General features: G+C 42.7%; 39 protein-coding genes and 4 pseudogenes. 15 read left to right on the top strand and 28 right to left on the bottom strand.

The window, feature by feature from the left end:
- Positions 1–128: 128 nt before the first annotated feature.
- The 3 genes and pseudogenes from H6G92_RS29735 to H6G92_RS29725 all read right to left on the bottom strand — a co-directional run.
- Positions 129–257 (bottom strand): annotated as a pseudogene (locus H6G92_RS29735) (ATP-binding protein); the annotation flags it as partial.
- A gap of 3 nt (positions 258–260) precedes the next feature.
- The gene (locus H6G92_RS29730; RefSeq protein ID WP_190899201.1) at positions 261–1,934 is read right to left on the bottom strand and encodes a SpoIIE family protein phosphatase; all 1,674 of its coding nucleotides are present in this window, start codon (positions 1,932–1,934) and stop codon (positions 261–263) included.
- Positions 1,935–2,090: 156 nt separating this feature from the next.
- The gene (locus H6G92_RS29725; RefSeq protein ID WP_190899199.1) at positions 2,091–2,810 is read right to left on the bottom strand and encodes a response regulator transcription factor; all 720 of its coding nucleotides are present in this window, start codon (positions 2,808–2,810) and stop codon (positions 2,091–2,093) included.
- A gap of 287 nt (positions 2,811–3,097) precedes the next feature.
- Here H6G92_RS29725 and H6G92_RS29720 point away from each other — a divergent pair, with 287 nt between their 5' ends.
- A complete protein-coding gene (locus tag H6G92_RS29720) occupies positions 3,098–3,853 on the top strand; it encodes a WecB/TagA/CpsF family glycosyltransferase (RefSeq protein ID WP_190899197.1) in 756 nt (251 codons plus the stop codon).
- 190 nt (positions 3,854–4,043) lie between these two features.
- The gene (gene ftsE, locus H6G92_RS29715; RefSeq protein ID WP_190899195.1) at positions 4,044–4,790 is read left to right on the top strand and encodes a cell division ATP-binding protein FtsE; all 747 of its coding nucleotides are present in this window, start codon (positions 4,044–4,046) and stop codon (positions 4,788–4,790) included.
- 42 nt (positions 4,791–4,832) lie between these two features.
- Here ftsE and H6G92_RS29710 read toward each other — a convergent pair whose 3' ends face one another.
- Both H6G92_RS29710 and H6G92_RS29705 read right to left on the bottom strand, forming a co-directional pair.
- Positions 4,833–5,609, bottom strand: a complete 777-nt coding sequence (locus H6G92_RS29710) for an armadillo-type fold-containing protein (protein WP_190899193.1) — start codon at positions 5,607–5,609, stop codon at positions 4,833–4,835.
- Between the two features lie 106 nt (positions 5,610–5,715).
- Positions 5,716–6,300 (bottom strand): hypothetical protein, encoded by a 585-nt coding sequence (locus H6G92_RS29705; protein ID WP_190899191.1) that lies wholly within the window; start codon positions 6,298–6,300, stop codon positions 5,716–5,718.
- A 518-nt stretch (positions 6,301–6,818) separates the two neighbouring features.
- Between H6G92_RS29705 and H6G92_RS29700 the strand changes: the two genes are divergently transcribed.
- Entirely contained in the window at positions 6,819–7,715 is an 897-nt protein-coding gene (locus H6G92_RS29700) for an alpha/beta fold hydrolase (RefSeq protein ID WP_190899189.1), read from the top strand.
- 614 nt (positions 7,716–8,329) lie between these two features.
- Here the strand turns inward: H6G92_RS29700 and H6G92_RS29695 are convergent.
- Entirely contained in the window at positions 8,330–9,292 is a 963-nt protein-coding gene (locus tag H6G92_RS29695; protein ID WP_190899187.1) for an orange carotenoid protein N-terminal domain-containing protein, read from the bottom strand.
- Positions 9,293–9,868: 576 nt separating this feature from the next.
- Here H6G92_RS29695 and H6G92_RS39780 point away from each other — a divergent pair.
- Positions 9,869–10,081 carry a high light inducible protein gene (locus tag H6G92_RS39780; RefSeq protein WP_313890008.1) on the top strand — a complete coding sequence of 71 codons (213 nt, stop codon included), beginning with the start codon at positions 9,869–9,871 and terminating at the stop codon, positions 10,079–10,081.
- A 64-nt stretch (positions 10,082–10,145) separates the two neighbouring features.
- Positions 10,146–10,385 (top strand): hypothetical protein, encoded by a 240-nt coding sequence (locus tag H6G92_RS29690; protein WP_190899185.1) that lies wholly within the window; start codon positions 10,146–10,148, stop codon positions 10,383–10,385.
- A 544-nt stretch (positions 10,386–10,929) separates the two neighbouring features.
- Here H6G92_RS29690 and trpE read toward each other — a convergent pair.
- The 3 genes from trpE to H6G92_RS29675 all read right to left on the bottom strand — a co-directional run bounded on the left by trpE (position 10,930) and on the right by H6G92_RS29675 (position 15,134).
- Positions 10,930–12,459 (bottom strand): anthranilate synthase component I, encoded by a 1,530-nt coding sequence (gene trpE, locus H6G92_RS29685; RefSeq protein WP_190899183.1) that lies wholly within the window; start codon positions 12,457–12,459, stop codon positions 10,930–10,932.
- Positions 12,460–12,553: 94 nt separating this feature from the next.
- Positions 12,554–12,979, bottom strand: a complete 426-nt coding sequence (locus H6G92_RS29680) for a photosystem I reaction center subunit II PsaD (protein WP_190899181.1) — start codon at positions 12,977–12,979, stop codon at positions 12,554–12,556.
- Between the two features lie 145 nt (positions 12,980–13,124).
- Positions 13,125–15,134 (bottom strand): DICT sensory domain-containing protein, encoded by a 2,010-nt coding sequence (locus H6G92_RS29675; protein WP_190899179.1) that lies wholly within the window; start codon positions 15,132–15,134, stop codon positions 13,125–13,127.
- Positions 15,135–15,960: 826 nt separating this feature from the next.
- On the opposite strand from H6G92_RS29675, the gene H6G92_RS29670 reads away from it, so the two are divergent.
- On the top strand, positions 15,961–18,252 hold the full coding sequence (locus H6G92_RS29670) for an amylo-alpha-1,6-glucosidase (RefSeq protein ID WP_190899207.1): 2,292 nt from the start codon (positions 15,961–15,963) through the stop codon (positions 18,250–18,252).
- A 148-nt stretch (positions 18,253–18,400) separates the two neighbouring features.
- On the opposite strand, the pseudogene H6G92_RS29665 reads toward H6G92_RS29670, so the two are convergent.
- The 3 genes and pseudogenes from H6G92_RS29665 to H6G92_RS29655 all read right to left on the bottom strand — a co-directional run.
- Positions 18,401–18,754, bottom strand: a pseudogene (locus tag H6G92_RS29665) (hypothetical protein); the annotation flags it as partial.
- Positions 18,755–19,181: 427 nt separating this feature from the next.
- The gene (locus tag H6G92_RS29660; RefSeq protein WP_190899177.1) at positions 19,182–19,511 is read right to left on the bottom strand and encodes a DUF2973 domain-containing protein; all 330 of its coding nucleotides are present in this window, start codon (positions 19,509–19,511) and stop codon (positions 19,182–19,184) included.
- 330 nt (positions 19,512–19,841) lie between these two features.
- Complete coding sequence (locus tag H6G92_RS29655) at positions 19,842–20,159, bottom strand: DUF2605 domain-containing protein (RefSeq protein WP_190899175.1); 318 nt, start codon at positions 20,157–20,159, stop codon at positions 19,842–19,844.
- Positions 20,160–20,584: 425 nt separating this feature from the next.
- Between H6G92_RS29655 and thrS the strand changes: the two genes are divergently transcribed.
- On the top strand, positions 20,585–22,435 hold the full coding sequence (gene thrS / locus H6G92_RS29650) for a threonine--tRNA ligase (RefSeq protein WP_190899173.1): 1,851 nt from the start codon (positions 20,585–20,587) through the stop codon (positions 22,433–22,435).
- A 363-nt stretch (positions 22,436–22,798) separates the two neighbouring features.
- Positions 22,799–23,254, top strand: a complete 456-nt coding sequence (locus H6G92_RS29645; RefSeq protein ID WP_199345031.1) for a hypothetical protein — start codon at positions 22,799–22,801, stop codon at positions 23,252–23,254.
- A 375-nt stretch (positions 23,255–23,629) separates the two neighbouring features.
- On the opposite strand, the gene H6G92_RS29640 is transcribed toward H6G92_RS29645, so the two are convergent.
- Positions 23,630–26,971 carry a HEAT repeat domain-containing protein gene (locus H6G92_RS29640; protein ID WP_190899171.1) on the bottom strand — a complete coding sequence of 1,114 codons (3,342 nt, stop codon included), beginning with the start codon at positions 26,969–26,971 and terminating at the stop codon, positions 23,630–23,632.
- A 358-nt stretch (positions 26,972–27,329) separates the two neighbouring features.
- Between H6G92_RS29640 and H6G92_RS29635 the strand changes: the two genes are divergently transcribed.
- Positions 27,330–28,187, top strand: coding sequence for a DUF4351 domain-containing protein (locus H6G92_RS29635; RefSeq protein WP_190899169.1), 858 nt, complete (start codon positions 27,330–27,332; stop codon positions 28,185–28,187).
- A 148-nt stretch (positions 28,188–28,335) separates the two neighbouring features.
- Here the strand turns inward: H6G92_RS29635 and H6G92_RS29630 are convergent, their stop codons facing one another.
- Positions 28,336–28,674: a hypothetical protein gene (locus tag H6G92_RS29630; protein WP_190899167.1), complete on the bottom strand. Its 339-nt coding sequence runs from the start codon at positions 28,672–28,674 to the stop codon at positions 28,336–28,338.
- Between the two features lie 141 nt (positions 28,675–28,815).
- Positions 28,816–31,341: a sigma 54-interacting transcriptional regulator gene (locus tag H6G92_RS29625; protein WP_190899165.1), complete on the bottom strand. Its 2,526-nt coding sequence runs from the start codon at positions 31,339–31,341 to the stop codon at positions 28,816–28,818.
- A 201-nt stretch (positions 31,342–31,542) separates the two neighbouring features.
- Here H6G92_RS29625 and H6G92_RS29620 point away from each other — a divergent pair, with 201 nt between their 5' ends.
- The 3 genes from H6G92_RS29620 (at position 31,543) to H6G92_RS41255 (ending at position 32,834) form a co-directional block, all read left to right on the top strand.
- Entirely contained in the window at positions 31,543–32,178 is a 636-nt protein-coding gene (locus H6G92_RS29620; RefSeq protein WP_190899163.1) for a transaldolase family protein, read from the top strand.
- 109 nt (positions 32,179–32,287) lie between these two features.
- Complete coding sequence (locus H6G92_RS29615; protein ID WP_190899161.1) at positions 32,288–32,476, top strand: hypothetical protein; 189 nt, start codon at positions 32,288–32,290, stop codon at positions 32,474–32,476.
- A 145-nt stretch (positions 32,477–32,621) separates the two neighbouring features.
- Positions 32,622–32,834, top strand: coding sequence for a hypothetical protein (locus H6G92_RS41255; RefSeq protein WP_390625483.1), 213 nt, complete (start codon positions 32,622–32,624; stop codon positions 32,832–32,834).
- Between the two features lie 82 nt (positions 32,835–32,916).
- Here the strand turns inward: H6G92_RS41255 and H6G92_RS29605 are convergent, their stop codons facing one another.
- From H6G92_RS29605 to H6G92_RS39775, 4 genes are all read right to left on the bottom strand, one after another.
- Complete coding sequence (locus H6G92_RS29605; RefSeq protein ID WP_190899157.1) at positions 32,917–34,119, bottom strand: MFS transporter; 1,203 nt, start codon at positions 34,117–34,119, stop codon at positions 32,917–32,919.
- Positions 34,120–34,215: 96 nt separating this feature from the next.
- The gene (locus H6G92_RS29600) at positions 34,216–34,929 is read right to left on the bottom strand and encodes a rubrerythrin family protein (protein ID WP_190899155.1); all 714 of its coding nucleotides are present in this window, start codon (positions 34,927–34,929) and stop codon (positions 34,216–34,218) included.
- A gap of 308 nt (positions 34,930–35,237) precedes the next feature.
- Positions 35,238–36,332 carry an alkene reductase gene (locus H6G92_RS29595; RefSeq protein ID WP_190899152.1) on the bottom strand — a complete coding sequence of 365 codons (1,095 nt, stop codon included), beginning with the start codon at positions 36,330–36,332 and terminating at the stop codon, positions 35,238–35,240.
- A gap of 97 nt (positions 36,333–36,429) precedes the next feature.
- Positions 36,430–36,552: an SDR family oxidoreductase gene (locus H6G92_RS39775; protein WP_242059357.1), complete on the bottom strand. Its 123-nt coding sequence runs from the start codon at positions 36,550–36,552 to the stop codon at positions 36,430–36,432.
- On the opposite strand from H6G92_RS39775, the gene H6G92_RS39770 reads away from it, so the two are divergent.
- Positions 36,506–36,751, top strand: coding sequence for a hypothetical protein (locus H6G92_RS39770; protein WP_242059358.1), 246 nt, complete (start codon positions 36,506–36,508; stop codon positions 36,749–36,751). The genes H6G92_RS39775 and H6G92_RS39770 overlap by 47 nt on opposite strands.
- 125 nt (positions 36,752–36,876) lie before the next feature.
- On the opposite strand, the gene H6G92_RS29585 is transcribed toward H6G92_RS39770, so the two are convergent.
- From H6G92_RS29585 to H6G92_RS29555, 8 genes and pseudogenes are all read right to left on the bottom strand, one after another.
- Complete coding sequence (locus tag H6G92_RS29585; protein WP_190899150.1) at positions 36,877–38,187, bottom strand: efflux RND transporter periplasmic adaptor subunit; 1,311 nt, start codon at positions 38,185–38,187, stop codon at positions 36,877–36,879.
- 385 nt (positions 38,188–38,572) lie between these two features.
- Positions 38,573–40,645 carry a glycoside hydrolase family 10 protein gene (locus H6G92_RS29580; protein ID WP_190899148.1) on the bottom strand — a complete coding sequence of 691 codons (2,073 nt, stop codon included), beginning with the start codon at positions 40,643–40,645 and terminating at the stop codon, positions 38,573–38,575.
- Between the two features lie 160 nt (positions 40,646–40,805).
- Entirely contained in the window at positions 40,806–41,378 is a 573-nt protein-coding gene (locus H6G92_RS29575; RefSeq protein WP_190899146.1) for an HdeD family acid-resistance protein, read from the bottom strand.
- A 167-nt stretch (positions 41,379–41,545) separates the two neighbouring features.
- Entirely contained in the window at positions 41,546–42,097 is a 552-nt protein-coding gene (locus tag H6G92_RS29570; RefSeq protein WP_190899143.1) for an alpha/beta hydrolase, read from the bottom strand.
- 180 nt (positions 42,098–42,277) lie between these two features.
- Positions 42,278–42,469 (bottom strand): bromodomain-containing protein, encoded by a 192-nt coding sequence (locus tag H6G92_RS29565; protein WP_109009738.1) that lies wholly within the window; start codon positions 42,467–42,469, stop codon positions 42,278–42,280.
- 410 nt (positions 42,470–42,879) lie between these two features.
- Complete coding sequence (pstS, locus tag H6G92_RS38935) at positions 42,880–44,007, bottom strand: phosphate ABC transporter substrate-binding protein PstS (RefSeq protein ID WP_390625484.1); 1,128 nt, start codon at positions 44,005–44,007, stop codon at positions 42,880–42,882.
- Between the two features lie 1,074 nt (positions 44,008–45,081).
- Positions 45,082–45,735 (bottom strand): annotated as a pseudogene (locus tag H6G92_RS39765) (caspase family protein); the annotation flags it as partial.
- 10 nt (positions 45,736–45,745) lie between these two features.
- Complete coding sequence (locus H6G92_RS29555; RefSeq protein WP_190899139.1) at positions 45,746–46,123, bottom strand: hypothetical protein; 378 nt, start codon at positions 46,121–46,123, stop codon at positions 45,746–45,748.
- A 348-nt stretch (positions 46,124–46,471) separates the two neighbouring features.
- On the opposite strand from H6G92_RS29555, the gene H6G92_RS29550 reads away from it, so the two are divergent.
- A complete protein-coding gene (locus H6G92_RS29550; RefSeq protein ID WP_199345030.1) occupies positions 46,472–46,666 on the top strand; it encodes a DUF2281 domain-containing protein in 195 nt (64 codons plus the stop codon).
- Positions 46,651–46,980, top strand: coding sequence for a type II toxin-antitoxin system PemK/MazF family toxin (locus H6G92_RS29545; protein WP_190899137.1), 330 nt, complete (start codon positions 46,651–46,653; stop codon positions 46,978–46,980). Before H6G92_RS29550 ends, H6G92_RS29545 begins: the two co-directional genes overlap by 16 nt.
- Before the next feature lie 57 nt (positions 46,981–47,037).
- Here H6G92_RS29545 and H6G92_RS29540 read toward each other — a convergent pair.
- Positions 47,038–47,295: pseudogene (locus H6G92_RS29540) on the bottom strand (methionine adenosyltransferase domain-containing protein); the annotation flags it as partial.
- Positions 47,296–47,442: the final 147 nt, after the last annotated feature.

Genomic DNA, 47,442 nt, shown 5'->3' with positions numbered 1-47,442 from the left:
GCAGCTTTTTGGTACTCCTGATCCAGAACCTGCTATTGCTTCTAAAAAACAGGCTCAAAGGCAGTACGAAAGAGAGTTTCGGGTCAAGTCATATTGCTATTCTACTTGAGTTTTGTCAGTCAACCAGGTCTCAAACGGCTTGATTGCCGTGACCAGTCCACAGATTCTCCTAGCTGGATTTTCAAACATCCCAGCAACCAGTTTTCGACAATATTCAGAAAATTCAAGTCACTTGGTACATGAAGCTCACTTTTCATTACTTACAAAATCTCCAGTGAAAGTATAGTTTGATCATCTTCTTGAACGTGGTTATCTGCCTGGATGCGAGCTAGTAAATGGTTAAGAGAAAGCGGTTGTTGCTCTTGTTGCAAGAGTTGCCAAAGACCATCTTGATTCAGCATAGAACGGTTAACTGGGTCAACGCCAGACCCGGTTTTGACTGTTAAATCACAATCACTTGATACCATTGCTTCTGTAATTCCATCGCTGGCCAGTAACAATGTGTCTCCAGCAGCAAGAACCAAACGACCTGACTGTGCCTGCCACTTAGGCAAGATTCCCAAAGGAACACTGCGAACTTTGAGGTAATTGGGATTGTCGGCTAAATTACCTTGGCGTGACCATAACAGTGGATAGATATGACCGGCATTAGTGTAGACGAGTTCCTTAGTAGTAGGGGTATAGCAGGCTAAGACAAGGGTGATGAAATAATTGTTGCTAATCAAGTCTTCACTGAGAGCGTGGTTGAGGTTCTGCATGACCACATTTGGCTCGGCTGGTGCTTCTTGAGATAATTCTCGGCGCAAAACTGAAATAATACTAGCCATAAATAAAGCAGCTGGGACACCCTTGCCAGAGACATCACCCACTGCCAACCACAAGTCGCCTTTGGGATGGACAAACACTTCAAAAAAATCGCCTCCTACTTCCCGCGCAGGGTAGCAACAGGCTTGCACCTTCACACCTTTGATGTCAGGTAAACTTTGGCGTAACAAGTTGTATTGAATTTGGCGAGCCACCTCTAACTCGGTGTGAATCTGCTGTTGCTTTTCTTGGAGGCGCTGGTAGAGTTTTGCTTGAGAGAGGGCTAAGGCTGCTTGTTCGGCAACACCTGCAATCAGTTGGATGTCTTCATCTTGCCAGGGGCGATCGCGTCCCCATTGGTGGAGGGCCAGCACAGCCAACAGATGTTGCTGATAGCTAAGTGGCACAACCAGGTGATGACATGGGTTGCCGTCATATATTTCTTGAGCAAGTTGATAATGACGGGTTTCGAGAACTTTTTCAATTAAAATACTGGGGTCGAAGAAGCAATCTAATACACGGGATTGAGGATCGCGGTATAAGAATTCGTCTGGGGTGAGACGATCGCCCTCTACTGGTCTGAGCAAGCAACTGGTAGCTTCAAATGTTTGTCCAAGAGTTGCTACAATCTTTTGCAGCATACTGTCGTAGTCTAAAGATTCCCGAATTGCTGTTGTTACCGCATTAAACAAAGATTCTCGCCGTAGGGCCCGACGCAACTCTTGCGTGCGCTTCTTAACTAGGCGATATGTATCAGTGGCTTGCTCAACTAACGCTCTAAGCCGTTCAGGGTTCCAGGGTTTGGTAATGTACTTGAATACCTGACCGGAGTTAATTGCATCCACCAAATCTTCGACATCAGTAAAACCAGTTAACAAAATCCGAATCGTGTCTGGAAAGCGTTCTACGGTGCGGCTAAAAAATTCGGTGCCATTCATTTCTGGCATTCTTTGGTCAGAAATAATCACCGCCATTTCCCCAAATTGATCCAAGATTTCCAGAGCGCCAAAGGCATGATTGGCTTTATATACTTGAAAATCTCGCCTAAAAGTACGGTAGAGTAAATCTAAGTTATCTGGCTCATCATCTACCACCATGAGCTTGAGTTTGTCCACCCCGATCTCAGCCATATTTGACTTTACTTTTTACATATTTAAATGGCGAGATAATATAATATTTATCCCACCTGACAATCAACAAAAAATTAATAAGTAATCATTTTCAACAGTTATCAGTTATCAGTGTTTCAAACCTTGATAACTGTTCACTGTTCACTGAATTTCACCTTACCCCACCAACCCAGAACGCAAGGCGCGGACTGCTGCTTGGGTACGGTCATCGGCACATAGCTTATTCAAAATATTGCGAACGTGAGTTTTAACAGTCCCAACAGTTATGTAAAGCCTTTCCGCAATTACTGCATTACTACAACCTTCGACAATCAACTGTAACACTTCTAACTCCCTTTCTGTCAGGGTGTAAGGTTGAATTCCTTCCAGATTATCGACATAATCAGGGTTAGAGGCAATAGTCTTAGTATCTACAAAAGCTGATTCCAACTTTTGGGGATTTTGTTGTGCTTGTTGTAATACAATCCGAGCGATCGCCGGATCGATCCAGGCGTTGCCATTGTAAGTGACTCGCACTGCTTCCAGCAAATTATCGAATTTGATATCCTTCATACAGTAAGAGTCTGCACCAGCGGCAAAAGCTGCCAACACAGCTTCTTTGTTATCCCGCAGCGTCAAAATTAACACCTTTGTTAGTAGCTGCTGCCCATTAGCAGTAGATTTTACCTCCCGTGTCAGTTCAATGCCATCTTTATCTGGTAAACCGATATCTACAATAGCAATATCTGGTTGTACCATTTTTAACATTTTTAACCCCTCAGTAGCATTGGCAGCTTCACCTACAACTTCAATTTCATCCTTTTGCAGTAGTGCTGTCCGAATACCCACACGAGTTAGGTCATGATCTTCAATCAGAGCGATACGAATTTTACTCATAGCCAACTTCAGCCCGTTACACTACCTTAACCAGAAAGTCGAGTTTCGTGACATACTCCCACACTAACTGCAAGCAGTATAGTGGGTGCTTCTGTTCCCGGAACCAGAGTTGCGAGTTGAGCGTTTTATACTGAGTGAATATTACAACTTTAACAATAGAATTTGGACTGGTTTAGCTCAAGTACAAGGGCAGTGGGAATCCCTCTTGCCTAAGTTCTAATATAAAAAAATTTGATAAACTTAACATTCAAGGAAATCTGGTGTGAGAGGCTAATCCAGAATAGGCTATGTCTAAAGGCAATCAAGCATTTTCAGTGTTGGGAATACCAGTTCATGTGATGGCTAACTATCCAGGCTGGTTGTTAGAATGCCTCCACGCAGGCAGAGGAACTCATGTAGTAACGCTCAATGCAGAAATGACTATGCAAGCAGAGCAGAATCAAACCCTAGCTCAGGTCATTAAAAATGCTGAACTAGTGATTCCAGATGGAGCCGGAGTTGTTTTGTATTTGCGGTGGCTGTTATGGCAAAAAGTGCAGCGTTTTCCGGGAATTGAACTAGCAGAAAAACTTTTGCAAGAACTTGGGCAACAGAAGACAGGGGCAAAGGTATTTTTCTATGGAGGAGCGCCTGGAGTGGCTTCAACTGCGGCAGATTTTTGGCAGCAGCAAATTCCAGATTTGAGTATAGTAGGCACTCACTCAGGCTACCATTCTCCAGAAGAAGAAGCACAATTACGACAAACTCTGGCTCAATTACAGCCACAAGTGATTTTTGTCGGTTTGGGCGTGCCACGTCAAGAGTTATGGATTGCCGAAAATCGCCATTTGTGTCCTCAAGCAATTTGGATTGGCGTTGGTGGTAGTTTTGATATTTGGTCGGGAACTAAAACTCGTGCTCCAGCCTGGTTAGGAAATAATAATTTGGAATGGTTGTATCGGCTTTATCAAGAACCTTGGCGTTGGCGGCGGATGTTGGCTTTACCAGCGTTTGCTGTGAAAGCGTTTGTTTATCGTTTGACAGCAAGGGGTGCAATTAGTTAAAAGTGCTGCTAGCGTTAGCGGGGCGTTGAGCCAGTGTTATTACTGAGTTAGTATTAAAGTCTTCAAAAAATTTAAATTGTCTTTGTTGAATTTTCAATTCCCAGGCGAAACCTGGGAATTCTTATTTTGGGGAGAATGTCAAATTTAAACCCGTAAGCGATTTGGTTGTGGGGATGAGGAAAATTTAACAATGCCAGTATTAACAACTCAAGTTAAGACAGACAAATCTTTTCATAAAAAGGACGGTGAAACTCAACAGCACGGTAGCAATACTACCGCAAAGGTACAATTGCAATCTGTAACCAAGACCTATGCTAACGGCACTCACGCCTTATTGAATGCGAACCTTGAGGTAAAAAAGGGAGAATTTCTGTTTATCACAGGGCCAAGTGGTTCTGGTAAATCAACGCTATTGAAACTGTTGTATGGCCAGGAGTTACCCACACAGGGAGAAGTAATTGTTGATGAATGTGATGTAGGGGGTTTACGGGGCGATCGCTTGTCATTATTGCGGCGACGGATTGGTATTGTGTTTCAAGATTACAAATTAATTACCCAACGGACAGTAGCTGAAAATGTGACTTTTGTGCTGCAAGCTCAAGGGTATACCCGTAAAGAAATTCAACGACGTTTAGAACCAACTTTAAAGTTGGTGGGTTTACTGAGTAAAGCTGACTGCTTTCCAGATCAACTGTCTGGTGGAGAGCAACAGCGGGTGAGTATTGCCCGTGCGATCGTTGGTACACCACCACTGCTGTTGGCAGATGAGCCTACTGGGAATCTCGATCCAGATAATTCCTGGCAAGTGATCCAGATTCTCCAAAAGTTAAATTCCTTTGGGGCTACAGTAATTGTTACCACCCACGATGAACAATTGGTGCGGCGATGCAATCATCCGGTAGTGCAAGTTCGCAATGGACGACTATCTCGAAAATAGTCATTAGTCATTGGTCATTTGCAAAGGACAGAGAACAAAGGACTAAAAAACGTGGTGTTTGACTTTTGCAGATACGGGTATAAAAGTTGCTGCTTTTTTGAGTGGTAGAACTTGTAGGCGATGGTCTCCGACCGACCGGAGGTCATCGTAGGCTTGTAAACTCTTAAAAGCTGCCTCTCGGATCACAACTTCCTCCTCTCGACTCAGTAGGAGCTGCAAGCATTCGACAATATCTTGCTGCACTGAAGAATCAACTCTCTTCCGGCTGATAAATTTAGTTAGTTGACGTAGGGCAATCAACCGTTTCAATGGATCTTCTTCTGTTAAATTTACCAACAACTGATCGAGGTTATCTTCTTCTCGATTTTCATAGAAGTTGACAATTTGCCATACCAATAAAATTAAAGTTAACAGGGTTCCAACGCCTTGCACAATAGCACCAGCGGCAATCCAGGAACTGTGAGAGTCAACCCAAATTGCCGCTGCCATGTAAGTACTGACAGTAGCAATACCACCACTGATGACTGCTAAGGCTAATCGACGATTTGAACTGTTTAAGAACCTACGTATCTTAGACCAATGCAATTGCCAGTCCCACACCTGCATTGAGTAAACCAATACCATGACCCCAACGCCAATTAAGAGAGCCAATAGCAGTTTCCAGTTCCACAACAACATGGCGACGACGATTGTTAGGAACCCAAGAAAACCCCCAGGACCAGAGAAGCGCTTAAATGTTTGCTGCTTTGGACTTCTTTCTATCTTGAATTTTGGAAGCGACCAGTTCCAGTTGGGGATCTGGTTGATCAATTGCTGCATACTTTCGCAGTGCCTTGGAGTGTAATTGATGATCAATATACTCTAAAAGAATACCCCGACTGAGCAAGTAAGCTTAATTTGGTCACTGAGTTTTCAACGTTTTAGTTTAAAGACAAAAACGAAAGTTATCAAGAGTGAACTGACCATCAAAAGCACAGAAGGTAACGCTGTAGATGTTATTCACAGTTATAGATAGTAAGGTATTAGGGGAAATTGCCGAGTCTGAATTGGCAAGATTAGCGCTTGGTAGTACAGTTTGTCCAAGCAGTTGCCGATCGCGATCGTAGGCGGAAAGCACTAGTCGTTGCGAACTAGTGACAAAGGCGCTAACTGAGTTAACCGGACGCAAGAAAGTAGCTTCTAAAAATCCGCTTTTAGGCGCTCCCATTAAGACTGTTAGCCCTGAATAGGCTGGAAATGCTGGATTTGATGGCTGTATTGCTAGAGAATTGTGAAAAATTACTCCCCAGCGTTCATACTGGTGCTCTACTGCTTCAAAACACTTCAAGTCTTCTAAGTCTAAACAAATACAGGTAGGTACAGTGGCTGTGGCAGCATCAATACCTGACTCAATCTGCTCCCCCCAATCTGAAGATTTAATTTTATTTTGTATATTAAACTTGTCAAGCGCAAATTTAGCCTCTTCAATCGTTGGTAGTTTATTTGATTGAAGAGTAGCCTGCTTTACCATGACATCCCGCCTTACCATTACCTAGAGAATAATCAGATTTAGTAATACATCAAAAGCTATTGTTTCTACATGTAAAGCTAGAATTAATAGCTTGTTAAAATGAGTGTTTTCACTCTTTTTGACACTCAAAATTATTTATGAGTTTCTTGATAGACTACCATAAAAACTTATGTTTTATTCACGCTGTAGTGATACTCGCTACCACTAAAAACCCTTGTATAACAGTAGTTACAACGTTAAGTTACTTTTTTTTGTGAAAAAAATCACCAAAACTTTACAAGTAATCCAATAATTTTATATCTACTTAATCTGACGATAGCGAGAAGTCCTAAAGTGATTGGTTCGCCGATAATAACAATAAGTAGGGAGTTTGAACTAAATAGCTAAGTATTCTGGGGTGACCAAATGAAGATGCGGTGAAGCGGATAAATTATCAAATACTCTCTCCGTGTCCCTCCATCTAAAAGTCTATTCTGTTACTTGTGCAAACTGATTACTACAGTTAACAAAAAATACTTATGTTTCAACCACCAGGATTTGAACAACGCTCCATAAATACCTCATTAGGTAGAATGGTATATTATACTGCCGCTGGGTCACCTTGGCAGAACAATGTAACTGCCAAAGATGATCGGGAAACTTTAGTGTTCCTACACGGCTTTGGTGGTGGATCTTCTGCTTATGAGTGGTCGAAAGTTTATCCGGCTTTTGCCGCTGAATATCGGGTCATTGCACCAGATTTAATCGGTTGGGGTAGGTCTGAGCACCCGGCACGGAGTTATAAGATTGAGGATTATTTATCCACCATTCGGGAGTTTATTGAGCAAACTTGTATCGGCCCAGTAACAGCGATCGCTTCTTCTTTGACCGCAGCCTTTACAATTCGAGTAGCCTCAGATCATCCTGATTTATTCAAGTCTTTAATTCTCACTACGCCTGCCGGACTTTCCGACTTTGGCGGAGACTACTCCCGTAGTTTTTTTGCCCAGTTAATCAGCGTTCCCCTTGTTGACCGTTTACTTTACAGCACTGGGGTAGCCACTAGTGGGGGTATTCGTAGCTTCTTAGAGCAACGGCAATTTGCTCAATCTAATCGAGTCTACCAAGAAATTGTAGATGCTTATTTACAATCAGCCCAACAGCCTAATGCTGAGTATGCAGCACTGTCCTTTGTCCGTGGTGATTTATGCTTTGATTTATCTCTTTACATTCAACAGTTGACCACTCCCACCGCCATTATTTGGGGAAAAAGGTCGGAATTCACAGGGCCCTCAATTGGCCGCCGCCTTGCCGAAATGAATCCCCAAGCAATCCGATTTTTTCAACAGTTGGAAGATGTGGGATTAACACCACAGTTGGAATTGTCAGCAGTGACGATTGGGTTAATTCGCCAATTTTTACCTTTACTTAATTAGTGGTTTGTTCACTAGTTAAAAACCAATTCTAATTTCCTACCTTCTGCCTTATATCCTGAGTAAATTCCAAGCATAATTGTGTAGCTTGACTTTGGATTATCGAGGCTTAATAAAACAAATTAAGGGCGTTGCTCAATTATATTATGATTTGGCAATGCCTTTAATTCAACCTTAAAATTACTTACGTGTTGCTTATTTAAACTGCAAAGGCATCTTGCTAAAAATATAAATAATTCTGTAACTGTTAGTACTAATAAGCCCAGTAGATAAGTATTAACTATAAATTTATCCTGATTAGGCGATCGCAAACAATGAAATTTCAGTTATGAGTAACGCAACCGCGCTTGAAGAATAGTCAAATATCTAGTTAATCGGGTATGTTTTGCGTGAAAACGTACTAATTAAAACCGAAGCTTTTAACAGATATTATTCATCTGCGATCGCCTCTACTAAAGCTACATCATTTTGTGTCCACAAATGCGCCTTTTACAAGATCGCCGATACCAAATGAGCCATTATTAAGTTTCTTTTGCTTAAGCGTGGCGATGTCTACGACGGGCTACGCCCTACGCTCTTTCACTCATCCACGCTTAAGCAGCGACTAACTTAGCCTTCTACTTACGTACTAGGTTGAGTAGTTCTTTAGGAGAAGCAAGCAAGTCAATCCCTACGAAGAAGATTTTGTCTTGGGGATCTAGCAAAAACCGCCATGCAATATTCATCCCCACACTGGCACCGAACCAAGGAGTTTGAACTTTGCCGGTAACTTTAATCTGGGTATAGCCATCTTCTACTGGCTCCGATACACCACGCTCTGGGATCATCTTCAATCCCTGGCATTCTTCACGCATATAAGCGCGGATTGCCTCTTGACCAACAATCGGTCTTTCAAAGGGGGGTTGCAAGGCACCTTCAGAGCGAAACAGCGCAACCGCAGCATCAAAGTCATTGGCATTCATGTTATTGATATAGCCCAGCACCGTAGGATTGTTAATACCCTCGATGGTAACTTTAGTCCGAAATGCTGGTGCTGTGGGAGGAGCCACAGGCTCTGAAACTTTTTTGTAACTACCGGGAGCATTCGGGTCAAATCCCATGCTAATTACGGTATTGCGTAAGATTGTGATTTGTTGACCGGAATCAGCATTGCGGATGGCTTGCAACACGTCAGCAGCTTTGGGAGAAAGTTTGTAGCCTTCTGGGATAGGAGCAACGATTCCCTGAGCCATCCATTCTCCTAACTGATACCAGAAGCCCAACTTGATGTTTACAGTGAAGGATGCATAGGAGCGGCAGAGGGGAGTGTCAGCACGGTTAGCCAAATCGTACATGACTTGCGTTTGAGCCTCGAAAGGCATCTGTTTAATTTGTTCGAGTAAGCCTTGCGCGAGGATCATGTTGGCTGCACCAGGAGCAGCAACCGTAATACTTCTACCCATCTCGGTATAGGCAAACCAGAGTAATGCTAGTTGATCTTCAGCATTGAGCTGAGAGAATGATTCGATAACGGTTGGAACAACATTAGCAACTAGGGTACCGGGAAAAATGCTTTGAGCCGACTGGATAGTAAAAGACATAGCAGAAATTCCAAAAAGAAAATTACAGTTCGATCGAATGTGCAAAGACGGAAGAGAAGTGCGTTTAGCTGTTAACAAAGGCACTCAGCAGTATTTGCGACAGCCTGTCGTAGACATCGCTCTCAACTGCATAGTTATTTAGAAAGCTTTAACAGTGGTTTAACGCAGTGATGTTGCTTTTGTAACTATATGTAAAGAAACATAACAAGTTCGTTACAAATAAGCAATACCTTCTCAGCTATAGATTGATAACTTCTACTTATGCAAATGATAGTTTTTGCTGAAGTTAGATTAAGGGCAATTGGTGCTTTTCTGTGTGTTTACTTCCAAGAGCGTGTAGCCCGTCGTAGACATCGCACGTCTCTATAGGCATCAAATTTCCAAAAACAATCCTTAATTGAAGCTATTGCGTTACCAAAAAGGCGATTGTAGACATCGGCGACTTCTCGCACAAATCCGAAATACCCTACTTACTTGATACGGTTTTTACTACCTTTATTTTTATGTCAAGTAGTTGTAAATAATATTTACAATGCTTAACATTAGTTTATAAATGGCAAAAGCAAGGAGTAAAAGATAACAAGTAGAGGCTTTACCATTGACGAACGTGGTCAACTCAACAGATTTGCGACTGAACCCAAAGTTTATGTTGATCAAACCCCACAGACAGGCTTCACTGAATATGCTGAAAAACTCAATGGTCGTTTGGCAATGATTGGTTTTGCCTCACTCATAACCTTGGAAGTTTTCACCGGACACGGTTTGGTTGGATGGTTAACCACCCTTTAGAGAAGACACCTCAGATTTACGAATTTTCTTCAGTTGACAAATAAAACAATTTAGAGGCAAACTTATGAAAACTGATTTTGATTACCCCAAAAAAGATTTGATTGGGCCAGTCGTTTTTAGACCTAACTTCAACAACTTTGAGACCATTAATGCAAATCAAGCGTGGTCATTGTTTTTCACAGCCGGTCAAGACGACAAAGGACTGGGACAAGAAATTGAATTCGGCAGGTTTTTCACTAACCTCTTAATCGCTATTGGAGTAACTGGAATTTTTTGGGGAGTTTACTTCAGCCAATTGGGATGAGCAAGTTTGTTCATTTCTAGTATGTAGTAATTTAAACTGAAGTCTTGGATTTAGATACCAAGACTTCTTTTAAATACGTTTAAAAAACTCTGTTTAGCTTTGGAAAAAGTTTGATGTTGATTGGATTTATAAAGCTTCCCAATTTGTCACGGTATTGTGGGTATGTGGGCTTAGAAGTAGCACAAATTGTTTCCAAACATCTTGCAGTTCAAAGTAAAACCTATGTGATCCAGAATAGAAGGATATTGATAAATCAACTTTTAAAGTCTGGTCTAGATTCTCATACAGCAAATCGAACTGTTACTGTACTTATATCAAGTCCGGTTTTACAATTAACCAATAAAAACCAGTGTGCAATTAATTGGCGAAAGTAACTATACAGGCAGACAAGGGGCAAAATCCCATTGTTAAAGGCAGGAAAACTTCCGCCTGTACTAGTCCCATTTCTTAACCAATGGTTGGGGAAGCCAAACTCCCTTCTTTACTATGTCTAAGGAACTCTTCCAGAATTACTGAATTAGTGTACTAGTCCCCAATCCCCAGTTCAACGTAAACAACGAATCGCCTCTAATAAACCTCTGGCTTTATTCAGGGTCTCTTCGTATTCTTTTTCTGGCTCAGAATCAGCCACCAAACCTGCACCTGCTTGCACACTCACCGTATTATCATGTACTACCATTGTGCGAATTGCGATCGCAGTATTTAATTGCCCTTCAAAATCGTAATATCCATACACACCAGAATAAACACCCCGACGGCTAGACTCTAACTCGTGAATAATTTCCATCGCCCTAATCTTGGGTGCGCCGCTTACAGTACCTGCTGGGAAGCAAGCTTTCAACAAATCCCATGCTGTTTTATCAAGTGCTAATTTCCCGACAACATTGCTGACTATATGCATCACATGAGAGTAGCGCTCAACTACCATTAATTCATCAACTTTGACGCTACCATTTTGACAAACACGCCCCAAATCATTCCGCCCTAAATCTACAAGCATCACATGTTCGGCAACTTCCTTGGGGTCTTCGAGTAAATCCTTTGCGAAGGCTGTATCTTCCTGGGTAGTTTTACCTCGTGGACGCGTCCCGGCAATTGGGCGTACCGTTGCTATCACTCCACCATCTGAATCAGTTTCCGCTTTCACCATTACTTCTGGACTGGAACCGATGATTTGCCAATCTTGGAAGTTAAAGTAAGCCATGTAAGGCGAAGGATTTATCTGGCGTAGGGAGCGGTAAAGTGCAAATGGGTCGCCTGTATATGCTGTTGATAATCGCTGGGAAATTACTACTTGGAAGATATCGCCTGCTTTAATGTAGTCTTTGGCTTTTTGGACGCTGGCACAAAAATCAGGGCGGGTGAAATTGCTCTTATAGTGCTCTGTCTCTCTGCTCCCCTGCTCTCCTGCTCCCCTGCTCTCTGGCGGTTTCCATTCCAATCTAGTTTTTTGCGGCGATAGTGGTAGAGATAGCTTTTCGAGCATTTGGGTGACGCGATCGCACGCTTGTTGATAGGCTGCTTTCAAATCTACTTTCGGATCGCGTAAATCAGCATAAGCGATCGCCCAAATTTTCCGCTTCACTTGGTCAAAAATCAATAGATGGTCTACCTGCATCCATAACCCATCAGGGATATTTCGCTCATCTGGTGGATGAATTGGCACACGCGGCTCAATCCAGCGAATTAGTTCATAGCCCCAAAACCCAAACAAACCACCAATTCCTGGCGGTAGCTGTGGTAACTTGACTGGATGAAAAGGTGCTAAACATTCGGCTAAAGCTGTAAAAGGGTCGCCTGCAAAAACGACCTGTGAACCATCACGGTTTTTCTGAGTCGTGCGATCGCCCCTTGCCTCCAAAACCCACAGAGGATCGCAACCCACTAAACTATAGCGTCCCAGTTTTTCCCCACCTTCGATCGATTCCAACAAAAAGCTATAGGGCTGGCCTGCACAGACTTTATACCAAGCAGATACAGGCGTATCTAAGTCCGCTACCCATTCTTGATATACCGGGACGAAGTTGCCTTGTTGCGCTAGGGTGGAAAACTGGGAGAAATCCGGAAACATCATTATTTTTCAAAGGTAATTGGTAATTGGTAATGGGTAATGGGTTTTTACTTACCAATTACCCATTACTAATTACCCATTAGCTACTAACATCTAGTTACGGAGCGTCGTAGGTAGTAACACCACTAAACTTAACTTTGGAGGGACTGGGGTTTTGTCCGATCCGACGGTCTACATAACGCACTTTGTCACGACCTTCATTTACCTTTTCAGGGAAGACACCATCAGCTGGGTGAAGTAAAGTGGTTTCTCCGTTAGGTAAAATCCGGTAAACTTTATAATCTGTGATTTTGAGTTTCCGGAGTTGCTGACCGCCCAAAAAGATGCCATATTCTTTACGAGCTATATACAGCAGGTTTTCACCTTTCCGCATAGTAGCAGCACCACCTGTAGGCAATTCAAAAACTTGCTCTTTCGGGCTAGTCCAAGTGATAGCGTACTTTTCTTCGACTTGTGCTTTAGTGAGCAAGCCACCGGTGCTGCCAGCAAATAGTGGGGTTTGTCCAGAGAGTGTTTCTGCCATAAAGTCTGTTCTCTCAACGTTTTTAGGGAATCCTAACACTGCAACCAGGATCATATTGCGATCGCGTCATAGACTGTAACAGTTTTTAGTCATTAGTCGTTAGTCATTAGTCAAAAAATAATGTGCCATGCCCCATATTCAATATCTATTTACTCTTGACTTTTGTCCGCTTTTCCTCTTGGCTACTCTGAACAATCGGTATGGTGAAGTGAAACTGACTACCCTGGTCTTTGCCAGTTGACTCTGCCCAAATTTCCCCACCCCAGCCATTAACAATTTGACGGCAAATTGCTAAACCAAGTCCAGTTCCGCCAGTGGTGCGGCGCAGCGCTCCCTCTTCTTGATAGAAGCGGTCAAAAACTACTTTTAGACGATTCGGTTCAATGCCGCGTCCAGTGTCAGCCACAGTCACCTCAACCATTTGATGGTTGTTGTAAATCGCTTTAATAGTGATTTCTCCTTGGGGTGGCGTAAATTTACAAGCATTGTCCATGAGTTTTGCCAGTACCTCTACTAGCCAATCACCATCAGCCCTTACTAGAGGTAGGTTTTCGGCGATTTGAGTCTTGATTTTGGGCGGCTTTTCCGTTGAGGAACGCGTGCGATTGCGGCTGAGTGATAAATCTATACACTCTTGTAAAGTGAGGGATTCTGGATGCCATTCCACCCGACCGCTTTCCAAGTTGGAAAGTGTGAGGAAATCTTGTACCAATTTTCGCATCCGTTCCGAATCGGAAAGAGCAGTGTTGAGCATGATCTGCTGCAACTCCAAGGGCATATCCGGCTCACTAGCGAGACTTTCTAGGCACACTTGAATGGTGGATAGGGGGGTACGCAGTTCATGTCCGGTGATGGCTATGAGGTTGCTACGGGTGCGATCTAGGGCTTCTAGCTGCTGGTTAAGTTCTTCTAGGTTGGCATAAGCTTCTGCTTGGATGAGAGCTGCTCCTACTTGGGTGGCGATCGCTTTTACCAAATCCAATTCCCCTGGTTGACACTCGTGCGGTGGCATTCGGCAATAGTGCAACTCCACAATGCCCAATAATCGCCCCTGATAAAACACTGGTTCCATCAGCCAAGAACGAATGGCAAACTTTTTGGCGATCAAGGAAAGTCCTGGTGAATTGTTTACGCGAGGGTCATTCAGTGTATCGCTAATACAAACACCTTCGCCTTGTTGCACTATGTCCTGAAATAGGGAATTTTTCTCTAATTCCCAAGTTTGCCCAAGTACCGATAAAATACCGGGATTCAAAAACTCGTGTTCAATTATGGCTTGGCTATCTGTGGCTTGAGCGCGGTAAATTAGACAGCGACAAGCTTCTAGGTGTTGTCCTAATTCTTGTGCCGCCACTTGCAGAACTTCGTGAGGATCGAGCGATCGCCGAATGGCAGTGCTAATCGAGTTGACTAATCGTTCTTTTCGTGCCTGGGCAGCAATGGAACGGTAGGCTTTGTGCAGTTTGTACTGACTAGCTTGCAAGTAAGTTACCAAGCGCTGCACAAAGGGATCTGTATCGATGTCACAAGCATATTCGTTGATCTGTTCTGCTCCAGAGTGGCTTCGCGGCTCTCCTATGCCAAACCTCTGACGTGCCTCCTCAATTTTACTTGCCAGTTCTGGTCTGTAAACCAAAATTCTGTCTAACAGCAATTCGGCTGCTTTGAGGCTAACTCCCCTTTCCGATGTCCAAACTCCCTCAAATCTTCGCGCTGTGTCTATATCCAGATTAGGGCTTAGTTCTGGTAGTTGCTTGTTTTTGGCAATAGAACCAAGGCTTTCCCGGCAAACTAGACAAGTAGCATAATTGTCAGCAATCACTACTAAATGCCACTCTTGGCTTAAGCCATCCTTTGGCTCAAAAGCGATCTTTTCGTAGTGTTCGGAACTGTTGGCGAAATCAGTTTCTGGAGCAGATAATACGTATATTTGGTTACTCCGCAAGGCAAGTCGCTGGTAGCGATGAGCTTCTTGGCGGTAGAATCGCTCTCGCTGGAAACTAGCAATTACAAGGGGTTGTGCTAAAGTCGCAGCCAAAACTTGATCTTCCATCGCATGGGAGAGCGCCGTTAGTGAAGCCTTAAAATATAGCTGGGGCCGCAAGTATGGTAGGGACTTTAGCAGATCACTCAGCACAGAAGTCGAAATGCTCATGAATTATTGTTAAACGCTCAACCTCGACAAGATCCACGTCACAGCTGCATTGTACAAATTCCAAGGGACTCTCAAGTTAAATAGAGAGTTGCAATATGTAAAGAACGCTAAAAAGCACTTTCTGCCAAAGCAGGCGCAACACTTTGTTACCAATTAGGAGGAGTGCGTACAACTTGATTTGTTGATTGACAACCTACTACGCCCAATATACATTCTCGACCAACTTTGAAATATGCTTCCACAACTAAAATATTTCAGCACTAAGTACCAAATAACTAATTGTTGTATTGTTTTAACTGCTATATTCACTAATAACCACTGATTCTTGATATTTCACGCGTTGGCGTAGCCAGTCGTAGACACGTTGATTTATGCCGACTAAATAAATTTTCTTATCCAAAAACTATTACTGCTACATTCACATAATTTAATCAATTAATTAATTACCATAAATTAGTCTAATCAAATTCCATAGCTATTTAAGACAAAATCGTATAATGGTAGAGAAAAAATGCTGTCTATGTTCAACAAAAGCAATGAATTCCGCTTTATTGCTGAGTATTATATGTGCCTTGTGTCTTATGAAAGTTTAATGACTAATAAATTTTCTAAAAATCCTCAGTTTTCAGCCTTGACTTTAGAGTTATAAAATATAAGTTTATAATTATCTGCTTATACAGGTTTGAGCGCTGCTAATTTGTCAGCAGTATGGCTCCAATGGCTCAAGCAAGTTTTAGAAAGCGTCTTTTTTTTGAAAGTTGTGAGGGTCAGCAACCTCTACTCAGAAGACCACAAAAATATAGACCTGTACACGGAACTTTGGCTAATGACACCGGATACGCTAATGACCCCGGAAAAAATTTTCCTGGATGGAAAAACTTTTATTCCTGCCGAACAATTACCTATCCCGGAGTGGCCTTGTGTTGTGAGTGAAAGACCACAACCGACACTGACGGTTAAGGATGATGATTTATTTTTTGTGACGGATACTATCGGGAATATTTCTGGATGTTCCCTCAACGATGGTAATCCTAGCATGGGATTGTTTTGTTGTGATACGAGATTTCTCAATCGCTTGGAGTTGCAAATTGAAGGGCGATCGCCTGTACTCCTCAGTAGTACTGCTGAAAAAGGGTTTTCACTTTCAGTTTTGTGTACCAACCCCAGAATCGACGAACGCCTGAAAGCAGACACTGTAGGCATTCGCCGGGAAATGGTGCTGAATGGGGCACTATTTGAAGAAATAGAAGTATCTAATTACAGCACAACAACTGTCAATTTTGAACTAAGCATCAGCTTTGATGCAGATTTTGTTGATTTATTTGAAGTCCGGGGTTATGACAGAGAAAAACGAGGTAGGCTCTTACGTCTAGTAGAACCTACGACTGAAGAAGGAACAGTTTCTCTGGTCGATGGTCTTTCGCCTATAGCTAAAGAGCCACCAAGTTTTAGGGAAGAATCTTTAACACTCGCCTATCAAGGTCTGGATGGCTCGGTAATGGAATCCCGTCTTCTATTCCAGCATCGTCAACCAAACTATTTCAAGGGTTACACTGCGGTTTGGCAGCTAGAGTTGGCTTCCCACGAAACTCAAAAGCTGGGTTATCGGGTGAGCATGTTGAAAAATAACCAGTCCAGTTCAACCGTGAGCGCCGCCTTCACTTTAGGACAGGCGAAAGCTGCTGAGTTGATGGAGGAGCAACACTGGGTACAACAAATTACACGCATTAGCTCAGATAAGAGCATTTTCAATCGTGTGATTGAGCGGGCCGAGCAAGATATGTATTTGTTGCGCCAGTCTTTTGGGAAGTATAAGACTGTTTCGGCTGGAGTGCCGTGGTTTTCTACACTCTTTGGGCGAGATTCGTTGATTACAGCTTCCCAAACCCTGATGTTAAACTCACAAATCGCCAAAGAAACGCTGATATTACTGGCGACATATCAAGGTAAAATCGACGATGAATGGCGCGAGGAAGAACCGGGTAAGATTTTGCACGAGTTACGTTTGGGAGAAATGGCTCGTTGTCAAGAAATTCCCCATACGCCTTATTACGGTACAGTTGATGCCACTCCTTTATGGCTGATGCTGTATGCCGAACATTATGCTTGGACTCACGATCAAGAACTTCTAGAGCAACTTTGGCCGAATGCTCTAGCAGCAATGGACTGGATCGATCGCAATACGAAAGAAACCGGCTATCTCAGCTACTTCCTTAAATCCAAACGTGGTCTTGCTAACCAAGGTTGGAAAGATTCTGGTGACTGTATCGTAGACCATAAGGGAGAATTAGCCAACGGCCCAATTGCCCTTTGTGAAGTGCAAGCTTATGTCTATGCTGCAAAAATGCGTCTAGCAGAAATAGCTAGGATGAAGAAGCGTCTTGATTTGGCAGATCGTTGGCAAGAAGAGGCCAGAAATCTTAAGTTTCGTTTTAATCGAGATTTTTGGGTGGAAGACCATGATTTCTGCGCTTTGGCTTTGGATGGAGATGGCAAGGCAGTAGATAGTATTACCTCAAATCCCGGTCATTGTTTGCATTTGGGTCTTTTTACACACGAAAGAGCCTATAGTGTAGCAGAACGGTTGCGAGCACCAGATATGTTTAATGGTTGGGGCATTCGCACCCTGAGTAGTTTGTCACCCGCTTACAATCCGATGGGGTATCACATTGGTTCGGTTTGGCCTCATGATAACGCTCTGATTGCAATGGGATTGCGATCGCTCGGTCTTATCGATCAAGCCTTGGAACTTTTCCAAGGTTTATTCGACATGACTGAACAGCAGCCTTACCAACGTCCTCCAGAACTTTTCTGCGGCTACGAACGGAACGGTGATAATGCTCCTGTGCAGTATCCAGTTGCCTGCACTCCCCAAGCTTGGGCTACTGGTAGTATTTTCCAACTACTGCAAATGATGGTTAACTTGGTGCCTGATGCTCAGAATAACTGCTTGCGAATAATCGACCCCGCTTTGCCAGAATCGATTAATCGTCTTTCATTTCATAATTTGCGAGTTGGCCCCACCATCCTCGATTTGGAATTCGAACGCTCTGGTACTACGACTGCTTGTCGCGTTGCAAAAAAACGCGGTAATTTACGCGTAGTTATCGAAGCATAGAAAGATAGTAGGGAGTAGGGAGTAAGTAATTCATCACTCCCTATTTTATGCTTGGTGCGTAGGCGTAGCCCGTCGTAGACATCGCTCAGTACCATGACCTGAAATTCAGTACCAGTGTTTCCTACCATCTACTCCAAGCAAAGCAGTGTTAGCTTGCTTCATTGCCAGTGTGTAGAGTTTTCAACAGCTGCTCTGTAAGCTCGATCAATTCACAAACAGTATTTTGCGTAATTTGTGTAGTTTTGAAGCCATGAGCAATAGAATTACGTAATGCGAGTGAATTCATTAGTAACTGATACTCAGATTTTGAAATTACACCTTCAGTTGCTAATTGCTTCACTAAGTAGAGTGGATCAAATCTTTCTAAATATTGATTAGAAGAAGAGTTAACTGAGGAGCGTGACTTGACTTCAATCACTACATTTTCTTCTCCCCGACGTACTATCATGTCGGGGCGATAGTGATTAAGAAAGTCAGGTAAGTCTTCTGGATTTGGATGAAAAAAAACTTCGTATCTTGAAGCCGATTGCCCTTACTGCGCTTACGAGCCTGTTGTGATACTGGTGGCCCATCTACTATGAACTCAAATCTGGTCAATGCACTTTTCAATAATAGATTACAGGTTATTCTATGTTACTAACCTCGAACACAAGCAAATAACTCAAGTTCTCATGACAAAGGAATACTGCCGTTACTAACTGTTCCTGCGTTTCCCTAGTAGCTTCGCTGAGTGCTTCACTAATTATCTCATCACCCACACTAAGTCCTTTCAGCCTCAACCTGTGCAAAGTGGACAACACAAGGTTAACTTACCAGCTTACCGACGCGATCGCCTCAAATTCAAAGGATGGGAATAGAATTTTGCTAGGGGAAGGGTTAAGGATGTAAAAACAACAATAGTTTACACCCAAACTTCTAACTTCTAACTCTTATACTTCATCAGAATTTTCTCTTTTATGTCCTGGGGATGCTTCGTAAAGTGCATCGAGATGTTGACGCGCATCTTCAACGTTAATCGAACGCATTACCAAAAGTGGCTCTTTAATTAAGTTACCCGCGCTATCTAATAACTCTGGATGGGGTACAAACTGTTTTTTTGATGAATAATAACCATAGTTGCCTTGATTATTCATTGGCGAGGAATTCGTCGGGTAAGTTCGCTCCCGATCAAAACTGAACATGATCAGGTTACGAATTAAGTTGCCAACAGCTATAAATGCAAGGATTGTAAAAGCAAGAATGTAAAGCAGGTGTAACATTGGATTTTCCTCCAGAACAGCAATTTTTAAAACTTTATTTTGATTTTTCTAACGCTTTGCTTCGCCGACACTGTAACTCACAGTTAAGACGAGCATTTGACGCACAAAGAGTGCGTTTACATTTATATGGGGCTATTTGTCAACCGTCATTTCACTTACGGTAGCATAGGATACATTATCTTGTTAATCCAAATAATGTTAAGAAAGTGTTAAGAGTTTTTTACTATTTCTTTGACGGCTGATTGACCGTCTTGTGTAGACGCAAAGGGGCTTGTCGTTAGAGATCGCTAAGTAGTCTGCCAAAATTTAGCAGATGCTTCTATCTGTTGCTTAGACTTCACGCGCTTGACGAAAGCGCATTGCGACATTCCAGCATTCTGTTACTAATTGATGCCAAGGCATTAACGTTGCCATATCAATTCCGACTTGTTTATCAGTAGCAGTAAACAGCATCTTCGCCGTATTTAGTTCATCCTGTGCTTGCTTAACCCGCAAGAGCAAGTCAGATTGCTCTTGGTGACTCATAAATGATAGTTGCTCGGTTTCGAGTAAATGGCGCGATCGCATAAACCAATGCTGAAAATCTTCCAGCAGGGGTTCTAAAACCGTTTTCAGCAAATCAGTCCCTGGTAAATTCGAGTCTGACATAAATGAGAAGAATATTTCAAACTTTCTTACTAATATTAACGTTATTTACGTTTCTTAACATTTTTATTATTTCTCTCATAATTCCGAGGATATGAAAATATGTAACAAAGAACACAGAATTCATTATATAGTCTTGCTCATGGGTTTGTACAGTTCCTTTGGATAGGTGTCTACATATCATATCGGGAGTTAGCTGACACCGAGCTGCAATTCATAAGTTAATTTAGCGATGTCTACGACGGGCTACGCCTACGCGTGGAATCCTGAATTTGATATTCACCGAACCGATCAAAAATTTATCTTTATCCCCTATCACAAATGAAGTCAGTAGTTGGAAGATAAAGCTGATCTGGCAAAAATCAAAGTCGTTATAGTTGAATAAGCCTACAGATTCAGATAAATCACCTTTTGTAATCACTTCGCCAATGGTTCAGCAGCCAATGTCGCTAAATTCATCAAATCAGTCACAACAGTCAGAACAAGTTGAAAAAATTTATTTACCGCGTACTAGCGAATCAGACAACTTAAAAAAGATTCGCCACACTGCTTCCCATGTAATGGCAATGGCAGTACAGAAGCTGTTTCCCAAGGCGCAAGTTACAATCGGCCCTTGGATTGAAAACGGTTTTTACTACGACTTCGACAATCCAGAACCATTTAGCGAAAATGATCTCAAAGTCATCAAGAAAGAGATGGCTAAGATTATCAATCGCAAACTGGCAGTAATTCGGGAAGAAGTCAGCCGCGAAGAAGCCGAACGCCGGATTCAAGGAATTAACGAACCTTACAAGCTAGAAATCCTAGCAGATATCAAACAGGAACCAATCACGATTTACCACCTGGGGAATGAATGGTGGGATTTGTGTGCGGGGCCTCATCTGGAAAACACCGGTGAATTAAACCCGAAGGCAATTGAACTAGAAAGCGTTGCTGGTGCTTATTGGCGTGGGGATGAAACCAAAGCCCAATTACAACGCATCTACGCCACCGCTTGGGAAAGTCCAGAACAACTCGCTGAATATAAGCGACGCAAAGAAGAAGCACTGCGCCGAGATCACCGGAAACTGGGTAAGGAACTGGGATTATTTATATTTTCTGACCAAGTGGGGCCGGGTTTACCTTTGTGGACACCCAAAGGCACTCTGTTAAGGAGTACTTTAGAAGATTTCCTTAAGCAGGAACAGCTAAAACGGGGTTATTTACCTGTAGTAACACCTCACATTGCCAGAGTAGATTTATTTAAAACCTCTGGACATTGGCAGAAATATAAAGAAGATATGTTCCCTCTAATGGCGGATGATGAGGAGTCCGCGGTCAATGAACAAGGCTTTGTTATGAAGCCGATGAATTGCCCTTTTCACATCCAATTATATAAGAGTGAGTTACGCTCCTATCGGGAACTACCTTTGCGATTTGCAGAATTTGGCACTGTTTACCGCTATGAACAATCAGGAGAATTGGGCGGTTTAACGCGGGTGCGCGGTTTTACTGTGGATGATTCTCACCTGTTCGTCACCCCAGAACAGCTAGATAGTGAGTTTCTCAGTGTGGTGGATTTGATTTTGTCAGTGTTCAATAGTCTACAACTGAAGAACTTTAAAGCTAGACTCAGTTTCCGCGATCCAGCTAGTGATAAGTACATTGGTTCAGATGAAGTTTGGGACAAAGCCGAGAGTGCGATTCGCCGTGCAGTTGAAACCTTGGGAATGGAACACTTTGAAGGAATTGGAGAAGCGGCTTTTTATGGGCCAAAACTCGACTTTATCTTTAGTGATGCCCTAGATCGAGAGTGGCAATTAGGAACCGTGCAGGTAGATTACAATTTGCCAGAACGCTTTGAGTTAGAGTATGTTGCCGAAGATGGTGTTCGCAAACGCCCAGTGATGATTCACCGTGCTCCTTTTGGTTCACTGGAACGACTAATTGGGATCTTAATTGAAGAATATGCGGGCGATTTCCCTCTGTGGTTAGCGCCAGTGCAAGCTAGATTACTGCCAGTGGGTGATACACAGCTAGACTTTGCTAAAGATGTGGTGGCGAAGATGAGAGCGTTGGGCATCCGTGCAGAAGTTGATACTAGTGGCGATCGCTTGGGTAAACAGATTCGCAATGCAGAGAAAGAAAAAATACCCGTGATGGCAGTGGTGGGAGCTAAGGAAGTGGAAACCAACACCTTGAGTATCCGTACCCGCGCCTCTGGAGAATTGGGAGTTATCCCTGTAGATGAGGTGGTGGATAAAATCAAGGATGCGATCGCTAAGTTCGAGACTTTCTAAAATCTAACTACAGACGCACACTAATTATCATTGGTGTGCGTCTGTGGTTAGTAGATCACACCATTGACTAGCTGGTGGGTTTTGGTCAAGGTGCGATCGCAATGTATTTAATATCAAAGACTCATTAACGGAGTTCAAAGGTGGATTCATCCACTTCAAAGACTCATTTTAATTTTAACTTTTGACGGGTTCTGGAAGGTTATAAAGTATCACAGACAACAAAACTTTTCTTAATCACCGCACCCAAGAAAACTTTTCGAGTTATTCAACATTGATAGGATTGATCTAAAGACTTGTGGAATCTGCTCTTCCTAAACAGACTGGACTTGCATAAATTACTGTCAACAATTTTTGACTCACATCATGAATCGCTTTACCTCTATTTTGCTTGCCGGCTTGATAGCATCTGCTTCAGCTTTGGCTATTTCTCCAAAAGCTGATGCTAATATACCAGTGTCTTATATTGCTGAGTTAGATAGCAACAGCTATCAACGCAACGATGATGGTAACTACGAGCTTCTGAGTCGTCACTACAGAAATGGTGATTATGACCGCCAGAACGACCTTCGCAACATTCGTGACAATAATCGCCGCTATGACCGCGACAATAACCGTCGCTATGACCGCGACAATAATCGTCGCTATGACCACGATAATAATCGCCGCTATGACCGCGATAATAACCGTCGCTATGACCGCGATAATAATCGCCGCTATGACCGCGATAATAACCGTCGCTATGACCGCGATAATAACCTTCGCAACATTCGTGATAATTACCGTCGCTATGAGCGCGATCGCGACTGGGGTCGTAGTTAATCCCTTTGCCTATCTATTAAGCTTAGTTCCAAGTGAACTGAGCATTGATTCTACTTGGCGTTAGGACAGACACAATCTCTTTTTCCACTCATTCCTAATATCTGACTTTTCACTCTTATCTAGAAAACCTCGCTTCTATTCCCTAGTAAGGAAGCTTGCTCAGGGGTTAGGTTTAGCGTTAGCTTTCCTCTATGACGTGAAAAGCCAGATTTTTATTAAATCAGGAATTTGCCCTCAGCCTAGAAGTCTCTTTCTTATACCAATTCAATTAATGATTGCAACACATCCTTGGATAAAGATGCGATGAATCGCGTCTCTACAAATGGTCTATTTGTCGCATTATTTTTTCAAATTGGTATTAATTACGAATTAATATCACGACCTTGGGCGCAATAATTGCACGAAGGTATCACTCACAGTATGGTCTTTGGTATCGGCGGCGTATTGAACTAATTTTTCCTTCAGTTCTTTGGCAGCATCTAACGGGAGTAAGGTTGCTAGCAAAAAGTAGACACCACGAAAACGGGGGTCGTTCATGTGGTCAATGAGACGGTTTTTAGCTTCTTCGCTCTCGCCGAGAAAGTTTTGCACCAAAAAGAAATCCATAATCTTATCGTGGCGGAAGTACCATTCTCTCTTGGCTTCGCCTTTTTCGTCTTGCCACTGACGGCTGACAACCATTTTATATTTATCGTCTTCCAATGACTGTAATAGCTGGTAAAATTCATCCGCAGGTAACGCTTGCTCATCCTTCAACCGCATTTGATAGACAGCATCGGAGAATTTTTTTAGCGGAAATTCCTGGTTCCATTCTTGCAAATATTCTGCTGCCATCAATTGATATTGATGTTGTTGCAAGTGAAACAAATCGGGGTATTCGCCTTGGGATAGCATCAGGGCTACCACAGTTAAATCCATTGGATTAGAGAGAACCTTCTCAATCGCGCTTAATTCTTGTGGTGATTGCTGATTAGTGAGGGCTTTGGTTAAAAAACTAGCAGTGGCTTGCTCATAATCAGTACCTTGAACTTTGGCATTTTTGGGCAATCGTGGTTGACGGGAAATCAGAAATTGCTGAATTTGTGGTTCCTCAAGGGGCAGCAATTTATATATTTTGGCTGTTGAGGGTGGTGTCCACTCTAGGGGTTGGGTGGTCATGATGATGTTACCCCGGAAATAGCTTTCGGCAAACTGACAGATTTTTGCCCTGGTGTCGGCGCTAACTTCATTCAGTCCGTCAATGCAAATATCTAATGCGCCACTGTAAATTAAATTCTTGAGAAAATCAGCATCTTGTGCTTGTCCGTGCAGCTTGGCTTGAATTGCCTCAATTACCCCTTTGTCACACTTCTGGGCAGGTAGATAAACCACAAGCCGCCCAGAAGTTTTTACCAAATAGCGCAGATACATTGACTTACCCAAGCCAGAATCACCTTCCAAGATGACTTGTCCTTTGATGTTAGGTAGCACTTGGGTAATTGGTACGGGTTCATCTACACCGGGAACTTTCACTTTAGAATTTGGGAAGTAAGCTTCCGGGTTAAAATTATCTAACCCAGCATCGGCTAGTAGGGAAGGCTTGAAGGGTTCAAATAACTTTTCGCGGAAAAAGGGAACCCAGGTGAGAATTAAGCCGACGTAGCCAATACCAAGAATGCGCCTCACCCAAGGGTTCCAGAAGAAGATGGCTTGAACTTGGGGAAATTTGGGATAAGCGAAGATGAGGGCAAGCCAAAAAGCAGCATGAATCAAAATAGTCGTTCTGGCGTTGAACAACCACTGCCAAGTTTTGAGGTTAACTATGACTGATTGCAGCGAATCAGCTTCGTTGTAGCCAGCGTTTTTGAGGTTGTTGTAGTGAGTTTCTAAAATAACAATATCTTGTGGTTGCCAAGAGACTTTTCTCGCAACTACAGCAATTTGTTTGGCTAAGTCTTCGCGTACTCGTACAAAATCTCGACTCGGTTCCCAGGCTTGGGCAAAGATTTTGAGAGTTTTATCACCGCGATCGTGGCTTAATTGACGAGGAATTGTTTTGTTATCAGGAAAACTCAGCCATGTAAGCAGTGTTTTGACTTCATTTGTGCCACCACCCAAAAAATAGCTTAAAAACCGCCACTGTACAAATTCTGATTGACCTACGTAATAGACTCTATCCAGAATTGGTACAACATTATTAAGGTTGAGTTGTTCTATCTTACCCAATGCTTCTGCTGCATCTTTACGAAAATTTTTATCAACGGTTTCATCCTTGAAGAAGTCGAGGATATCTTTGACATAGGGTTTGGCTGCCTCCCCAATATTTGCCAATGCCACGACTGCACCGGAACGAATATCTTGGCCAATGGTTTGATCTTTGAGGATGTCAGCAATATCTTTAACATAGAGTTTGCCAACGTCCCCCACACCCAGATGTGCCAATGCTTCTGCTGCACCGGAACGGATTCTGGAGTCATTAACATAGGTAAGAGTGCTAGAAGTTTCATCCTTGAAGAAGTCGAAGATGTCTTTGATGTAGGGTTTGGCAGTCTCTCCCAAATTTGCCAATGCTACTGCTGCACTGGAACGAACATCAGAGTCAACGGATTTATCCTTGAGGATGTCAGCGATGTCTTTGACGTAGGGTTTGGCTGGCTCCCCCAGATTTCCCAATGCCGATGCTGCACCGGAACGAACATTTGAGTCAACAGATTTATCCTTGAGGAAGTCGAGGATGTCTTTGATGTAGGGTTTGGCTGGCTCCCCCAGATTTCCCAATGCCGATGCTGCATCGGAACGAACATTTGAGTCAACAGATTTATCCTTGAGGAAGTCGAGGATGTCTTTGATATAGGGTTTGGCTGGCTCCCCCAGATTTCCCAATGTCTTTGCTGCACTGGAACGAACATAGGGGTCAACGGATTTATCCTTGAGGATGTCAGCGATGTCTTTGACGTAGGGTTTGGCTACCTCCCCCAGATTTCCCAATGTCTTTGCTGCACTGGAACGAACATAGGGGTCAACGGATTTATCCTTGAGGATGTCAGCGATGTCTTTGACGTAGGGTTTGGCTACCTCCCCCAGATTTCCTAATGCCGATGCTGCATCGGAACGAACATTTGAGTCAACGGATTTATCCTTGAGGATGTCAGCGATGTCTTTGATGTAGGGTTTGGCTGGCTCCCCCAGATTTCTCAATGCCGATGCTGCACTGGAACGAACATAGGGGTCAGCGGATTTATCCTTGAGGATGTCAGCGATGTCTTTGACGTAGGGTTTGGCTACCTCCCCCAGATTTCTCAATGCCGATGCTGCACCATAACGAACATAGGGGTCAACGGATTTATCCTTGAGGAAGTCGAGGATATCTTTGATGTAGGGTTTGGCTGGCTCCCCCAGATTTCCCAATGCCGATGCTGCACCATAACGAACATCTTGATCAACGGTTTTATTCTTGAGGAGTTTGGCAGCTTTCTGAGCAATATCTTCTGGTTTCTGAACCACCAGGTTCAAATTTTTGAGATCGTATTCATTGAATTTTTCAAAAGCGAGTTTCTTTACTCCGTTATGCCCATCATCAAGGGCAGCTACGATACCGTTAATCTGCCACGCTTCTGGCTTCGGCTTCGGCTGTTCTTTCGCACTTACCCAAGGCAGGGCGAGGAGGAGTGTCAACAGCAAGATAAAGGGAAAAAGGAAAAAGGGGGACGATCGCTTTTTAATTATGTGCAGATGCATTTGTATAATTCGTAATTCGTAATTCGTAATTTATTTAGAAATAAAGGCTGTTTCTGTTCTTTCCTTGGTAGAAAAAGAGAAGGGGGTTAGGTTTTTATTAGTAAATCAGGAATCGCTACAGTTATCTTTTTATCGTCTGATAACTCAACCTAGCCAGAAATGGAATATTAATGTAAATATTACAGGAATTTAAAAAGATACGCTCAGAGTATAGTACTGAGCTTCCTTGAGCGATGGTGCGACGCCGTAAGCTTTGCATTAGCGAGTCCGCGAGCGTCATAGCCCGTCGTAGACATGGCTTACTCAAACCACTGCACGAGATAATAACAATACTTCGTTCAATTGTTAGCGATCGCAAATGTCTTTTGATAACCTTTGCAAACTACTGTCCGAAAAACATCCTGCTACCTTTGCCAGTTGGGTTTTGGGTACACCACAAACAAGCGTCACAGTCCTCAAAACCGAATTGAGTATCGAACCAATTCGCGCTGATTATGTCACATTTTTACAACTACAAGGACGCATTCTCCATCTGGAATTTCAAACCAAACTAGAATCTACGCCACCCCTACCCCTGCGGATGCTAGATTACTGGGTACGCTTATATCGTTTATATCGTTTACCAATAACGCAAGTTGTCGTATTATTGCTTCCCCCTGCACCAGGAACAGTAATTGAAACTGTCTTCTGTGTCGAAACTACCCGTCATGAATATCGCGTGATTCGCTTATGGGAAGAAAATCCTGAACCATTCCTCAATGAGCCAGCTTTGTTACCATTAGCACCACTGGCCGCAACCACGCAACCCCAAGCTTTGTTGCAACAAGTTGTGGGAAAAGTTAATCAACTTGAGCCAAGACAACGACCAGAAATTTCCGCGTATACCCAAATCTTAGCGGGGTTAAAATACAATCAAGACTTGATTCGACAATTATTTCGGGAGGGTATGATGCGCGAGTCAGTGATTTATCAAGAAATTCTCGCTGAAGGTGAACAACGCGGACGGGAAGAAGGACGAAAAGCAGAAGGGCAATTGCTCATTCTCCGTCAACTTACTCGACGGGTGGGAGAATTACCCCAAGAGATGCTAGACCGGATTGAAAATCTCTCCTTAGAACAATTAGAAAATCTCGGTGAAGCATTGTTGGATTTTCAGGCGATCGCGGATTTAGAAACCTGGTTTGGTACATTAGACGTAGGAGTGAAAATAACGTAGGTACAATTTATGAATTATGCCTACCAAGGATTTCGGGCAACGCATAATTAATTTCACTCCTATGTCTATTTGAGCCAATGTCTGATGGTGCTAGGGAAAAAATAGTTTCAGAAGAACGAAAGTGAGTTGAGCTTGTCAGATTGCCATATTAAAGCTCAATTAACTTGAAGCCCCAAGGTTTGAGAGCCGCTAAAGCTATTTCTTCATTTACACCCTCATAAGCTTCCCATTCCAACGGATGTTCTTTGGGATGTCCGTCGCCGACATTACCTGCAACTTTAATTATTGGACAGTTGGCGATGCGATCGCGCTCCAACCCTCTTGGAATTGCTAGTTCGATTTTGTGCCCGATAAACTTCGCTGTACTATCATTAGCTACAGATTCACGGATTAAACAAATATCACCCGCAGTCCCCCAAGTAGTTTGGTAAATGTGGAGGAACGATATATAAGTTGCTGGTTTGATGGATCTTTTTAGAACGTGCATTATCTGTAATCCTTACACTATGAGGGAAAAATCATAAATCATATGAGTATTTTGTATCACGTTCGTAGGGAAGAATGTTTTTAAATCACATTTTGCACCTAGCCCAGGCGATTAGAAACCGCCTGGTAGAAAATGTGAAGCTTAAAATACAATAATTGCCCACATACTAACTCCCAACCCAATAGCTGCTAGGTGTTGCCAAAGGAGCGATCGCACTGGTTGCTTTGCAATCTTTTGCGTTAATAATATAGTCAGCAACACTGATAAAATTATCGTTGCACCTTGCAAAAAGGCAATCACCGCTGGGTGAGCAACCAATATTGGTAATTGTTCTCCACTCAGACCAAGAGTAGCAAAGGTAACTGGTAAAATCCGCCCGCCTTCGCCTAAGCCCAAACGCAGGTAGTGAGCCAAGTTTCCCCCCAAAACTAATGGTAGGTAGCCATAGGCAAGTTCTACAAATGATCGCGACTTACGGTTAAAGTTGAACACTTGGAGCAAGCCATAAGCCCCAAAGGTAAAAATCGCTGGGATAATTAACACTAGCAGGGATAATCCCAAGTGCTGCCAAAACTGAGTTAAATCCAGTTGTAACCCCAACCAAGATTGCAATTCTGGCAAGCGATGCAGATATATCCCACCCAACAGCAAAAACAATAATGCTACTTCATAGCTGCGGGGTACATGAGTTGTCCACAGTTCAATACCAGGGGGACGCAAGTTGAATTCGACGGAACGATGAGGACAGGCTTTGAGGCAAGTCATACATAAAACACAATCTCGGTTATCTTCTAACTGCGCTGGGTGGGAGTATAAAGGACATCCATTCGTTTCCATCCCTTCGCCCTTTTGTGGCCCACCTTTATAGCACTGATACGTGGTGCAACTGGCAGAACAAATACCTTGTTGTGCGCGGAGTTCCGTCATTGAGAGTTTGGCAAATAAACCATTCATCCCGCCGATGGGACAGAGATAACGACACCAAAACCGCCGCTCAAAAATGGCAGAGAAAATCATTGCCCCAGCAGTAATTAACAGTAACAAACAAGCGCTGAGGTAGGCGGTATTTTCTAAATGCCAGAGTTCTTCCCATAAGAAAATTAGGGAGAACAAACCAAACATGAACCATCCGCCCCATTTCTCAGCTTGCTGTCTCGGCCAGCGCTTGAGTTGTCGAGGCCATAGCCAGAGAGATAACTTTTGGGTAATTTCGCCGTAAATCATGAAGGGACAAACAGAACACCAGATACGTCCCAAAAAGGGAAAGAGAAATAGGAAGAAAGGCCACCACCAAGCCCAAAATAGATTTAATACGAAATTGCGATCACGAGTTTGTGGCCCAATAAATAACACCGCAACTATAATCGCAAAAGCCGTTGCAGTAAAACCATAGTTAATGCGATCGGGCCACCAAGGACTCCGTAAAAACCGCCGCAAACGAGGATAGGCATTTAACAGATTCACCCGAAATCGTTTTTTCTTCGCTTCGGCTGGCCAGAAAATTTCTTCTGTTAATTCATTAGCACCCTCCGCTTGCACGATCGCTCTTTCAACCAGATTTTTCAATTCTTTGAGGTTCCCAGGAAAATCATAAGACTGGAGGCGACGTAAAGCTTCTGGGGTAATATGCGGTTTCGGAACGCCTCTAGATCGAATGTAGAGACTAGTGTAATATTCTACCTGTGCCTGAATATCAGCTTTCCGCACCCGTAGCGGTGGTACTTTAATAATGTGACCAATACAGCGTTCAATTGTCGGCTGGGTTTTTTCGGAAACAATCAAAATTCTGGCTTTACTAAGACGAGGTTCAGGTACTGGTTCTCCTGGACGAGTGACGGGGGTATATGTGCCAGTTTTGAGCAACTGTGTCACGGAAGGTAATAATTCTTGTGGCAATTCTTGGATATTATTGAGAACTAAAGTACCTTCTCCCAGCCATTCCAACAGTCCTGGTTTACCGCCAGCACGACCGAATAAATCTGCACCGCTCGTTTGCAGAATACCGCAATTTACTTTAATAATTGGTTCTCGTCGTTTTGGAGAACCAAAGTGGATGAGAGCTGCTATATTGTCTTTTTCTAACCCTGGTTCTCCAAAAATATCCACTGATTTTCGGTCAGCCGCCGCTTCTCGAATTTGCTCGCGCAGCCTCACAGCATAGCGACTTGTACCAACAATTCCGCGTTGCGCTTTGGTAACTAAATATGGTCGCAAAGCTACGGAACGTTCTTGTTCATAGCCAAGTGCAGATGTAGCCTGAGCTAATTCTTGAGCCAATTGACGCGAAAAAGCCTGAGCAATTTCTGGGTATTGGGTGGCTAATTCACGAAATTTAGCAGCAGGCACAACCCACAAATGACATTCTGTTACCGTAGTAATTGTGAATGGAGTTAATTCATCCAACAGCAATTCTTTGAGTTCAATCACTGCACCGGGGAGGAATCCACAAGCTAAGGCTGGGTTGGTTTGATTGGTGCTATTGCTTTCGAGTTGACCTTGTACAAGAATATAAAGTGCTTCTGGAGGAGTGCCTTCGCTAACTAAGTCAGTTTCGGCACTCACTACTTGTTCTTCAATTACTTGTGCGATCGCATTTAACACCCCAGGCGAGAGAATTCCTAAACTGGTGCGTTCTTGTAGCCATATAACCGTTTCTGGAGATGTCATATTAATTTCTCCGTGTAGGCTGTTATGTATAACTGTTTTCAATTTGGCGGAATACAGTAGGGGCGCACAGTTCTGTGCCTCTATTGGGTATCACATCCAAACAATAACCGCTATCAAAGAAATTATCCTCTGAAAGGAATGTCAAAATATCTGTGTGCGGCTGTTATAAATTAATATCTGAGAATTGATCGGGGACAAATTATGGCAATTTATCTAGACTCAGCGATCGCATCTGAAGCTGAAGTTGTTAAGCTTTGGGGATGGGTGAAAGGCATTACCACAAATCCTACGCTGTTGGCTCAAAGCGATACGCCACCAGAAACCACGCTCAAAAAATTGCTTGCCTTGACTTCTGGCCCGTTATACTATCAACTTGTGGCATCTGATAAAGCCGGAATGCTAGCTGAAGGTAGAAAAGCTTTCGAGATTATTGGTTCACAAACGATTTTAAAGATTCCCGCAACACCGTTGGGTTTTGAAGTGGTGGCGAGTCTATCACCAGAAATTACCTGTTCGGTGACAGCAATTTACAGTGCAGCACAGGCAGCAGTAGCACGGGAAGCAGGAGCTAAAATCGCTATAGCTTATGTAAATCGCGCTACGCGGTTGTTAGGTGACGGTATTGCCTTAGTGCGAGATATGGCTAGCGTCCTCAAAGGCAGTGATACGCAAATTTTGGCAGCTAGTATCAAATCTCCCGAAGAAGCAGCCGCCTCATTGCAAGCCGGGGCGGATCATTTGACTTTACCATTGGCAATGTTGCAAGCGATCGCAACTCACGAATTCTCACAGAAAACTGTTGAAGAATTCGCTAAAGGAGGCATCGGCTTAAGATAATTCGTAATTCGTAATTAAATATGAGTTTGTCAGATATCCCTAATCTCTGGGTTCCTCTAGTACTTTTAGGTTTAATTATTGTCGCTGCTGTATTTTTCAGCCGCAGCAGTTGATATTTAAATATTCAGCTTGTGATTTACAGGTTGCAGGCGATCACTACACTGTTGAAACCAGTAGCCGTTATTTTCCCAACATAAATGTGTCAGAGGTAGTCACAGAGTGTTTAAAAATTGCCTATGAGCGTAATACTAGCGCTGCTATTCGGGGATTGCGCCAGAAATTGACGAGTGAGAATTAAATATTTTGCGATCGCTTCTATACGTTCTGGTTGCAGTTATGTGGCTCATCCCCGACCGTCGCATTGAAAATACTCTCACTTCCTGAACATATTTGTTCAATATGCGATTGTATCGACTGACAATGCGATTGTATCGACTAACAATGTGATTGTATCGACTAACAATGCGATTGTATCGACTAACAATGCGATTGTATCGACTGACAATGCGATTGTATCGACTAACAATGCGATTGTATCGACTAACAATGCCATTGTATCGACTAACAATGCCATTGTTTCGACTAGCAAAAACAAACTTCCCCTTTCTTGTAACTTGCCTTATCTAAAAACCTCGCCCAATCACACAGAAATATAAAATAGGATGGGATAAAGTTTTTTGTATTGTTATGCAAATGAGAACCGCCATAATCTAATGAGCGAATTTTAGGAGGAAATGGTTAAACTCCTTTTACACAAGTGCAATACCTAAACACAAAAAATATCAGAATCGCAAAACCAGTCGCCGCATAAAACACGCTACTAATTCCGCCAAAACCAAACGCATAGCCCATCAACAACGGCCCTAATGTTTGCCCTAACCCAAAGAATGTCCCGTTTACCGATATAATCGTCGCTAAATATTCTCTTGGTGCTAAATCTGCTAAAAGTGTTTGGATACTAGGAAAACCCATACCAAGCCCAATACCAAAAATTGTGCTGGGGATTAATAGTAACCAGATATTTTGCACAAAGGGAATAATTAACATAGCTAAAGCATAAAAAATATAAGATGCACTAATCAAATTTGTGGCAGGAAATCTTCTAGCCAATCTGCCTAACTGGGAAGATGTGATAGTAATTGCCACGGAAACACTAGAAAGTAGCAATCCAATAATGGTGGGCGGCGCTTTGAAGGTATCGTTCATGAGCTGTGGTAAATAGGTAACGTAAGCGCCATACAGGAAAACAAAGTTAGCCGCACTGGCAATAAAAAGTCCAAATAGCTGACGATTTTTGAGAACTTTTACTGCATTGCTTAAATACTCTTTGAGATTGCGATTGCCTTTTGGTTCTGGATTCTTGAGTGCAAACAACACCAGTAACCCTAGAGGAATCGCTAATATGGGCAGCATGAAGGGATAATACCAGCCCATTGTTGCTAATGCGCCACCGATTATTGGATAACTTGATGTGCCGACGCTGCTGATACTTGCATTGTAACCCATTGCCGTAATCCGTCTGTCACCTGTGTATAAATCGCCGATTAAGGTGATACTCAGAGAAAGCAAAGAAGCAGCACCAATTCCTTGCAGCAAACGCAACCATAGCAATAAATTAAAATCGCGGGCAAAGGCGCAAGCTGTACCAGCTATGCCAAATAAAAACAGTGAAGGAACGATAATTCTCTTTCTACCCCATCTATCGGCAAAAATACCAATAATTGGCCCTAAAATCAAAGATGGTAATGTAAATGCTGTAATCAATAAACCCAAATTTTTAGGATTGATATTTAAGTCTTTGGCTAACTTGGGAAAAGCCGGAGTCACGCTAGAAACTCCGATAACAGCAATCAATGCAACTGCACAAATAATCTGGAAATTTAACTCTAGATAAATTGGCTTCTGTCGTTCAAATTGACTGTTATCTTCTGGTGAATTCATGATCCTACCTTGTGTATAAATAATCAAAAACGCGAAGCATCTCTGAAGACGCTTCGCGTTGATGTACTAAAAAAGAGTGCCTACTTGATTGTCGTCTTAAGCTGCAACTTTTTCCTCAAATGGTTTAAAGGTTTTTTTGCTAGCACCGCAAATTGGACATTCCCAGTCATCGGGAATTTCTTCAAAAGGTGTACCCGGTGCAATTCCCGAATCAGGATCGCCAGCGACTGGATCGTAAATCATGCTGCATTGTCTACAAATCCATTTCCGAGTTTTAGGATCTTCACCTGCAACTCTGGTTGCTGTTTGTCCTCCATTTAATACTTCTAAGGCTTCAGCGTAGCGATCTGCGTGGTAATTTTCGATGAATTTTAACAAGCCAAAACGGTGTGCAGCTTCCCGAAATGTGTTGGCATGATCGGTAGATTCTTTAACTTGTTTAAGAAATTCTTCAGCCGCAGGATTGTCGCGATCGCGTTGAGCATCTGCGGCAAATTCTGGATACATTGTGGTATATTCGTAAGTCTCCCCTTCAATTGCTAAAGATAAGCAGCGAGATATAATTTCCCGCTTTTGTTCATCAGTTAAAGCAGCTGAATCTTCTACCACCAGTTCTGGATGCAGCAACTTAAAATGTGCAAAAGCGTGTTCGGTTTCTTGATCTGCTGTTTCTTTAAAGAGTTTCGCCAAGTCTGTAAACCCAAGTTGACGCGCCACGTCAGCAAAAAACAGATACTTGCGATTTGCCATCGATTCACCACCGAAAGCAGCTTCTAAGTTTTGAAGTGTAGTAAAGTTGGATAAATCCATAATTTTTGGATGCCTGCAAAGTGATATTTAGCGTGAGAATACAGACTTTACAACCGGATACACGAGCCGTTATTTGTATAAGTTATAAATGATTTATACAAACTTTTTCAGCTCATATTTAGCAATCCGTTTTGTTAGCTGCTCTTGGACAATTATAAAACCGAAAAGTTTTACAGATGACAAATTCTACTTTTGATTTAGAGATACAGCAAATTTAAAGTTTGTGAGGTACACAAGCTAAGTCTATTACCCAGATATAAAGCGTGTTTTACTCCTGAATTCTGAATTTTGCTGTAATTGTGATTCTTTCAAGTGGTCTGAAGTTCTAAAAATGGGTAATCGGTATATCCTGTTGCGTCAGGTGCATAAAATGTCTTTGGCTCTGGGGTGTTCAAATGTGCGTTCAGTTCTAAGCGTTTTGGTAAGTCAGGATTAGCAAGAAATAACTTGCCAAAAGAAACTAAATCTGCGTTGCTGCTGGCAAGAATACTATCTCCTGTTGGGCGATCGTAGCCACCATTGGTAATCAAAGTACCTTGGAATATTTGGCGAAAGTAAGGTGTAACAGGGTTCATGACTTCGCGGGTTGCTAAATCGACTTCGTTCGGTTCCATCAGGTGAAGATAGGCAAGTCCAAAGGGATTAAGAGCTTTGATGACATAACTAAAAGTTTCTTGAGGGTTGGAGTCATGCATTCCGTAGAAAGTGTTACTTGGTGAAAGCTTGATACCAACACGGTTGGCACCCCAAACGCTAGCGACTGCTTCCACAACTTCTAAGAGGAATCGGCTACGCTTTTCTATGGAACCGCCATACTCATCTGTGCGCTGGTTCGAGCTATCTTGGAGGAATTGGTCGATTAAATAGCCAAATGCACCATGAAGTTCAATCCCATCAAATCCAGCCGCCAGGGCATTTTCTGCGCCTTTGCCAAATTGCTCGACAATCTCAGAAATTTCTTGGGTTTCTAAAGCACGGGGAGTTTCCAATGATACTTTACCTATGGGTGTATGGAGTGAGCCAACTCCTGCGATCGCACTAGGAGCAACTGGCAATTCTCCACCAATTAAAGCCGAGTGAGAAACTCTCCCAGAATGCCAAAGTTGCAAAAAAATTCTGCCCCCTTGTTCATGTACTGCATTAGTTGTCAACTGCCATCCTGCCACTTGTTCTTCTGAGTAAATACCTGGGCAGTTGATGTATCCTAAACTTAAAGGTGAAACCATTGTACATTCGGTAACGACCAGCCCAGCACTAGCGCGTTGCGCGTAGTAAGTTGCCATGAGCGAGTTTGGGATGCTTGCAATTGCCCGTAAACGCGTCATCGGTGCCATTACGATCCGGTTTGGTAAGGTGTAAGGGCCAAGCTGAACTGGGGTGAAAAGATTGATATTGGAATTCATGGCTGAAATTTCTATTGGTAGATTAACGGCGTTGCACATTATCGGCTGAGGTTTTGAAACGGGGAATATCGCTTTTATGAGGAAAGCTTTAATCGCCTCACGCGATTCCACCGTTTACGCGGATGTTTTGCCCGGTGATCCACCTGGCTTCGTCGCTACCAAGAAATGCTACTATGTCGGCGATTTCTTGCACATCTCCAAGTTTGCCAAAGGCAGCCATTTGGGCTAAACGGTCTATCTGTTCTTGTGTTTTGCCTTCTCAAAACAGTTCTGTATCGGTGGGGCCAGGAGAAATAACATTAACTGCGATCGCTTTTGCACCCAATTCTTTAGCTAACTTGAGTGCAACAGCTCGTCCAATTCCCCGCGATGCACCAGTAATAATTGCAACTTTCCCGGCTATTGATGCCATAGATTAATCTGGTTTTATTTTGCCAAAGTGATTATCTGCTGTTAAAGTACTGCACCAAGGTTAAATTTAGCGATCGCTGTCATTAGTAATTAGTTATTTCTTCCCTGCGTCCCTGTTCCCCATTCCCCTTAATTAACTTTCTGGAACGATCGCAACACCATCTCTGAGATTGAGTAACCCTGAAATAATAACTTTATCTTCTGGCTGTAATCCGTCAATAACTTGGTAATTATTGTCTTTGATCTCGCCTAGCTTCACTCGCTTTTGCCGAGCTACTTGTTGAGATCCACCTTGGGGAGACGTTTCTGTTTCAACTACATAAACAAAAGTGTCCCCACCTACACGAGTCATGGCTGTTGTGGGGATTAAAATTCCGGGACGCTGATTCCAGAACACTCTAGCCCTTACCAATTGATCTGCACGTAGCTGCCCATTAGGGTTATCAAAAAGTGCTTTGATCAGTATCCCTTGTGTTTCATTACTGGCGCTAGGCGCAATGAAAAAGACCCTACTTCTACCTAGCTTTTGACCTTGTGTGTTCATAACCTCCACTGGCATTCCCTTACGCAATTGCGGCCCTTGCTGTAATGGCACAGAGATATTCACTTCTAAAGGTCGATTTTGCGTAATATTAACTAATTGTGTGGATGTATTAACTAAATCACCGACTTTCAGAGCGATGTTGCCAACTGTGCCACTAAAGGGAGCAGTAATTTTGTCGGACTGGGGCTGTTGTGTTTGAATATTTACATTAGCTTGCTGTAAGGTTTTTTCAGCCTGCAATATGTTGGCTCGTTGTGCTTGAATCCTGGAATCAATTGCATCAAGACTAGTCTTAGCATTGGCGAGCCTATCAGCGAACTGATTGCTAGTTTGTCGAGATACGGCTCCTTGTTCAGCTAGAGTGACAAACTTTTCATAATTCTGCTGATACAATTGCACATTTGCAACATAGGATGATCGTTCTGCTTCCAGAGATTTGAGTGTAGCGCGGGCATTTGCCAGTTGCATTAAAAATGCTGGAGGCACAGCATTGCTTCCACTAGCACCTGTTTGTCGCGTAGGATCTACTTGGAGAATTGCTGCTCCTTCGGCGACTGGATCTCCCGATTTCACAAATATCTGAGTAATTTGGCCCTGAATCCTCGGCTGGAGCGTGACTGAGCGCTGGGACTTTAGGCTAGCAATAAAATCTGAACTTTCCTCAATTATGCCGCTTTGTACTGTCGATATTTTGACTCTTACCCCTTGAGGTTGAGTATTAGCAGTTGAAGGTGCTGAATTTTGCGGAGTGAGCAAGCGCCAAACTAGAGTTGCTCCGCCCCCTAACAATAGTAGTGCTGCTAAAAACAACCAAAGCCACCGCCGTTTTCCAGAAGGTGGCTCAAATGAGGTTTGTGGAGCTTTGTCTCCAAAATCAGTTTGAGGCTCAGGGGATGTCATGGCTTGTGAGGAACTTAAGGAACAAATTAACTAGAATTAAATCAAAATTTCATCTGTTGATATAGAAATTACTGATTTGGCATGAGGTTTTGTGGCAAATTATGTGTTACCCCATCCAAATATACTGTTTTAATAATTCTGTCTAAATCTACCGAAAGGTGAATCCGCTCCTTAAAACCTATGGAAATCTTAGCCCTTCATCAAAAAAAGGATGAATATGACTATGCGTGAACTATGCAAATAGACTTGCACACAAGCCAGAAATCAGCAAAAGCTGACTGGCCCTAACTGGTTCAGTATTAAGTGCGATGTCTACGACCGGCTGCGCCTACACACACATTACCCACCGCAGCGATCGCGATCGCACTCATAGAACGCACTTTTGTCAACTAACTGTAATAACTGTTCCCACACTTTCATTCGCTAATCTATCCACCGCACATACGGCATAGGTTCCCGCTTGTTGAACGGTTGCGAAGGTTGTGCCAGCAGACAAAATTCGCTGAATTGTCCAAGTATCGCCACTTAGCCGATAAAGTGTCCAAGAACGAACTGGCTGATTATCACCAGGCTGCCAACTCAGTTTGCGGTTATTGACTTGTAGTCCAATGGGTGGAGGGGGCGGTGTTTTATCCTGCCAAGACAAAGTTGGAGGTAGAGCAGGTTTGTTATAAAGCAGACTTTGGAATTTATCAGCAATACCCTGACTATTTTCCGTCAAAACACCGACATTAAAAAAGATATTCCCCAGTGACAACCGTCCAGCCTGACTACGACTAATTTTCACCTGCTTTTCAATCTCATCACTCTCGCGACTCTTGTTGCTTGGTTCTGTCAAATTGTTACCAGCGTAAACGTGTCTTTGCTTTGTGTTTACCTGTGTCCACCACTGTAGCAACGCCGAATAACTTTGTTGCGGTTGGTCTGTGCGCCAGTAAAGTTGAGGCGCGATATAATCAATCCAGCCTTCTTCTAACCATTTCTTTGCGTCAGCATACAGCACATTGTAAGCATCTAACCCAGTAATACCAGTGGGTTGTCCGGGACGATAAATCCCAAAGGGACTAATACCAAATTTAACGTCAGGTTTAGTTGCTTTAATTCCCTGCCAGAGGCGCTGTACCATTCTGTTAACATTATCCCGTCGCCAGTCGCCAAGGCTGAGTGTACCACCAGCTGCTTTATATGCAGCGTAGGTTTTGTCATCGGGAAAAGGTTGTCCCTCAATGGGATATGGATAAAAATAATCATCTAAGTGAATGCCATCAACATCGTAGCGCTTCACTACATCAAGAATTACGTTGTAAGCTCTATCCTGAACTATTTTCAGTCCTGGGTCCATCCAGCGTTGAGTTTTCCACAAATAAACGCTTTCTGGATTGGTAGCTGCTATGTGGGGACGGACTGTTTTGGCTGGGTCTGTAGAAGTGCTGGCGCGGTAGGGGTTGAACCAAGCATGAAGTTCAATGTTGCGCTTATGACATTCTGCGATCGCAAACGCTAAAGGATCATAAAATGGTTCCGGTACTTTTCCCTGAGTTCCGGTAATCCAAGCACTCCAAGGCTCTAATTGAGATTCATATAAAGCGTCTCCCTCCGGTCGCACCTGGAAGATGAGGGCATTGAAGTTTAGTGCTTGTAATTTACTAATAATTTCGCTAAGTTCAGCTTTTTGTTGGGCAACAGAAAGTCCCGCCTTGGAAGGCCAATTGCTATACCACACGGATGCTACCCATGCCCCCCGAAATTCCCGGCTATGATTTACCTTAACGCTACCAACAGGTGTGGGTGTCGGCGTTGGTATTGGTATGGGTGTTGGCGTTGGTGTTGGTGTCGGCGTTGGTAATGGCGGCTGCACTAGGTAACTAGAAGCAATTTTTTCTGCCTCACCTAAATACACCAAAGCTTGATAAATAATCACTGCCACATCTGCACGGGTGGCTGCGAGATTAGGATTGAGTAATTTCACATTTGGGGAACTAACCACCAATCCAGCACTGGTGGCAATAGCTACCTGATTTCTACCATACCCAGGAATCTGAACAGAATCTTGATAAATTTGTGGGAGTTGTGAGAGGAGGTCAGGTTTTACCTTGGTGGCAATTTCTAAACCTGCTACCAAAGAAACTAAAACTTCCACGCGAGTAATTCGGTTAGCGGAACGGAAACTTTTATCAGGAAACCCGCTAATAAATGCTTTTTCGTAAGCTGTTTGAATGGCGGCTGCTGCCCAATAATTAGTGGGTACATCAACAAAAGGCACATACTGCCGCTTCTTGGAAACTGTCGGAAATGCCTTGGCGATGATGGCGGCAAATTCAGCGCGGGTGAGTGAGTTATCGGGGCGATAGGTGCCATTCGGCAACCCACTGACAATACCACGTTGGGCTAAGGCTGTAATAAATAAGCGTGCCCAATGGTTTTGAATATCCGAGAAGGGAGTAGCAGTAGATACCATTGTTGATTGCAGCTAACTGGCATGGATTTTCATTTCCTTAGTTAATTTAGCAATATCAGAGCGATCGCTGCTGCAATCTCTTGTAAACTTTGACTATTGAACTTTGGGATGGGGCATTGGTAATTGTTTTTCCTATTCCCTACTCCCCATGCCCAATCTACTAAATAGCATTTGCAGTTTGGTCAGGAGGATTCGAGGTAGAACGCGCATTAAACGACATCATCACCCGTGAAATGCCAGTGAAAACAATACTGACACCAACTAGTGTCCCAAGAAGCCAGGGCGCATTGAAGGGCCACTGGAACCAAATCATTGCGCCTAAGACCAGCGTAATAATCCCATCACCTAGTATCCACGTCCAGTTTTCTTGTGGACGTAACCGGAATGCCAAAATTAATTCGAATGTACCTTCAGCCAGCAAAAAGCTGCCAAGCAACAGAGTTAGTGTGAGCACACCTGTAAAAGGATAAACAAACAGCATGATGCCGGTTGCTATATAGAGTCCGCTCAATAGAAGTTTCCAAATAAAAGCTCCTTGGTGGCGGGTTTGAGTGGCATAAACTAGTTTTGTGAATCCTGCGAAAATCAAAATCACCGCAATCCAAGTTTCGGCGAATATGGTTGAGAGATTAGGCGCTGCGATCGCAATAACCCCTAAAATACTCAGAAGAACACCACTGATCAGTGACCCATTAACATCCTTCTTAATATCTCTAGAAACATCGGTTGTCATACAGATATTTTCCCTATTTTTAGACTAAACTCTACTTTTAGATTAGGGAATTTCTAAGTAACAGAGTATGAACCCTAAGATAGACTCATAAGTATTAACTTCATTGCGATCGCGACTAAAATTCACCACAATTGAGACACTAAACCAATCATCTGATCACATAACCTTTATAAGAGTTTTGCAAGATTGCTTAGGCGTTCATAAACAGGGATGAGACGATCTCCTTCAAGTTCAACAGAAGTATTTGGATAATTTTGAATGGCTCCAAGTAGTGTAACTTCACCATTTTGTTTAATAGATGCACTTAAAGCGCTTCGTAGCGCCTGCTGATCTAGTTGTCCTGCGGGAGGGTGAACTACCTCACCAATTTGGTCAACCAAAACTGGCCCAGCCCAGCTAGACAGTAAGCTATTTAAAAAGGCAGGATCGGCTTTTATCGATGCTTTCAGTGCCTTACGAGCTAATGCGGGATCTTGTTGCGCCGCCTGTAAATAAGCTCTTAACGTCGGGGTAGTCTTGCCAGTTTCTGTAAACTGAGTTAATTCTTGAACAGATATTTGCCCTTGAAAAGTACCATACTTTAAAACAACTTGCTCGGCAGCATCAGCATTAGTACTCGATAGGAGAACAACAGCACCTACACCTAAAGCTACTGTTTGAGTCAGTAACTTAGTGAATTTCCTATTGTTTAATCGGTTGAAAAGTTGAGAAATCTGCATTCTGTCTAACTTGATAATGGTGCGGAGCGTGCATAGGCACAAAATGCCCAAGCGTTATATTCTTTCAGAAAATTCCTGCTACAGATACATGATTAGGGACGTATAACTGTACGTCCCTACAGCCAATTTGTTGCAAAGATTTTTGGAAATGCTGTTATTAAGGCTTTTCATTAGGCGAAGCTAATGAGGTAGTATTGGCTTATCTTCGTCTAAGGTTGGTGCAGGTATACCCAAATGCTTCCTTGCAGATTCTTCAGCTAGCTTTCGGTCTTGCTCGTTATCGAATTGACTCTCATCTAACAAATGAGGGTTTTTTGCCGCTTCATCTCGGCTTGGTCGATAGCCATTCTTCCACTTGTACTTCAAGTCCATAAGTTGAAAGGCAGATATACTGCAATTTGATTTTCTAGTTATTCATAGTAGGCGCTTAATGGAGCGTGATACTCCTGCTATAGGTTGAAGAGGCTCATTCAGAAGGTACAAATTTAACATAAACTTTGGGTAACAATACTCTAGGGCAGGGCTTGATAGATTAGCACGCTGATGATAAATTATAAAAGAGAGTTTATAAAGCGATAATTACTCCTAATTTAAAGGTAGCCAGGAGTGCCAATCGCAAGTATTATAAATTAAGTTAAATTAACTTTATACAGATAGTACTCCGATTGTGGGTTAGCTACTTCCTGGTTTTGAAATAATAACTAACCTGATATTCTAAGAAGCAGAATTGATTTTATTTTCTATTTTTCTCAAAAATTATATTTTTACTACCAAGAAAATGATTATTTTATACTAATTTTATACTCTGGACTGATTTGATCGGCAGCAGCAGCCACCTTTGTAATGACGTTTTGGGGTAGAGGAACATACCCTAGTGCAGCAGCCTGCTTTTGACCATCGGTTAAGACGTATTCGATCGCAGCTTCGACTGCCTTAGCTTTTGCCACATCGGGATATTTCTTGTAAGCCAAAATCCAGGTGTAAGCAACGATAGGATAGGAATCAGCCCCTTCTGGATCAGAAATGAAGACGCGGAGATCAGGCGGTAGATATGTTGATGCCAGAGTTCTAGAGGCTGACTCCTCACTAGGTACAATAAACTTACCGCCTTTGTTTTCTAAAGCAGCAAGCTTGAGACTATTTTGTTTGCCATAGCCGTACTCGACATAACCAATAGAACCTTGTGTTTGTTGGATTTGGGCTGTAACACCTTCATTCCCTTTCGCACCAACTCCCACAGACCAGTTGACAGTTTTGCCTTCACCAACTTTAGCCTTCCACTCTGCACTAATAGCGCTGAGGTGTTTGGTAAACACACCTGTTGTTCCGCTACCATCAGAACGATAAACAACTGTGATTGGCTGGTTAGGAAGGTTTACACCTGGGTTAGCCTTGGCAATTTGGGGATCATTCCAAAACTTGATTTTGCCTAGTAGAATATCAGCGTAAACGGCTCGTCGTAGCTTTAGTTCTGGAACATCGGGCAAGTTGTAAGCTAACACTATGCTACCAGCTGTTACAGGCAGTAAAATAACGCCCTTATCTGCTGGCACCTTCTGGATTTCTTCATCCTTCATAGCAACATCGCTGGCACCAAAGTCTACAGTCCCTTTGATAAATTGCTCAACTCCAGCACCGCTACCAACTGAGGCATAGTTAACTTGCAGATTTGGATATTTTTTGTTTAGATCCGTGAACCATGTATCATACAGTGGTGCTGGGAAAGACGTACCAGCCCCGCTTAAGCTGACATTTCCACCGATATCTAGTTTGGTTGGTATGAAGGAGGGATTATTGCTGGACTCTTGTGATTCAGAAGAGGAATTTGATGGTTCGCTTGAGATGGACTGGATTACAATTCCAGCAGTAATTGCTGCCCCAGCTAAACTCGATGCAACTTTCCAAGGTATTTGCTGTGAAGTTTTCGGCTTAGTTATAGAAGCATCTAGTGATTTGGGAACTTGTTCAGGTACAGCTATAGATTTTACATTTGGAATAGTCTGAGCTTTTTGTTCCTGAACTGGCTGCTGATTTGGTTGAACTTCGCGGCTTTTAAATACTCGTTCCTCAATCAAACTAACTTCTAAATTAGTAATATTTAATGTTTGCTGAAACCGTTGTAAATCTTTGCGATTTTCATCACTAATCGGATACTCGTATTGAATTAATTGACGCAGTACTTGTTCATATTGCCGCAATTTTTGTTGGTAGGCTTGAATCTCAGCCGTAATTCGTTCTACTATTGGGGCAATATCTTCATCTTTTAAACCTAAGATTTGCTGGTGCTGTTGCAGTTCATTCCGCTTAACTTCACTTAGGGGGTATTCCTGCTGTGTTGCTCTAGTAAATACTTGTTCATACTGCTGTAATTTTTGTCTAAATGTCTCTCTTTCAGCAGTAACGCGATTTTCAAGTGAAGCTATATCTTTATCAGTGAGTTTCCATACTTGTTGCATCTTCTGCAAACGCTCCTGAGTAGCTTGACTAAGAGGATATTCTCGTTGCATTTCTTTAGCTAATGCCTGCTCATAGGATTGCAGTTTTTGGTTATATGCTTCAATTGTTGTCTTAACCCGTGCCTCTATTGGCATGGTATCCTCATTCCTCAGCCCCAAAATTTGCTGAAGATTTTGTCGTAGTTCATTGATATCCTCTTCGCGAGAAGCTACTTGTTGCTGAAATGCATTAGTGATAGCCTGTTCATATTGCAGTAACTTTTCTCTAAATTCCTGGCGACCAACCGCCAAAATCTCGTCTTCAATTGCAGTGGCTTCCACCTGAGACAACCCTAAGCGAGTTCTCAGCACATCTAAAGTCTGGCGACCAACAAAAGAAATTTCGCCGCGCTTGATATACCGCGCTACTTCTTTGCCATACTTTTGCTTGGGATCACCAAGCGGAACTTTTGCTAACCGAATTGTATAACCTTCTTTGCCAGGATGAATCTCCGGCTTCATCGTTGGCTGTATTTCTCTCACTTTACCGCTAGCATACTCATGCAACTCACCAATTGACACAAACCCATCATCATCTCGGTCTGCCGCCCCAGTTGTAATTCCTTCAATCAAATAACGAGTATAAATTGAGAGGTCTGACCCCTGCTGCTCAAAGGAATATTGAGTCGAACTGGATGAAGTGAGAACAGCCCGCCCCTCTCCTCCTAATTGCTCACGGATATTTACACTGCCGTCATCTTTGGCTGATAAACCTTCAGCAAAAGCACCACTAAAGCAACTATCCAAAATGACAACTTGCCGCTTAGAACGGCTGCGGCTCATGCTTTCATGGACAACACTGGCTGCTACTGCCGATGAGCGAATTAAATCACCTCTGGGAGTTTTGCGTGTGGTGCGGGTTGCTAAAAACAGTCTGCCAGTGTCATCCTTAATGCCATGACCGGAGAAAAAGAGAAATAACAAATCATCTTTTTGACGATGAGCAAACAGACTTTCAATTGCTTCCTCCATATCTTGGCGCTGGGGATTTTTTAGCACCATAATATCTGTTTCAGCAAAGCCGCCCATTTCTGGGTGTAACAGCACTTGCTGCATCGCTTCAACATCTTTTACCGCAGCAGGTAGCGGGTTTAACCCAGGCTCATATTCACTCACCCCAATCAGCAATGCTACTTTGGCCATTTGAAATACTCTACCCTGTTACAAATTTCTGTGCTGCCTCTATTGCTGCTTCTAACTCTTGCCGACTGCTGGCTTTGACTTTCAGTTTTTTACCATTGGCCTCGATTTCTAATTCAATAATTTTGTTACCAAGGCGATCGCCTAAAAATCCCATCAGTGCTTTAATATTCTTGGCATTCACCTGCGTTGTTAGCCAACCCACAGCTAGCCCTGTAAGTGACTTGCTTCCTTCCGGTGCTTCTGCTTCACGGTAAAGACTAGCATCTTCCACTTCATCCAGTTCCAGCATCTGTTGCAATAGTCTCTGCGTTTGGTCTTGCAGTTCATCGTCATCTAAATCAGGCTCTTGCAAGGCGATGGTAATCTGGACGTTGGATCTACTCGCCATTTTCAACCTCTAATTGTGGTTAATGCTTAAATTATCACAAGTATCTTATACAATCCAACTAGTAATAATTCCGGTCTGGATTATCATAAAATACAAATTTTGCCAAGATTCATCGCACCGTATGAATAGGAAGAGTATTGCGAAGTAAAAATAGATACTATTGCTGACCACAGCAAGCTAGGCTTGATTTTGATTTATCTTGGTTAATTTAGCAATACGAGAGCGATCGCTACTGGGTGTCATATAAAATTTTACAGTTGCAGAATTTGTTTGATTTTATATTTTTATTAAAAAACCGATATGATCAATATTATTTTAGATATTGCTGAAACATAAAATAAGACAATTATGCTTAAAGAACAAATAACACAAGAACTAGACAAATTACCTGAACCTCTGTTACAGGAAATTTTAGATTTTGTTCAGTTTTTACAAGTCAAGTACCAGAAAGATAAAGTCTTAGAAATCACAATTATGAGTGAAACATCACTGCAAAAAGATTGGTTAAGTCCAGAGGAAGATGCAGCATGGCAGGATTTGTAAACGGAGATATTGTTATTGTTCCATTTCCATTTTCGGACTTAACCCAAACAAAACGCAGACCTGCTTTAGTTATTGCTACTCTTCAGGGGGATGACCTGATTTTTTGCCAAATTACTAGCCAATCTGTTGGCGATATCTATGCTATTAAACTGGATAAGAGTAATTTTAAGTTTGGTCGTTTAAATCAGCCAAGTAATCTCAGACCAAATCGAATTTTTACTGTCGATAAACAAATTGTTTTATACCAAACAGGTCAAATAAAACGTGAAAAGTTAACAAAGGTGATTAATAAAATTATTGAAATTATACAGTAGTGAAAGGAGAAGAATTGATTAGATTTTGGTTGTTAGTAACAATCTATTAATCCCCGTTCAAAAAACATCAACTTTATCTACTTTTTCCCAAGGAAGCTCTATATCAATTCTGCCTACATGACCATAAGCAGCAAGTTTCCTGTAGAAGCCACCTTTGGTTAATGAAGGCAAATGTCTCAAGTTAAACTGTTTAATTATCCCTGCAAGACGAAAATCAAAATACTTTTCTAAAACTGTCGTGATTTCTTCGTCAGCAATTTTGCCTGTGCCAAAAGTTTCGACTTGGACACTAACAGGTCTAGAAAGTCCTATAGAACCCATTTGACATCTAAGAAGGTGCAGCAAGCCTCTTAACCATCAACCGAATAAAACAAAGATTAACCTTGGCAGTCGCATTCGCTAAAGTTCTCTCAAAGTTCTTGACGAGGATTTTGCATCTTTCCATCCAAGCATTTGACCGCT

This window comes from Nostoc foliaceum FACHB-393, assembly GCF_014698505.1.
Lineage (GTDB): Bacteria > Cyanobacteriota > Cyanobacteriia > Cyanobacteriales > Nostocaceae > Nostoc > Nostoc foliaceum_A.
Note: the sequence above shows the minus strand (reverse complement) of the source record. Positions and strands in the feature narration are given on the sequence as shown.

Coding starts and splice junctions, on each gene's coding strand:
- H6G92_RS29730 (WP_190899201.1), bottom strand. CDS start 1,934: ATGGCTGAGATCGGGGTGGACAAACTCAAGCTCATGGTGGTAGATGAT.
- H6G92_RS29725 (WP_190899199.1), bottom strand. CDS start 2,810: ATGAGTAAAATTCGTATCGCTCTGATTGAAGATCATGACCTAACTCGT.
- H6G92_RS29720 (WP_190899197.1), top strand. CDS start 3,098: ATGTCTAAAGGCAATCAAGCATTTTCAGTGTTGGGAATACCAGTTCAT.
- ftsE (WP_190899195.1), top strand. CDS start 4,044: ATGCCAGTATTAACAACTCAAGTTAAGACAGACAAATCTTTTCATAAA.
- H6G92_RS29710 (WP_190899193.1), bottom strand. CDS start 5,609: ATGCAGCAATTGATCAACCAGATCCCCAACTGGAACTGGTCGCTTCCA.
- H6G92_RS29705 (WP_190899191.1), bottom strand. CDS start 6,300: ATGGTAAAGCAGGCTACTCTTCAATCAAATAAACTACCAACGATTGAA.
- H6G92_RS29700 (WP_190899189.1), top strand. CDS start 6,819: ATGTTTCAACCACCAGGATTTGAACAACGCTCCATAAATACCTCATTA.
- H6G92_RS29695 (WP_190899187.1), bottom strand. CDS start 9,292: ATGTCTTTTACTATCCAGTCGGCTCAAAGCATTTTTCCCGGTACCCTA.
- H6G92_RS29690 (WP_190899185.1), top strand. CDS start 10,146: ATGAAAACTGATTTTGATTACCCCAAAAAAGATTTGATTGGGCCAGTC.
- trpE (WP_190899183.1), bottom strand. CDS start 12,459: ATGATGTTTCCGGATTTCTCCCAGTTTTCCACCCTAGCGCAACAAGGC.
- H6G92_RS29680 (WP_190899181.1), bottom strand. CDS start 12,979: ATGGCAGAAACACTCTCTGGACAAACCCCACTATTTGCTGGCAGCACC.
- H6G92_RS29675 (WP_190899179.1), bottom strand. CDS start 15,134: ATGAGCATTTCGACTTCTGTGCTGAGTGATCTGCTAAAGTCCCTACCA.
- H6G92_RS29670 (WP_190899207.1), top strand. CDS start 15,961: ATGACACCGGATACGCTAATGACCCCGGAAAAAATTTTCCTGGATGGA.
- H6G92_RS29660 (WP_190899177.1), bottom strand. CDS start 19,511: ATGTTACACCTGCTTTACATTCTTGCTTTTACAATCCTTGCATTTATA.
- H6G92_RS29655 (WP_190899175.1), bottom strand. CDS start 20,159: ATGTCAGACTCGAATTTACCAGGGACTGATTTGCTGAAAACGGTTTTA.
- thrS (WP_190899173.1), top strand. CDS start 20,585: ATGGTTCAGCAGCCAATGTCGCTAAATTCATCAAATCAGTCACAACAG.
- H6G92_RS29645 (WP_199345031.1), top strand. CDS start 22,799: ATGAATCGCTTTACCTCTATTTTGCTTGCCGGCTTGATAGCATCTGCT.
- H6G92_RS29640 (WP_190899171.1), bottom strand. CDS start 26,971: ATGCATCTGCACATAATTAAAAAGCGATCGTCCCCCTTTTTCCTTTTT.
- H6G92_RS29635 (WP_190899169.1), top strand. CDS start 27,330: ATGTCTTTTGATAACCTTTGCAAACTACTGTCCGAAAAACATCCTGCT.
- H6G92_RS29630 (WP_190899167.1), bottom strand. CDS start 28,674: ATGCACGTTCTAAAAAGATCCATCAAACCAGCAACTTATATATCGTTC.
- H6G92_RS29625 (WP_190899165.1), bottom strand. CDS start 31,341: ATGACATCTCCAGAAACGGTTATATGGCTACAAGAACGCACCAGTTTA.
- H6G92_RS29620 (WP_190899163.1), top strand. CDS start 31,543: ATGGCAATTTATCTAGACTCAGCGATCGCATCTGAAGCTGAAGTTGTT.
- H6G92_RS29605 (WP_190899157.1), bottom strand. CDS start 34,119: ATGAATTCACCAGAAGATAACAGTCAATTTGAACGACAGAAGCCAATT.
- H6G92_RS29600 (WP_190899155.1), bottom strand. CDS start 34,929: ATGGATTTATCCAACTTTACTACACTTCAAAACTTAGAAGCTGCTTTC.
- H6G92_RS29595 (WP_190899152.1), bottom strand. CDS start 36,332: ATGAATTCCAATATCAATCTTTTCACCCCAGTTCAGCTTGGCCCTTAC.
- H6G92_RS39770 (WP_242059358.1), top strand. CDS start 36,506: ATGTCGGCGATTTCTTGCACATCTCCAAGTTTGCCAAAGGCAGCCATT.
- H6G92_RS39775 (WP_242059357.1), bottom strand. CDS start 36,552: ATGGCTGCCTTTGGCAAACTTGGAGATGTGCAAGAAATCGCCGACATA.
- H6G92_RS29585 (WP_190899150.1), bottom strand. CDS start 38,187: ATGACATCCCCTGAGCCTCAAACTGATTTTGGAGACAAAGCTCCACAA.
- H6G92_RS29580 (WP_190899148.1), bottom strand. CDS start 40,645: ATGGTATCTACTGCTACTCCCTTCTCGGATATTCAAAACCATTGGGCA.
- H6G92_RS29575 (WP_190899146.1), bottom strand. CDS start 41,378: ATGACAACCGATGTTTCTAGAGATATTAAGAAGGATGTTAATGGGTCA.
- H6G92_RS29570 (WP_190899143.1), bottom strand. CDS start 42,097: ATGCAGATTTCTCAACTTTTCAACCGATTAAACAATAGGAAATTCACT.
- H6G92_RS29565 (WP_109009738.1), bottom strand. CDS start 42,469: ATGGACTTGAAGTACAAGTGGAAGAATGGCTATCGACCAAGCCGAGAT.
- H6G92_RS29555 (WP_190899139.1), bottom strand. CDS start 46,123: ATGGCGAGTAGATCCAACGTCCAGATTACCATCGCCTTGCAAGAGCCT.
- H6G92_RS29550 (WP_199345030.1), top strand. CDS start 46,472: ATGCTTAAAGAACAAATAACACAAGAACTAGACAAATTACCTGAACCT.
- H6G92_RS29545 (WP_190899137.1), top strand. CDS start 46,651: ATGGCAGGATTTGTAAACGGAGATATTGTTATTGTTCCATTTCCATTT.